46 protein-coding genes and 1 pseudogene (2 of these 47 only partly in view) are annotated in these 57032 nt (G+C 71.7%); 12 read left to right on the forward strand and 35 right to left on the reverse strand.

From position 1 onward, the window contains the following. The 11 genes and pseudogenes from gatB to ACFSKW_RS31705 form a co-directional block, all read right to left on the reverse strand. Window positions 1-339 carry the start of an Asp-tRNA(Asn)/Glu-tRNA(Gln) amidotransferase subunit GatB gene (gene gatB / locus ACFSKW_RS31655; protein WP_379576332.1) on the reverse strand. Its footprint begins 1146 nt before the window's first position, so only the first 339 of its 1485 coding nucleotides appear in the window; the start codon lies at window positions 337-339; its stop codon lies off the left edge, out of view. 5 nt (window positions 340-344) lie between these two features. Beyond that, window positions 345-1835 (reverse strand): Asp-tRNA(Asn)/Glu-tRNA(Gln) amidotransferase subunit GatA, encoded by a 1491-nt coding sequence (gene gatA, locus ACFSKW_RS31660; protein ID WP_379576134.1) that lies wholly within the window; start codon window positions 1833-1835, stop codon window positions 345-347. Next, a complete protein-coding gene (gene gatC / locus ACFSKW_RS31665) occupies window positions 1832-2131 on the reverse strand; it encodes an Asp-tRNA(Asn)/Glu-tRNA(Gln) amidotransferase subunit GatC (RefSeq protein WP_358134594.1) in 300 nt (99 codons plus the stop codon). The genes gatA and gatC overlap by 4 nt, the downstream gene beginning before the upstream one ends. A 672-nt stretch (window positions 2132-2803) precedes the next feature. After that, window positions 2804-4864: a putative bifunctional diguanylate cyclase/phosphodiesterase gene (locus ACFSKW_RS31670; RefSeq protein ID WP_379576135.1), complete on the reverse strand. Its 2061-nt coding sequence runs from the start codon at window positions 4862-4864 to the stop codon at window positions 2804-2806. A 238-nt stretch (window positions 4865-5102) separates the two neighbouring features. Next, window positions 5103-5312: an EF-hand domain-containing protein gene (locus ACFSKW_RS31675; RefSeq protein WP_379576136.1), complete on the reverse strand. Its 210-nt coding sequence runs from the start codon at window positions 5310-5312 to the stop codon at window positions 5103-5105. A gap of 26 nt (window positions 5313-5338) precedes the next feature. After that, the gene (gene ligA, locus ACFSKW_RS31680) at window positions 5339-7519 is read right to left on the reverse strand and encodes an NAD-dependent DNA ligase LigA (protein WP_379576137.1); all 2181 of its coding nucleotides are present in this window, start codon (window positions 7517-7519) and stop codon (window positions 5339-5341) included. Window positions 7520-7603: 84 nt separating this feature from the next. Continuing rightward, window positions 7604-8011, reverse strand: coding sequence for a hypothetical protein (locus tag ACFSKW_RS31685; protein WP_379576138.1), 408 nt, complete (start codon window positions 8009-8011; stop codon window positions 7604-7606). Window positions 8012-8020: 9 nt separating this feature from the next. Continuing rightward, complete coding sequence (locus ACFSKW_RS31690; protein ID WP_379576139.1) at window positions 8021-12100, reverse strand: caspase, EACC1-associated type; 4080 nt, start codon at window positions 12098-12100, stop codon at window positions 8021-8023. Window positions 12101-12103: 3 nt separating this feature from the next. Continuing rightward, entirely contained in the window at window positions 12104-12475 is a 372-nt protein-coding gene (locus ACFSKW_RS31695; RefSeq protein ID WP_379576140.1) for a hypothetical protein, read from the reverse strand. A 15-nt stretch (window positions 12476-12490) separates the two neighbouring features. Beyond that, window positions 12491-13456: a methionine synthase gene (locus tag ACFSKW_RS31700; protein WP_379576141.1), complete on the reverse strand. Its 966-nt coding sequence runs from the start codon at window positions 13454-13456 to the stop codon at window positions 12491-12493. 9 nt (window positions 13457-13465) lie between these two features. Next, window positions 13466-13669: pseudogene (locus ACFSKW_RS31705) on the reverse strand (ATP-binding protein); the annotation flags it as partial. Window positions 13670-13741: 72 nt separating this feature from the next. Here ACFSKW_RS31705 and ACFSKW_RS31710 point away from each other — a divergent pair. Beyond that, the gene (locus tag ACFSKW_RS31710; protein WP_379576142.1) at window positions 13742-14371 is read left to right on the forward strand and encodes an MBL fold metallo-hydrolase; all 630 of its coding nucleotides are present in this window, start codon (window positions 13742-13744) and stop codon (window positions 14369-14371) included. A 41-nt stretch (window positions 14372-14412) separates the two neighbouring features. Here ACFSKW_RS31710 and mnmA read toward each other — a convergent pair whose 3' ends face one another. After that, entirely contained in the window at window positions 14413-15471 is a 1059-nt protein-coding gene (mnmA, locus tag ACFSKW_RS31715) for a tRNA 2-thiouridine(34) synthase MnmA (RefSeq protein WP_379576143.1), read from the reverse strand. Between the two features lie 153 nt (window positions 15472-15624). On the opposite strand from mnmA, the gene ACFSKW_RS31720 reads away from it, so the two are divergent. Beyond that, on the forward strand, window positions 15625-16677 hold the full coding sequence (locus ACFSKW_RS31720) for a DUF695 domain-containing protein (protein WP_379576144.1): 1053 nt from the start codon (window positions 15625-15627) through the stop codon (window positions 16675-16677). Window positions 16678-16783: 106 nt separating this feature from the next. Here ACFSKW_RS31720 and ACFSKW_RS31725 read toward each other — a convergent pair whose 3' ends face one another. Continuing rightward, on the reverse strand, window positions 16784-19978 hold the full coding sequence (locus ACFSKW_RS31725) for a S8 family serine peptidase (protein WP_379576145.1): 3195 nt from the start codon (window positions 19976-19978) through the stop codon (window positions 16784-16786). A gap of 84 nt (window positions 19979-20062) precedes the next feature. After that, the gene (locus tag ACFSKW_RS31730) at window positions 20063-21820 is read right to left on the reverse strand and encodes an ABC transporter ATP-binding protein (RefSeq protein ID WP_379576146.1); all 1758 of its coding nucleotides are present in this window, start codon (window positions 21818-21820) and stop codon (window positions 20063-20065) included. 78 nt (window positions 21821-21898) lie between these two features. Between ACFSKW_RS31730 and ACFSKW_RS31735 the strand changes: the two genes are divergently transcribed. After that, window positions 21899-22459 carry a TetR/AcrR family transcriptional regulator gene (locus ACFSKW_RS31735; RefSeq protein WP_379576147.1) on the forward strand — a complete coding sequence of 187 codons (561 nt, stop codon included), beginning with the start codon at window positions 21899-21901 and terminating at the stop codon, window positions 22457-22459. On the opposite strand, the gene ACFSKW_RS31740 is transcribed toward ACFSKW_RS31735, so the two are convergent. Continuing rightward, window positions 22452-23111 carry a hypothetical protein gene (locus tag ACFSKW_RS31740; protein ID WP_379576148.1) on the reverse strand — a complete coding sequence of 220 codons (660 nt, stop codon included), beginning with the start codon at window positions 23109-23111 and terminating at the stop codon, window positions 22452-22454. The two genes, ACFSKW_RS31735 and ACFSKW_RS31740, sit on opposite strands and share 8 nt — an antisense overlap. Then, a complete protein-coding gene (locus ACFSKW_RS31745) occupies window positions 23101-24687 on the reverse strand; it encodes an alpha/beta hydrolase (protein ID WP_379576149.1) in 1587 nt (528 codons plus the stop codon). The genes ACFSKW_RS31740 and ACFSKW_RS31745 overlap by 11 nt, the downstream gene beginning before the upstream one ends. Before the next feature lie 198 nt (window positions 24688-24885). Between ACFSKW_RS31745 and ACFSKW_RS31750 the strand changes: the two genes are divergently transcribed. Together ACFSKW_RS31750 and ACFSKW_RS31755 are read left to right on the forward strand one after the other, a co-directional pair. Then, window positions 24886-25308 carry a DoxX family protein gene (locus ACFSKW_RS31750; protein ID WP_379576150.1) on the forward strand — a complete coding sequence of 141 codons (423 nt, stop codon included), beginning with the start codon at window positions 24886-24888 and terminating at the stop codon, window positions 25306-25308. A gap of 105 nt (window positions 25309-25413) precedes the next feature. Continuing rightward, a complete protein-coding gene (locus ACFSKW_RS31755) occupies window positions 25414-25839 on the forward strand; it encodes a DoxX family protein (RefSeq protein ID WP_379576151.1) in 426 nt (141 codons plus the stop codon). A 36-nt stretch (window positions 25840-25875) separates the two neighbouring features. Here the strand turns inward: ACFSKW_RS31755 and ACFSKW_RS31760 are convergent, their stop codons facing one another. After that, window positions 25876-27033, reverse strand: a complete 1158-nt coding sequence (locus tag ACFSKW_RS31760; RefSeq protein ID WP_379576152.1) for a cysteine desulfurase family protein — start codon at window positions 27031-27033, stop codon at window positions 25876-25878. Between the two features lie 53 nt (window positions 27034-27086). Between ACFSKW_RS31760 and ACFSKW_RS31765 the strand changes: the two genes are divergently transcribed. The 3 genes from ACFSKW_RS31765 (at window position 27087) to ACFSKW_RS31775 (ending at window position 29460) form a co-directional block, all read left to right on the forward strand. Next, window positions 27087-27587 (forward strand): TetR/AcrR family transcriptional regulator, encoded by a 501-nt coding sequence (locus ACFSKW_RS31765; protein WP_379576153.1) that lies wholly within the window; start codon window positions 27087-27089, stop codon window positions 27585-27587. Then, window positions 27503-28894, forward strand: coding sequence for an MFS transporter (locus tag ACFSKW_RS31770; RefSeq protein WP_379576154.1), 1392 nt, complete (start codon window positions 27503-27505; stop codon window positions 28892-28894). Before ACFSKW_RS31765 ends, ACFSKW_RS31770 begins: the two co-directional genes overlap by 85 nt. Before the next feature lie 71 nt (window positions 28895-28965). Continuing rightward, window positions 28966-29460, forward strand: a complete 495-nt coding sequence (locus ACFSKW_RS31775; RefSeq protein WP_379576155.1) for an HIT family protein — start codon at window positions 28966-28968, stop codon at window positions 29458-29460. Between the two features lie 55 nt (window positions 29461-29515). Here ACFSKW_RS31775 and ACFSKW_RS31780 read toward each other — a convergent pair whose 3' ends face one another. The 16 genes from ACFSKW_RS31780 to ACFSKW_RS31855 form a co-directional block, all read right to left on the reverse strand. Continuing rightward, a complete protein-coding gene (locus tag ACFSKW_RS31780; RefSeq protein ID WP_379576156.1) occupies window positions 29516-30469 on the reverse strand; it encodes an electron transfer flavoprotein subunit alpha/FixB family protein in 954 nt (317 codons plus the stop codon). 19 nt (window positions 30470-30488) lie between these two features. After that, window positions 30489-31268 (reverse strand): electron transfer flavoprotein subunit beta/FixA family protein, encoded by a 780-nt coding sequence (locus ACFSKW_RS31785; protein WP_358134647.1) that lies wholly within the window; start codon window positions 31266-31268, stop codon window positions 30489-30491. 195 nt (window positions 31269-31463) lie between these two features. Beyond that, window positions 31464-32819, reverse strand: coding sequence for a serine/threonine-protein kinase (locus ACFSKW_RS31790; RefSeq protein WP_379576157.1), 1356 nt, complete (start codon window positions 32817-32819; stop codon window positions 31464-31466). Between the two features lie 37 nt (window positions 32820-32856). Continuing rightward, window positions 32857-34689: a serine/threonine-protein kinase gene (locus ACFSKW_RS31795; protein WP_379576158.1), complete on the reverse strand. Its 1833-nt coding sequence runs from the start codon at window positions 34687-34689 to the stop codon at window positions 32857-32859. Window positions 34690-34693: 4 nt separating this feature from the next. Further along, the gene (locus ACFSKW_RS31800) at window positions 34694-37024 is read right to left on the reverse strand and encodes a serine/threonine-protein kinase (RefSeq protein ID WP_379576159.1); all 2331 of its coding nucleotides are present in this window, start codon (window positions 37022-37024) and stop codon (window positions 34694-34696) included. A gap of 108 nt (window positions 37025-37132) precedes the next feature. After that, window positions 37133-37648, reverse strand: a complete 516-nt coding sequence (locus tag ACFSKW_RS31805) for a YbaK/EbsC family protein (protein WP_379576160.1) — start codon at window positions 37646-37648, stop codon at window positions 37133-37135. Window positions 37649-37665: 17 nt separating this feature from the next. Next, window positions 37666-39219, reverse strand: coding sequence for a flavin monoamine oxidase family protein (locus ACFSKW_RS31810; RefSeq protein WP_379576161.1), 1554 nt, complete (start codon window positions 39217-39219; stop codon window positions 37666-37668). Next, on the reverse strand, window positions 39212-40054 hold the full coding sequence (locus tag ACFSKW_RS31815) for a M55 family metallopeptidase (RefSeq protein ID WP_379576162.1): 843 nt from the start codon (window positions 40052-40054) through the stop codon (window positions 39212-39214). The genes ACFSKW_RS31810 and ACFSKW_RS31815 overlap by 8 nt, the downstream gene beginning before the upstream one ends. A gap of 125 nt (window positions 40055-40179) precedes the next feature. After that, complete coding sequence (locus ACFSKW_RS31820; protein WP_379576163.1) at window positions 40180-41385, reverse strand: DUF6395 domain-containing protein; 1206 nt, start codon at window positions 41383-41385, stop codon at window positions 40180-40182. Beyond that, a complete protein-coding gene (locus ACFSKW_RS31825) occupies window positions 41376-41714 on the reverse strand; it encodes a hypothetical protein (protein ID WP_379576164.1) in 339 nt (112 codons plus the stop codon). Before ACFSKW_RS31825 ends, ACFSKW_RS31820 begins: the two co-directional genes overlap by 10 nt. A 494-nt stretch (window positions 41715-42208) precedes the next feature. Continuing rightward, entirely contained in the window at window positions 42209-42982 is a 774-nt protein-coding gene (locus ACFSKW_RS31830; RefSeq protein WP_379576165.1) for an enoyl-CoA hydratase/isomerase family protein, read from the reverse strand. A 9-nt stretch (window positions 42983-42991) separates the two neighbouring features. Then, complete coding sequence (locus ACFSKW_RS31835) at window positions 42992-44302, reverse strand: ABC transporter ATP-binding protein (protein WP_379576166.1); 1311 nt, start codon at window positions 44300-44302, stop codon at window positions 42992-42994. After that, window positions 44299-45795 (reverse strand): ABC transporter permease, encoded by a 1497-nt coding sequence (locus ACFSKW_RS31840; protein ID WP_379576167.1) that lies wholly within the window; start codon window positions 45793-45795, stop codon window positions 44299-44301. The genes ACFSKW_RS31835 and ACFSKW_RS31840 overlap by 4 nt, the downstream gene beginning before the upstream one ends. Next, complete coding sequence (locus ACFSKW_RS31845; RefSeq protein WP_379576168.1) at window positions 45796-46812, reverse strand: iron ABC transporter substrate-binding protein; 1017 nt, start codon at window positions 46810-46812, stop codon at window positions 45796-45798. Beyond that, on the reverse strand, window positions 46799-48268 hold the full coding sequence (locus ACFSKW_RS31850; protein WP_379576169.1) for a hypothetical protein: 1470 nt from the start codon (window positions 48266-48268) through the stop codon (window positions 46799-46801). Before ACFSKW_RS31850 ends, ACFSKW_RS31845 begins: the two co-directional genes overlap by 14 nt. Further along, complete coding sequence (locus ACFSKW_RS31855; protein WP_379576170.1) at window positions 48265-49134, reverse strand: NAD-dependent epimerase/dehydratase family protein; 870 nt, start codon at window positions 49132-49134, stop codon at window positions 48265-48267. Before ACFSKW_RS31855 ends, ACFSKW_RS31850 begins: the two co-directional genes overlap by 4 nt. 87 nt (window positions 49135-49221) lie before the next feature. Between ACFSKW_RS31855 and ACFSKW_RS31860 the strand changes: the two genes are divergently transcribed. Together ACFSKW_RS31860 and ACFSKW_RS31865 are read left to right on the forward strand one after the other, a co-directional pair. Then, window positions 49222-50886 (forward strand): lysylphosphatidylglycerol synthase domain-containing protein, encoded by a 1665-nt coding sequence (locus ACFSKW_RS31860; protein WP_379576171.1) that lies wholly within the window; start codon window positions 49222-49224, stop codon window positions 50884-50886. Between the two features lie 13 nt (window positions 50887-50899). Further along, complete coding sequence (locus ACFSKW_RS31865; RefSeq protein ID WP_379576172.1) at window positions 50900-52771, forward strand: sensor histidine kinase; 1872 nt, start codon at window positions 50900-50902, stop codon at window positions 52769-52771. Here the strand turns inward: ACFSKW_RS31865 and ACFSKW_RS31870 are convergent. Continuing rightward, a complete protein-coding gene (locus ACFSKW_RS31870; protein ID WP_379576173.1) occupies window positions 52697-53302 on the reverse strand; it encodes a response regulator transcription factor in 606 nt (201 codons plus the stop codon). The genes ACFSKW_RS31865 and ACFSKW_RS31870 overlap by 75 nt on opposite strands. Window positions 53303-53515: 213 nt before the next feature. Between ACFSKW_RS31870 and ACFSKW_RS31875 the strand changes: the two genes are divergently transcribed. Then, window positions 53516-53953: a VOC family protein gene (locus ACFSKW_RS31875; RefSeq protein ID WP_379576174.1), complete on the forward strand. Its 438-nt coding sequence runs from the start codon at window positions 53516-53518 to the stop codon at window positions 53951-53953. Between the two features lie 19 nt (window positions 53954-53972). Here the strand turns inward: ACFSKW_RS31875 and ACFSKW_RS31880 are convergent, their stop codons facing one another. After that, on the reverse strand, window positions 53973-55334 hold the full coding sequence (locus tag ACFSKW_RS31880) for a protoporphyrinogen/coproporphyrinogen oxidase (protein ID WP_379576175.1): 1362 nt from the start codon (window positions 55332-55334) through the stop codon (window positions 53973-53975). A gap of 115 nt (window positions 55335-55449) precedes the next feature. Here ACFSKW_RS31880 and ACFSKW_RS31885 point away from each other — a divergent pair, with 115 nt between their 5' ends. Beyond that, on the forward strand, window positions 55450-57032 hold the 5' portion of the coding sequence (locus ACFSKW_RS31885) for an N-acetylmuramoyl-L-alanine amidase (protein WP_379576176.1). Its footprint extends 328 nt past the window's final position; 1583 of the gene's 1911 nt are visible here — the first part of the coding sequence; the start codon lies at window positions 55450-55452; its stop codon lies beyond the right edge, outside the window.

Genomic DNA, 57032 nt, shown 5'->3' on the forward strand with positions numbered 1-57032 from the left:
GTCGAGGTAGCCGTCGAAGCAGAGCGGCTCGTCGTACTGCGAGATCTGGTAGTTCTTCGGCATGTCCGGATAGAAGTAGTTCTTCCGGGCGAAGCGGCACCACTCGGCGATGGAGCAGTTCAGCGCCAGGCCGATCCTGATCGTCGACTCGATCGCCTCGACGTTGGCCACGGGAAGCGACCCGGGCAGCGCGAGGCAGGTCGGGCAGGTGTGGGTGTTGGGCGGAGCGCCGAAGGTGGTCGGGCAGCCGCAGAACATCTTCGAGACGGTGCCCAGCTCAACGTGGGTCTCCAGGCCGAGGACCGGCTCGAACCGGTCGATGGCCTCGTCGTATGCCATGACGCTCACAGCGCGGGAGCCTCCTTCAGCAGCGGGCCGCCCCAGCGGCTCTCCAGGGCCTTCTCGACCGCGGCGCCGACCCTGTAGCAGCGGTCGTCGCCCAGCACCGGGGCCATGATCTGCAGGCCGACCGGCAGGTTGTCCTCGTCGGCGAGGCCGACCGGCACCGACATGGCCGCGTTGCCCGCCAGGTTCGACGGGATCGTGCACAGGTCGGCGAGATACATCGCCATCGGGTCGTCGGCGCGCTCGCCGATCGGGAACGCCGTCGTCGGCGTGGTCGGCGAGATCAGCACGTCGACCTGGTGGAAGGCGGCCTCGAAGTCGCGCGCGATGAGCGTGCGGACCTTCTGCGCCTGGCCGTAGTAGGCGTCGTAGTAGCCGCTCGACAGCGCGTAGGTGCCGAGCATGATGCGCCGCTTGACCTCGGGGCCGAAGCCCGCGGCCCTGGTCAGCGCCATGACCTCCTCGGCGCTGCGGGTGCCGTCGTCGCCGACGCGCAGGCCGTACCGCATGGCGTCGAAGCGGGCGAGGTTGGACGAGCACTCCGAGGGGGCGATGAGGTAGTAGGCCGGCAGCGCCGTCGTGAACGACGGGCAGGAGACCTCGACGACCTTCGCGCCCAGCGACTCCAGCAGCTCGACGGCGTCGTGGAAGCGGTTGAGCACGCCCTGCTGGTAGCCCTCGCCGCCGAACTCCTTCACGATGCCGATGCGCATCCCCGCGATGTCGGCGTTCCTGGCCGCCTCCACGACGTCGGGCACGGCCGCGTCGATGGAGGTGGAGTCCATCGGGTCGTGGCCGGAGAAGGCCGCGTGGAGCAGCGCCGCGTCCATGACGTTACGGGCGAAGGGCCCGGGCGTGTCGAGGGAGCTGGCGAAGGCGATCAGGCCGTAACGGGACGAACCGCCGTATGTCGGCTTCATGCCGACGATGCCGGTGACGGCGGCGGGCTGCCTGATCGAGCCGCCGGTGTCGGTGCCGGTGGACAGCGGCGCCTCGTAGGCGGACACGGCCGCGCTCGACCCGCCCGACGAACCACCGGGGATCTTGGAGAGGTCCCAGGGGTTGCGGGTGACGTGGTAGGCGGAGTTCTCGGTGGAGGAGCCCATCGCGAACTCGTCGAGGTTGGTCTTGCCGAGGATGACCAGGCCCGCCTGGCGCAGCCGCGCGGTCACGGTCGCGTCGTACGGCGGGCGCCACCCCTCGAGGATCTTGGAGGCGGCCGTGGTCGGCATGTCCTTGGTGGTGAAGATGTCCTTGTGCGCGATCGGCACGCCGGCGAGCGGGCCGAGCTTCTCCCCTGCCGCCAGCCTGGCGTCGACCGTACGGGCCTGCTCCAGCGTGACCTCGCGGTCGACGTGGAGGAAGGCCTGGACCTTCGGCTCGACCTGCTCGATGCGGTCGAGGTGCGCCTCGGCGACCTCGACGGCGCTGGCCTCGCCCGTGGCGATCAGCGCGCCCAGCTCGGCGGCGGACTTGTGGATCAGACTCATGCTTCCTCCCCGAGAATGCGCGGAACCCGGAAGCGGTCGTCCTCGACGGCCGGAGCACCCGAAAGCGCCTGCTCGGGAGTGAGGGACGGTCGCACCTCGTCGGCACGGAAGACATTGGTCAGCGGGAGCGCGTGCGACGAAGGCGGGACGTCTTCAGCGGCGACCTCGGCCACCTTCGCGACCGCGGCGATGATGTCATCGAGCTGGGTGGCGTAGTGGTCGAGCTCGTCGTCGGAGATCGCCAGCCGGGACAACCGGGCCAGGTGCGCGACCTCGTCGCGGGTTATGGCGGACATGAGTCGTTGAACCCGTTTCGTGGATGGAGTTTGGACAGTGTCATCCTAGGGCTCTTGACGCAGGGTGGCCGACCCATTATCACGCCCGTAACACGATCACCGTGCGTTTCTCCCCTGCCGCCGCCCTCGACACCCTGCGGCGGACGCCGGCCGCGAGACGGCCACCATCCGTTCTGGGGTGCACCCCGGGCCCTCGACCGGAACGATGAGACCCGGCCACGGCGGCGAAGCCGAGCACCTCCTGGACCCCCGAGGACCACGTCGACCCGAGCGCCGCGCCGACCCACGCGCCGCGTCAACCCGAGCGCCGTGTCGACCTGAGCGCCGTGTCGACCTGAGCGCCGTGTCGACCGGCGGTGGCGCACACCCCCGGGTGGCGGCGACCCGAGGACGCCGACGACCACCCGAGATGGGCGGTGACCCGTGGGGGTGCCAACCGCCGGGGCAAGTGACACGCAGGTGGAGCACGTTCCTGGGGTGGCGGGATCGCACGAAGGTGGAGCACGCGTCCCGGGGTGACGATCGCACGAAGGTGGTGTACGGGTCCCGGGTGGCGGGATCGCACGAAGGTGGTGCGCGCCATCGAGGGCGACGGTGAGTCGGGACGGCGGGTCCGAGGGTGGCGGCCCTCACCGTGGGATGCGGGAGAGCCGCCCCAGTGGCGGGCGCGGGTCAGACGGTTTGGGTGATCTCCACGTAGTCGATCTCCCGGACCCCGACCCGTTCCCTCAGCCACACCGTCGCGTCGGCCGGCGCCATGGCACGGCCGAACAGCCAGCCCTGGCCCATGTCGCATCCCATGTCGGCCAGCCGGAGCGCGATGTCGTCCGACTCCACCCCTTCGGCCACCGACCGCAGCCCCAGCGACCGCACCAGGTCCACGATCGAGCGGACGATCCGCTCGTCGTCCTCCGAGCACGCGAGCCGCTGCACGAACGACGCGTCGATCTTCACCTCGGACGCGGCCAGCCGCTGCAGCCTGATCAGCGACGAGTAGCCGGTGCCGAAGTCGTCCAGGGCCAGCGGAACCCCGAGCGCCGCCAGCGCCTTGATCGTCTCGTGGGTGTAGGCCTGATCGCCCATCAGGATCCGCTCGGTGACCTCGAGCTGAATGGCCTCCGGCGGCAGCCTGAAGCGGGACAGCCCCGCCTCCAGCTGGTCGGGCAGCGCGGAGTCGAGCAGGTCGCGGGCGGAGACGTTCACCGAGATCTGGACATGCAGCCCGGTGTGCCACCACCGGGCCGCCTGCTCCATGACCGCGTCGATGACGTATTCGGTGATCTGCCGCATCAGGTAGGACTGCTCGGCCAGCGGGATGAAGTCGGCCGGCGAGATCGGCCCTCGTACGGGGTGCCGCCAGCGCAGCAGCGCCTCCATGCCGCGCACCTCGCCCGTGGTCAGGTCGACCTTGGGCTGGTAGTGCAGGCGCAGCTCCCGGTTGTCGACCGCGCGGCGCAGGTCGCCGAGCAGACCGAGACGTTCGGGCGAGTTGCGGTCCTTGTCGGGCTGGTAGAGCTCGACGCCTGTGCGGCCCTCCTTGGCCAGGTACATCGCCACGTCGGCCCGCTGCAGCAGCAGCTCGAAGTCAGGCGCGTGGTCGGGGAAGAGGGCGATGCCGACCGAGCCGTCCATGTCGAACGTCATGCCCTCCAGGCGCACGGGCTCGGTCAGCGCGGCCCTGAGCCTGGCGGCGACCTCCCTGGCCGCGTGGGTGTCCCTTATGGACGGCAGCAGCACCGCGAACTCGTCGCCACCGAGGCGCGCGACGACGTCGCCGGGCCGTACGGAATGGGTCAGCCGGTGGGCCACCATCTGGAGGAGCCGGTCGCCGACCGGGTGTCCCATGGTGTCGTTGACTTCCTTGAACCTGTCGAGGTCGATCAGGAACAGGCCCACCCGCTCGTCCTGGCGGCACTCGGCGAGCGCCTCCTCCGTCGAGACGATCAGCATCTTGCGGTTCGGCAGCCCGGTCAGCTCGTCGTGCATGGCCTGGTGGTCGCGGCGCATGGACAGGGTGGCGGTGAAGTAGACGGCCGCCAGCGGCGCCACGAACAGCGGCACCAGCCCCGGCGAGTCCTGCATGACGACGACGACCAGCGGTGCGAGCCCGAGCAGCCCGGTGTAGACCAGCGCCTGGGGGCCGACCGTCGCGCGCAGGACCCTGCTGAGCGAGCGGCGCTCGTGCAGCGCGACCGCCCCGCACACGAGCAGCGCACGCGCGGTGAAGTAGGCGACCCCTGACAGCGCGATCGGGACCAGCGCGAAGCCGACGGGCACCCAGGGGGCCGAGGGGCTCGGCACGATCCCGAACATCCCCAGCACCACGGCGCCCGCGGTGAACGCCAGCGTCGCCTGGGCGATGTTGAACATCACCCTGTGCCAGGCCTTACGGGTGACGATCCCGTTGACCGTGATGCCGACCACCTGCATGAGCACGGCCACCGGCAGTCCGAAGTGCAGTAACACGGCGAAGGTGAACATGGTCGCCGGGTAGGTGCCGCCCACGGCGGTCGCCGAGGACACCATCACGGGGCGCAGCTCGCCCAGCACCACCAGCACGGCCAGGACCCAGAACAGCGGCGTCCTCGCCAGCTGGACCAGGTCGGCAGGGTCGAGCCGCAGCTCGGCCACGAGCAGGGCGGTGAAGCCGATCACGGAGACGCCGGCAAGGAAGGCCCACAGCGGGCTTCCTACGCGTGGTCCCGTGTCGCGCGTGTCATTTGGGTCGGTCATCGGTAACAGAACCCCCAAGAGGTCACTATGGGAGGGTACGACCTCCACCCCACTTCCCGAAACCACCCGCCTACGTTCCGTCACGCCAATTGCCCATATTTAGGAGCAAGTAGCGCCTTATTTCCGTTTTTGTACGACAGAGGTGCCCCCTGGTCACCACCGCCCCATCCCCTGGGACGCCCCCTTGACATCAAGGGGCGGCCGCCCTCACAGCCGCCCCATCCCCACCCGCCGCGGCTCACCCCATGAGCCGGACGAACTCCTCGAAGGAGATGCTGCCGTCGCCGTCCGCGTCGGCGTTCTGCTCCAGCGAGGCGAGCGCCTCGCCGGGCAGGCCGGGGAAGTGGCGAAGGAACTCCGCCTGGCTGATGAAACCGTCGCCGCTGGCATCGATCGCGTCGAAGGTCCGGCGCAGCTCCGCGAGCCGCTCACCGCCGAGATCCGACATATGTGCCCCCTTTCCGGTGGAGAGGGCTATTCTTCCGGTTTCACCGCCGCCTCCGCAGCGGCTTCGGCACCCTGCTCCAGCAGGACGCGGAAACCGGCCTCGTCGAGGATGGGCACCCCGAGGCTGACCGCCTTGTCATACTTCGACCCGGCGTTCTCCCCCACCACCACGAAGGCGGTCTTCTTCGACACCGATCCGGACACCTTGCCGCCCCTGCTGGTGATGGCCTCGGCGGCGGAATCGCGGGTGAAGCCCTCGAGGGTGCCGGTGACCACGAAGGTGAGGCCTTCGAGGATCTGCGGGCCCTTCTCAGGAGCCGGCTCGTCCTCCATGCGGACGCCCGCCGCCTTCCACCGCTCGACGATCTCGCGGTGCCAGTCGACCTCGAACCACTCGCGGATGGTGGCGGCCACGCGGGGGCCGATGTCCTCGACCGCGGCCAGCTCCTCCTCCGAGGCGTTCATGATCGCGTCGATGGAGCGCATCGCCTCAGCGAGCTTGCGGGCGGTGGGCGGCCCGATGTGGCGGATCGACAGCGCGACCAGCACCCGCCACAGCGGCACCTGCTTGGCCCTCTCCAGCTCGTCGATGAGCTTCAGCGCGTTCTGGCTGGCCTCACCGTTGACGTTGGAGAAGAACGAGACGACCTTGGGCTCGCCGGTCTTCGGGTCGATCTTGGGCAGCCCCGTCTCCTGGTCGCGCACCACGGACCTGACAGGGATGAGCTGCTCCAGCGTGAGGTCGAACAGGTCGGCCTCGGTGCGCAGCACCGGTTCCTGCTCGGGGACGGGCTGGCTGAGCGCGGTGGCGGCGACGTAGCCGAGACCATCGATGTCGAGCGCGTACCGCCCTGCCGCGAAGTAGAGACGCTCGCGGATCTGCGCGGGGCAGGAGCGGGCGTTGGGGCAGCGCAGGTCGGCGTCGCCCTCCTTCTCGTAAGCCAGCTCGGTGCCGCACTCGGGGCAGTGGGTCGGCATGACGAACGCCCGCTCGGAGCCGTCGCGCAGCGGCGTCACAGGCCCGACGATCTCGGGGATGACGTCGCCCGCCTTGCGCAGCACGACCGTGTCGCCGATGAGCACGCCCTTCTTGACCACGATCGCGGCGTTGTGGAGGGTGGCCCGCTCGACCGTGGACCCGGCCACGACCACGGGCTCCATCACCGCGTACGGCGTGACACGACCCGTGCGCCCCACACCCACCTCGATGTCGCGGAGCTTGGTGTTGACCTCCTCCGGCGGGTACTTGTAGGCGATCGCCCAGCGCGGCGCCCGCGACGTGGAGCCGAGCTCCCGCTGTGTCCTGATCTTGTCGACCTTCACCACCACGCCGTCGATCTCGTAGGCGGGGTCGTGGCGGTGCTCGCGGTAGTGCTCGATGAAGTCGTTGATGCCCGTCACGTCGGGCACCACCCGGTAGAGATCGCTCACCGGCAGGCCGAACTCGCGCAACCGGTCGTAGACCTGCGACTGGGCCTGCGCCTCGGCCGCGCCCTCCCAGACGCCCACGCCGTGGACGAGCATCCGCAGCGGCCGCTGCGCGGTGATGCGGGGGTCCTTCTGCCGCAGGGTGCCCGCCGCGGCGTTGCGCGGGTTGGCGAACGGCGGCTTGGCCTGCTCGACCAGTTGCTCGTTGAGCTTCTTGAACTCCTCGACCGGGATGTAGACCTCGCCCCGCACCTCGACCAGCGAGGGGAGGTCGTCGCCTTCGAGCCTGTGGGGGATGCCCTTGATCGTGCGGACGTTGGCCGTCACGTCGTCACCCGTGCGCCCGTCGCCTCTGGTGGCGCCGCGTTCCAGCTTGCCGTCCCTGTAGACGAGCGCGATCGCCAGCCCGTCGATCTTCAGCTCGCACAGGTAGGGCCCGGGGTCGCCCTCGGCCAGCCGCTCCGCCCTGACCTGCCAGGCCGCGATGTCGGCGTCGTTGAAGGCGTTGTCGAGGCTCTCCATCTTCTGCAGGTGCTGCACCTTGGCGAAGTCGCCGGAGACGGGCGCGCCGACCTTCTGCGTCGGCGAGTCAGGCGTCTGGAGCGTGGGGTGCGCCTGCTCGAGCGCGAGGAGCTCGTTGAACCACGCGTCGAACTCCGCGTCGCTCACCGTGGGCTGGTCGAGGACGTAATAGCGCCAGCGCGCCTCCTCGACCAGCTCGCTCAGCTCGGCGTGGCGCTTCAGCGCGTCCACGGGCACGCCCTCGACCTCGGCGCTCATCGGCACACTCCCTCCGTCAAACCTGAGAGAACGCTATCTCGGAGCACCGACAGTTGGCTCCCGCCCGGCCATGCCGTTCATCACTCAGATCAGCCGGGTCCACGAGGTGGAGCACGCCCCGGCGGGCGGCGAGGTCGCCGGCCTCACACACAGCTGCGCCCACGCGCGCTCGACGCCGTTCCTGGTGAAGGTGGGCAGCGCCCTGGTCCTGTTCGAGCAGTTGCGGTTGGTGGCTGCCTGCCACCGGGTGACGACCCGCCTGGCCGAGTCCTCCTGGAGGCGGACCAGCAGGATCACCCACGTGCACTTCTCGTCGTGGGCGTCGCTGACCTGGGGCAGCCTGACGGTCAGCCTGCCCGCGCCGATCGAGGCGTTGACGCTGGCCCAGTTGCCCGACGGCCCGTGGACCGTGGTGACCGAGGAGGCGTGGGCAGGGGCGGCCGTGAGGACGAGGCCGGTCAGCAGAGCGGTGGCTAAGAGTGGCTTTCTCATGGTCATCTCCTAAGGACACGATCGTTGGTAGGGAAGCCCGCCGGTCAGGCGCGTCCACTCCCCTTCGTCGAAACCGCCGTGCGCGATCCCGCACGCGGCCGCCACGGGGTCGCGCAGCACGGCGGCGTAGGACGCGAGGTCCCACACGACGGCTCCTGTCTCGGCGCCGACGGCGAACATCCGCCTGCCGTCGGCGCTCAGCGTGACCGCGTCGGCCGCCGGCAGCGTGGCGTACCTGCGCGCCTGGCCGGACGACTCCAGGCGCCACAGGCTGACGGGCCCGCCGCCCGCACCCGTGTACGCCACGGCCGAGCCGAGGGCGAAGCCGACGGACGAGACCACGGCGCCGTCGTTGGCCAGGCCGGCCAGACGGACGGGCCGCACGGGATCGGAGACGTCCCACAGCGTGGCGAGCTTCGCGCTGCCACCGATGAGCAGCCTGCGCCCGTCGGATGACAGGGCGGCCGAGACGATCCCGGAGGGGTCGGCGGCGAACGACCCCGCGAGCACCGGCCTTCCAGGCTCCTCGAGTGTCCACAGCCTGACCAGGCCATGGGCGTCGCCGGTGGCGGCCAGCCGCCCGTCCCCGCTGAGCGCGACGGCGTCCACCGAGCCGGCAGGGCCCGCGCCCCGCGGCAGCGGTACGGGATCGGAGGTCGGGCCGGGCCACAGCGTCGCGCTGCCGTCCTCCGCGCCGACCATGGCCATGCCGCCCGTGGTCGCGGCCGCCGTGACCCTGGCCCCGGGCGGCCGGGTAACCGGCCGACCGGCCGGCGGGGTGTCCGGCGGGGTGGCGCCGGCCTTCCACATGACGGCGCTGCCGTCCTCCCTGCCGACCAGCACGGCGGTGCCGTCCACGGCCAGCGCCGACACCTCTCCCGCGTCCTCGGCGAGGGCCGCGGCTCTCGTGAGGCCGGAGCCCAGCTCCCACAGCGTGACCGCGTGCTCGGCCGTCACCGTCACCAGCCGTCCGCCGTCGCCGGCGAGCGCCCCTCGCCCGACGTCCGGCTGCGGCAGCCGCGCCAGTACGGCGGGCGGCCGCAACCTGGCGGTCTCCCACAGGACCGTCATGCCGTCGCTGTCGGTGGTCACCAGGTCGGAGGTGACGGGGTCGAAGGCCGCGGCCGTGATCCCGCCGGTGCGCCCGCCGACCACGGCCCGTTGGACCGGCGCGCCCTCGCTCACCTCCCAGACGATCGTGCGCCCGTCACCGCCCGCCGTGGCCAGGAGCCTGCCGTCGCCGTTGAAGGCCACGGCGTTCACCGCGGAGGCGTGTCCCGCCAGATCGGCCACCAGCCTCGGCCTGGCCCCCTCGATGTTCCACAGGTAGGCGCGCGAGCGCTGCCCGCTCGTGGCGATCGACCTGCCGTCGGGGCTGACCGCGATCGCCCAGGTGACCTGCGCCTGTTCCCCTTCGACGGGCGCCGGGGACGAGAAGCGCACGGCGCTCCCGTCGGCGGGCGTCCACAGCGTGCAGTCGGTGAACCTGGTGGAGGTGACGACGCGCCTGCCGTCCCTCGTGAAGGCCACGGACCTGACGGGGTCATCCTTTCTCGTCTCCAGGACGGCCTCCGCCCGGTCACCGCCGACCGGCCACACGAGCGCGCCCTCGGCCGCGCCCAGCGCGAGCCGCCCGCCGTCCGGGCTGAACGCCAGCGCGTAGACCCTCCCGTGGCCCGGTTCGAGCGTGTCCGTCCGCGCCCAGTCGGACACCCGCCAGACGATCACGATGCCGTCGTCCCCGCCGGTGACCAGCGTGCGGCCGTCGGGGCTGAACGCCGCCGCTCGCACGTTGCCGGCGTGGCCGCGCAGCGCCGCGAGGCGTACGGGGGCGTGAGGCCGGGAGGTGTCCCACACCTCGGCCGTCCCCTCCAGGCCCACGGTCGCCACCGTCCGGCCCGCAGGGCTGTAGGCGAGGCCCAGCAGGTCCTGGTCCGCGCCCTTCAGCCTGGCCCCGTAGGAGGTGCCGGCGAGCAGGCCGACCAGCGCGGCCTCGTGGCGCTCGCCAGGCTCGACGGCGAGCGCGGCGAGGGCCAGGCGGAGCGCGGCCGGCGGATCGGCCTGGATCTGGGCGTTGGCCTGCAGGACGAGGGCGCGGGCGGTCGCGCTCCTGCGCGCGGCTTCGGCGCTGCCGTACAGGTGGAGGGCGATGCCGCCGGCGGCCACCGACAGGACCAGCAGGACGCCCAGCACGGCCGACAGCAGCACCCTGCGCCTGGCGCGGCGGCGGGCGGCGAGGATCTCGCGCTCCTCCAAGGCGAGCGAGGCGTCGAGGAAGGCGCGGGCGGCCGGGCCCACCGGCCTGCCCTCGGCCCACTCGCGGGCGAGCGACAGCCTGGCCCCCCGGTACAGGCCAGCGTCGTCGCCGGCCCATGCCGCCGCGGACTCCAGCACGCGCTGCTCGACGAGCAGGCCGGTCCTGTCGGAGTCGAGCCAGCCGCGCAGCGCGGGCCAGGCCGTCAGGAGCGCCTCGTGCGTGATGGCGACGGCGACGCCGTCGATGGTGATGAGCCTGGCGGTGTCGGCGGCGAAGGCGTCGATCACTTCGCAGGCCGCCAGCGCGTCGGGCACCTCGGCCAGCAGCCGGTCCAGGTCCGCCCGCCGCCGGGTGTCGTCGGTGCCCTCGCCCACGTGGACCAGGCGCAGGAAGACCGCACGGGCCGCCTCCGGTGAGGGCAGCGAGGCGAGGACGTCGTCCGCCGTGGCGGCCAGCGCGCCGCCGATGCCGCCTGCGGCCTGGTAGCCGGCCACCGTCAGCGTGCCGCCGCGCCGCCGCTGCCAGGTGACCAGCAGGGCGTGGGACAGCAGCGGGAGCCGTCCCGGCTCCGTGCCGAGGTCGCGCAGCAGCAGCTCGACCAGGCCGGGTTCGAGGGTGAGCCCGGCAGCCAGCGCGGGCCGCTCGACGGCCGCGCGGAGCTCGTCGGCGCTCATCGGACCCACGACGACGGGCCCGCGCTCCAGACCGGCCCTCAGCTCGGGTACGGCGGCGCACCTGCCGAGGAAGTCGGCGCGCACGCCCAGCACGACCCGCCCCGTGAACCCGGGGAGGGTCCCCGCGATGAACGCCTCCTCGAACTGGTCCACCACCAGCACGTCCACGTCCGGGGGAACGGGCTCCGACGGCGTGATCACCGCTATCGAGGTGCCCGCCGCGCGCTGCTTCAGCGCGGGCACGAGCCCCGCCCTCAACAGCGAGGACTTCCCCGAGCCCGACGCCCCTGTGACGATCAGCGGCTCCGGGTCGTCCAGCCGCCTGACCAGCGTCTCCACCAGGCGTTCCCTGCCGAAGAACAGCGCCGCGTCCGCCGTCCCGAACGCCTCCAGCCCCTTGTAGGGCGAGCCGTCGAAGGACGCCGCGGGCGCCTGCCGTACCGGAGGGTGCCCGGCCGAGGGTGCGCGGAGCAGCACCAGTTCGCCGGCTCTCCCCGTGGTGCGGACGCGCGGCCTGGGAAAGCCCGCGGCGGGGAGGTCCCTGCTGAGGTGGCGGTGCAGGCCGGCGAGGGTCAGCACGGGCGGTGGCGCGGACAGCAGCCGCAGCAGCGCGCCGCTGAAGGCGGTGTGGCGCATCCCCTCGGGGGCGAAGGAGGGCTCGCTGCGTCCCGCCGAGGTCAGCACGTAGGCGCCGGAGATCTCCGCCACGTCCCACGGGTCCGACATGCCGTCGATGGCCCGCCCGGAGAAGCAGCAGTCGAGGACGACGACGAGCGGCCCCTCCACGTTGTCGAGCAGGTAGCGGCGTAACAGGTCGTACGGCAGCGCCGTGTGCTCGAGGCCGAGGGGGCGCGAGACGGTCTCCGCCGCCGCCAGGTGGAGCGCGCCACGCCTGCTGACCAGGCCGTGCCCGGCGTAGTAGACGATCAGCGGCCCTTCGGCGGACGCGGCGGAGGCGATCGCGTCGCCCATCTCGCGCGGCGAGGCGGGATCGAGGACGACCCGCGCCGAGGCGAGCCCGCACCTCGTCAGGAGCGCCTCGCGCAGGTCGTCGAGCGTGCGCGCCACCGCGGGCAGATCGGGCAGGTCCGACCCGGGGGCGTGCGTGCCGGTGCCCAGGAGCAGCGCGCTCGCGCCCTCGAAGTCACCGGCCGTCACGCGTCAGCCCCCCTGCGCCCACACCCCGTCCCAGCCGGAGCACCTGCCGGTGGGCTTGGTGGAGGTCCCGCGGCAGACCCTGCCCTCCATCGAGAGCATCGTCCCCGGCTTGAAGGCGAACTTCAACGCCCTGTTCGAGCAGTTCTTGATGGTCTTGGACCTGTGCGCGCCGACGTCGGTCGTCCACCTGAACGCGAGCCACGAGCAGCCCTTGCCCGTGTCGGTGAGCCTGCCCGAGACGGTGAAGACGGACCCGTCGAGGGTGACCAGGCCATGGGCCCTGCCCGCCGCGTTCGTGGCGGAGACGGGACCCCAGTGCCACACCTGTGGGGGCGCGGCGAGCACGGCGACCAGCGCGATGGCGGGGAGCATCATGCCCTCATGGATAGCTCACCCCGCTTGCAGGGCTCTTGCCGTCTCTCTCAACTTCGACAAGGCCAGGCGGGCGTACGCCGGTGACGCCCCCGCCAGGCCGCAGGCGGGTGTGAGGACCACCCTGTTCTGGAGCTCCTCGGCGGCGAAGCCGAGCCGCTCCCACAGCTCCACGGCGGGCTTGGCGATCACCTTGAGGTCGGGCAGCCTGGTGTCGACGCCAGGCACCACGCCGAGGAAGAAGTCGACGCCCGCCTCCACGGCCTCGCCGATCGGGTCCTCGTCGCGCCGGGACAGCAGCGACGCGTCCAGCGAGACGGCCCGCACGCCCGCCCTGCGCAGCAGCGCGATCGGCACCCTCGGCGCGCAGCAGTGCACGACCGCCCCAGGGAACAGCCGCAGCGACTGCTCCACCCGCCAGTCCTCCACCGCGGCCAGCCGCCCGAACCCCGAGGCCGTCGGGACGGTGCCCGCCAGCACCCCCGGCAGTCCCGGCTCGTCGAGCTGCAGGACGATCTCGGTGACGCCGGGCACCCGCCTGCGCACGCTCGCGACGTGGTCGGCCACCCCCTGCGCCAGCGAGTCCGTGAGGTCCCTGACGGCGCCGGGGTCGGACAGCATCTTGTCGCCGTGGCGCAGCTCGATCGCCGCGGCGAGCGTCCACGGCCCGCACACCTGCAGCTTCAGCGGGCCCGCGTAGCCCTCCGCGACCTCCTCGAGCCCGTCGAGGTCGCGTGCCAGGTGGTCGACGGCCCTGCGGTGGTCGCGGCCCGGGCGGGAGGCGAGCCGCCAGCCCGAGGGCTGGACCTCCACCGGCAGGTCGACGAGCAGCGAGGCCGTGCGGCCGACCATGTCGGCGCCGACGCCCCTTCCCGGCAGTTCGGGCAGGTACGGCAGGCCGGGCAGCTCCCCGAACACCGTCCTGAGGGCCTCGAGATGGTCCTCACCGGGGTGCGATCCGATACCGCTTGCGCCAAAAGACATGGGCCCAGCCTAGAGCGGCAGCCGGGCCGTCACCTCCGTACCGCCGCCCTCCCGTCTGCCTGCCGTACAGGCACCGCCCGTCTCGGCCGCGCGTTCCCTCATCGAGGTCAGCCCGACGCCCGCGGGCGGGGACGCCGGCAGTCCGATCCCGTCGTCGGAGACGACCACGCGCAGCTCGTCGCCGGTGCGCAGCAGCCGCACCAGGCACGCCGTGGCCCTGGCGTGATCCTAGGCGCGGGATGTCCCGCCGTCACGGGACAGGAGCCCTGACCTATCGTGGGGAGGATGAAGCTCACCAAATACGGTCACGCGTGCGTCAGGATCGAGAAGGACGGCAAGGTCCTCGTCATCGACCCCGGCACGTTCAGCGATGCCGCCGCCCTCGACGGGGCCGACGCCGTGCTGATCACCCACAACCACTTCGACCATGCCGACCGGGACAAGCTGCTCACCCTGTCGCCCGAGGTCACGGTGTGGACGTGTGAGGGGGTCGCGTCGGGCGCGGCCGAGGGGCTGCGCGTCCAGACCGTACGGCACGGCGACGCGTTCGAGGACGCGGGGTTCTCGGTGAAGGTGTTCGGCGAGTGGCACGCGGCCAACCACCCCGACGTGCCGATCGTGGACAACGTCGGGTTCCTGGTGGACGAGGAGCTGTTCTACCCGGGCGACGCGTTCACGGTGCCGCCGGCTGAGGTCGGGACGCTGCTCGTGCCCACGGGGGCGCCGTGGTTGAAGCTGTCGGAGGTCATCGAGTACCTGCGCACGGTGAAGCCCGCCCGGGCGTACTCGACCCACGACGCCCTGTACAGCGAGGCCGGGCTGGGACTGGTGGACAACTGGCTGAAGATGGAGGCCGACAAGCAGGGGGCGGACATCCGCCGCCTGGCGGTCGGTGACTCCGTGACGCTGTCCTGACCCGCTGACCTCGGCGGGACCGCCCGAGCCCCGCCGGTTCGTCAGGAGGCGGTGGAGATGGTGGCGGAGCCGATGACCGTGTCGCCCGAGTAGAGCACGGCCGCCTGCCCCGCCGCCACCCCGGTCGCGGGCCTGTCGAGGCTGATGACGACCTGGCCGTCCCGCTCCTCGAAGTGGCAGCCGTACACCTCGCCGTGCGCCCGCAGCTGCACCGACAGGTCGTCGAAGCGGTCGGGCCCGTTCCACACCGGCCTGGTGCAGACGATCTCGGAGACCTGCAGCGCCTCCCTCGGCCCGACGGTCACCGTGTTGGACACCGGCTCGATCGACAGCACGTAGCGCGGCCTGCCGTCGGCGGTGGGACGGTCGATGTGGAGGCCCTTGCGCTGGCCGACCGTGAACGCGTAGGCGCCCTCGTGTGAGCCGACGACCGCCCCCTCCTGGTCGACGATGCTGCCCGGCTCCTGGCCGAGCCGCTTGGCGAGGAAGCCGCGCGTGTCGCCGTCGGCGATGAAGCAGATGTCGTGGCTGTCGGGCTTGTCGGCGACGGTCAGGCCACGCCTGGCCGCCTCCACGCGCACCTCGGCCTTGGTGGAGTGGCCCAGAGGGAAGATCGCGTGCTTGAGCTGCTCCCTGGTGAGCACGCCGAGCACGTAGGACTGGTCCTTGCCCTGGTCGACGCTCCTGGACAGCACGCCGTCCTCGAGCTTGGCGTGGTGGCCGGTCGCCACCGCGTCGAAGCCCAGCGCCAGCGCCCTGTCGAGCACCGCCTCGAACTTGATCTTCTCGTTGCAGCGCAGGCACGGGTTCGGGGTACGGCCCGCGGCGTACTCGGCCACGAAGTCCTCGACCACGTCGCGCTGGAAGCGCTCGGCCATGTCCCAGATGTAGAACGGGATGCCGATCACGTCGGCGGCGCGGCGGGCGTCCCTGGAGTCCTCGACCGTGCAGCAACCCCTGGCGCCCGTGCGGTGGGATTGCGGATTGGCCGAGAGCGCCAGATGCACACCGGTGACATCGTGACCGGCCTCGGCGATCCGAGCGGCGGCCACGGCGGAATCGACGCCGCCCGACATGGCGGCAAGCACACGCAGTCCCATGACGTTTCGAGACTACCGTCCGCCGGTGGCTTCCCGACCCCGCGGGCGGCCCTTCGGCGGTGGCGCCGGTCGAGCGTGGAGGCGCGGGACCGGCTCGCCGTACCGGACGGGATCGGGGAGATGCGCGCCTGTGGGGTGCGAGAATGCTGGGTTATGCGACTGTTCGGGCGCAAGGACGACGAAGAAGAGGCCGGCGCGACCGGCGACGGGCTGGCGGAGTTCTGGGAGTGGTGGCAGCAGACCAGGCCCCAGATCGACGCGCTGGTCGAGGCGGGTGAGGCGGAGCGGCTGTCAGAGCTGATCGCGCCCGCCGTCACCGCGATCCATCCCGGCCTGGTCTGGGAGGTCGCCCCGGGCAGGCAGGCCCAGCAGGCGCTGGTGGTGACGTCCGCGGGCGACCCGGAGCTGCGCTCGCTGGCTCACAGGTGGGTGAAGGGCGCGCCGGAGAGCGACGCGCTGTGGGAGTACCACCCTTCGCGCCAGGCCAACCCCGAGGCGATGGAGCTGACGCTCGACGTCGGCGGCTACGAGTTCGCGCTCGACAAGCTGCTGCTCGGCCTGCGCGTCCCGAGAGGGAACCCGCGCATGGACATCGCGGCCTTCCACCCCGTCTTCGTCATGCTGGACGAGGAGACCCGCATGGAGGCCACGCTGCTGGCCCTCGACTGGCTGCTCGGCGAGGACGACGTGGCCAGATGGGTCGGCGAGATCACCGCCGCGACGTTCCAGCCGATCGACTCCGTCGAGGCGGTGCACCTGCCCGCGGTGATCGCCGACCTGGCCTCCGAGTTCGCCGAGGAGCAGTGGGCGCTGCTCGAAGGACAGACCGCCGGCGGCGCGCCGCTCGTCGCCACGGCCCGCTATCCGCTGCGGCCCGTCGACTACCCGCTCTACGACCAGCACATCCAGATCACGCTCCCCTACGCGCGCGCCGACGAGAACGGCCTGCCGGTGGGCGAGTCGCTCGCGTCGCTGCGGGAGTTCGAGGAGCGGCTGGCCGCCAGGCTCAGCAGGCTGCACGCCGACGGGGTGCTGGCGGCGCACCTGAGCGCGGAGGGCGCCAGGATGATCCACGTCTACGCCGACCCGACCGGCGAGGCCGCCATCCACGCCAAGGAGCTGATCGTGAGCTGGGAGGAGGGCCAGCCGCTCGTCGACGTGGTCACCGACCCCGGCTGGACCTCCGTCGCCCCCTTCCTCTCCTAGCGGGCCACGGGCGCCCGCGCGGGAACCGCGGTGCTCTGGGCGCGCCCGAGCGGGAACCGCGGTGCTCTGGTACGGCTGCGCGCTCAGCCGTACCAGAGGCTGGGGATCAGCCCACGGCGTACGCCCGGGTGATCGTCTGGGTCAGACCGGCGCCCGCGGCGTCGGTCACCACCGCGCGGAGTGAGACGAATCCCGGCGTGCGCGGGTTCGGAACCACGGCGGTCCACCCCTGGCCGGTGCGGACGACCGGGATCCGGCGCCAGGTCGTGCCGTCGTCGGAGGACATCTCCAGCCGGACCGACTTCACCTCCGCCTTCGCGGATCCCGGGTTCCGCTCGGTCCACATCGGCAGCGGCGTCAGCGAGCCCGGCTTGGCGCGGTTGGAGTCGTCGAGCCCTGCGGGCGCGTAACGCATCGCCATCAGCGGGAGCGGTCGCTCCTCGGCGGTGTTCGAGGACGTGAACGTCCAGACGGACTCCACTCCCGTGGAGAGCGCCGAGTAGGGCACCTGCCTGCGCATGGACGCGGTCAGCGTGTAGGCGGCGGACTCGGCGGGGAGGTCGGCGCGAAGCTCACACGCCTTCGGCTCGTAGATCCCGCAGTTCGCGAGGTCGGCCTTGGCCACCACCCGCCCGTCCCTGGTGAGGGCGGCGGTGCCGGTGGCGGCGCTGTCCGAGCCCGATCTCCCCGCGCCCCCGTCGGCGAACGACCCGACGGCGGAGAACGTGAGCCTGTCCCCGGTACGGCTGCCGCCCGGCAGCAGGAACGAAGGGCCGGTGACCGCGGTGTTCCACACCTCGCTGGTCTGACCGCGCTTCATGACCTTGCCGCCGTCCATGAGGACGGACGTGCCGACCTCGAGCCCGCTATCGTAGGTCAGCCCCGGAGTCCGGTACTGGGTGAGCGTGCCGGGCAGGCTGATCTCACCGACCAGCCACCCCAGGTTCATGCCCGGCATGTCGATGGCGCGGAATCCGGCGAGCGGCATGCCCGTGGCCGCCACTCCTGACGCCTTGTAGGTCGAGATGACCTTCGCCAGGTCCTGCTGCCTGGCGTTGTAGGTGGGATCCTCGGGGATGCCGTCGGTGTGGTGGTGGACCAGGTCGTAGACGTACGGGCTGGGAGAGGCGTCCTTGCTGAGCCACAGGGTCCCCAGATGGTAGGTCAGCCCTGGCAGACGGACGGGAACGACGAAGAACTCGCTGTTGACGTCGCCGCCCGCCAGCACCCAGGAGTTCCACTTGCCATGGGCGAGGCCGTAGCTGAAACTGCGCTGAGGCTGGGCGGTCGGGTCGTCGAGTGTGACCTTGGCCGGCTTGCCCTCGCGAGCGTCCACCGCCAGTTGCCGGTCACCGCCGTCGACCTTCAGCGGCTTGACGGCGATCGTGTCCACCCACTTCCCGTCGATCTTCTCGGTGATCTCGGTGTGGAGGTTCCAGTCACCCTCGGGCAGCCTGATCTTGGCGACGCCGTTCCGGAAGGCCGGCTCGTGGATGGTCCCGCTCGTCGGGTCGTAGACCGTACTGGCCCTGGGGTCGACCGGCTGCCCCTGTCTGCCGGTCGCCGTGATGGTGACGTCGTAGGACTCCGGCTCGACGTAGGCGCCGGCCAGCGTGCGGATCACGGTCTCACCCGACCGGGCGGTGACCGTCCCGGGGTAGTCGCCTGGCGCCTTGCCGCCCGCGTCGATGGTGAGGGTGACCGAGGCCTCGCCCTTCGCGGGCACCTCGACCCGGTCGGCGGACAGCTTCAGCACCTCGCCGTCGACGGCGAGGTCGAGGCCGACCGGGGTGTCACCGGTGTTGGCGTAGGTGATCGTCCTGGTCGTCACCCGCTCGCCCGTGCCGTTCCACGGGAAGGCGGCCCACACGTTGCCCGGCGTGGCCACGACCTGCTGCTTGAGCGCGCGCACCAGGTCGACCAGCCCGGCGCCCTGCTGGTAGAGCGTGGCATCGTTCGACGGCTTGGCGCTGCCGATGAGCGCGGCCTTCAGCTGCGCCCCCGTCCACTCGGGGTGCCGCTGGGCCAGGATCGCGGCCGCTCCCGCGACGTGCGGCGAGGCCATCGAGGTGCCGCTGTAGGCCACGTAGGGGCCGTCGGCCGTGCCGGAGGCCGCGGCGGCCACGATGCCCACGCCCGGCGCGGTGACGTCCGGCTTGATCGCGTGGTCGCTCGTCCGCGGCCCCACGCTGGAGAAGTCGGCCAACCGGTCCTGCTTGTCGACCGCCCCCACGGTCAGCGCGGCCTCGGCGCTACCGGGGCTGCCGACCTTGCCGTTGGGGCCGCCGTTTCCCGCCGCGGCGACGAACAGGGTGCCGGTCCGCTCCGACAGCGTGTTGACCGCCTGTTCCAGCGGGTCGAGCTCCAGGCTGTCCACGTCGCCGAAGCTCATGTTGACGACCTTGGCCTTGACCTCGACCGCCGCCCATTCCATGCCCGCCAGGATGGCGGAGTCTGTCGGGCCCGAGGCGTTGCCCACCTTGCCGACGGCCAGCTTCGCCTCCGGCGCCACCCCGCGGTACTTCTCGCCCCTGCCCGCGACGATCGAGGCGACGTGGGTGCCGTGGCCGAGAGTGTCGCGGACGTCGGGGTCGGTGCTGAAGTTGCGCGCCTGGACCACCGCGTCCTTCAGGTCGGGATGGTCGGGGTCGTAGCCGGAGTCGAGCACGGCGACCGTGACGTCCTTGCCGGTCATGCCCTGCTGCCACGCCTGGGGGGCGCCGATCTGCTTGACGCTCTGGTCCAGGGAGTAGGACCGTCGGCCGTCCAGCCACAGCTTGGTGGTGCCCGCCGCCAGGGCGCGGGCCCCGCCGCCGGTCAGGTCCTTCCACGCCTGCCCTGCGCCGGCCTTGGGCACGCTCGACGCGCTCATCCCGAGGCTGGACAGCCGGCGGGTCTGTCGTGCGCCCTGAGGGGCCAGAGCCTGGCCGTCCGCCGCCTGCGAGATCACGGGGATGTCGGGGGTGTCGGCGTCGCCGTATCCCCAGGCCAGCAGCTGGGTGACGTCGAACAGCCGCCGGTCCAGCACCCCCTGGGCGACCAGCGCATGGGCGTCGGACGGGATCACGTACAGGTGCCCTCCGCGCACCTGGCTCGCGAAGCGCACCCGCCTGCCGGGTCCCGGCTCGACACGGTGGCCGCGGCCGGTGACCACGACGCGGTCGCCGGTGATCAGGGTGACCCCGCTCGCCTTGGCCGTGCCGGCCTGTGCCTGCGCGGTCGGGGGCGACGGCTCCTGGGCGGGCGTCATGCCGACCGCCCCGGCCAGGAGCGCGGCGATGAGCGACTTTCCTAATGTCATGACCTGCCTCACGGGTGAAGGAAACGATCTCCCTTTGTTCGCCGAAGTCCGCGATCGGGTTCTCGCTCTCTTCACCCGTGCAGGTCACGCCACTGCGGCAGGCACTCCTTGCGAGGCGATGCGCAGCGCCTCGACGAGCCGCCGGTACAGCTCGTCGGACTCCAGGAGCTCCTCGTGGGTGCCCTGGGCGCGTACGCGGCCGTCCTCCATCACCACGATCAGGTCCGCGTCGATCACCGTCGAGAGCCGGTGGGCCACCGTGACCACCGCGCCGGCCTTCGCGCGTGACCTGATGCACTCCTGGACCGCCGCCTCGGTCAGCCCGTCGAGCTGGGCTGTCGCCTCGTCGAGGAGCAGCACGTCAGGGGTGCGCAGCAGCGCCCTCGCCAGCGCGATCCGCTGCCGCTGGCCGCCCGACACCGAGGTGGAGGACAGCGCCGTGTCGAGCCCGTCGCCGAGCCTGTCCACCATGTCGGCCAGCCGTACCTCGGAGAGGACCCGCCGCAACTCCTCCTCCGTGGCGTCGGGGTGGGAGAAGAACAGGTTGTCGCGGATCGTGCCCGGCACGATCGGCGTGTCCTGCTCGACGTAGGCGAGCCGTTCCCGCACCTGCTCGTGCGTCAGCCCGGTGTACGGCACGCCGTCCAGCAGGATCTCTCCCCGCTGCGGCTCGAGGAAGCGCAGCAGCAGCGAGAACAGCGTGGTCTTGCCCGCGCCCGACGGCCCGACGATCGCCGTGTGGCCCCTGCGCGGGATCACCAGGTCGACGCCGCGCACGGCCGGTTCGGCGTCGGGCCCGTAAGCGGCCGAGACCTGGCGCAGCTCCAGGATCGGGCCGCCGGACGCGGCGGCCCCCTCCTGCCGCGTCACCGGCACGTCGCTCTCCAGCTCGAGGTCGTCGACCGCCCTGATGCGCTCGGCGGCGGCGATCCCCGACTGGAGCGCGGTGATGTTCTGGCTCAGCTCGGTGACCGGCTCCATCAGCGCGAACGCGTACAGCAGGAACGCGATCAGGCTGGACACCTCCAGCAGGCCGGCCCCGACCCGCCATGCGCCGATGCCGAGGATGAGGATGATCGCGAGCTGGATGCCCGCCCACGCGAGGGTCCAGGCGATGGCCTCCCTGCGCACCGCGAGGACGCTGTGGCGGGTGGACGCGCGCGCGTCGGCGATGATGCGGTCGGCCTGGCGGTCCTCCGCCCTGCTCACCTTGATCGTCCTGATCGCGCGCAGGGCGCTTTCCAGGACGCCGCCGAGCCTGCCCACGTGTTCCTGCGCCTGCTCCTGCGCCTTGGCGATGGCCGGCATGAGGACGGCGAACAGCACGCCGACCACCAGCACCGCGGCGACCGTGGTGCCGAGCAGCACGAGGTCGAGCACGCCCATCAGGACAAGCGTGCCGATGAGCATGATCACGCCGTTGATCAGCCCGATCACGCTGGAGGACGCGGCCTCGCGCAGCAGCACGGTGTCGGAGGTGACCCTGGTGACGAACTCGCCCGTCGGGCGCCTGGTCACCTCGGACACCTTCGCCCTGAAGAGCCTGCGGACCATCGCCTCGCGGGCGTCCAGCACGACGCGCTCGCCGAGCGCGCCCAGCAGGATCCACTGGCACGACCAGATGGCCGCCCCGATCAGCAGCAGCACCAGCAGTGCCGCGACTGGGCCGTCGAGCGAGGCGGAGGCGCCGAGCGAGTCGAGCACCCACTTGGTCACCATGGGCGTCGCCAGGCTCAGCCCCGAGCCGACCAGCGCGAGCAGCAGCCCGATCGCCAGCCTGCCCTTGTGTGGCCTGGCGAACGACCACAGAACGCGGAGTCGCGGGAACTTGGGAACACTCATGCTCTCCAGTGGAACACAGCTGTTCCATAACGGTCAAGCTCGTTCCACAGTGGTGCACGGTGAGCTAATGTGGAACACATGACGACTGTTGAGACAGGGATGCGCGCACGGACCAGGCGCGCGATCCTCGACGCCGCGGTCGCCACGCTGTCGAAGAACCCCGGCGCGTCGCTGAGCGACGTCGCCGCGGCGGCCGGAGTGGGCCGCACCACGATCCACCGTTACTTCCCCGAGCGGTCCGACCTGATCACCGCCATCGGCGACGACCTCCTGGAGAAGATCGCGGTGGCCACCGAGCGGGCCCGGCCGGGCGAGGGCCCCGCGCTCCAGGCGCTCGACCGGCTGTGCCAGCAGTACTTCGAGCTCGGCGACGGGCTCATGCTCGTCTTCGCCGAACCGCACCTGATGGCGGGCGAGAAGTGGGAGGTCGAGACTCCTTCGGACCGGGCGCTGCTCGAACTGATCGAGCGCGGGCACGCCGAGGGCGTCATCGACGCCGAGCTGCCCGCGGACTGGGTGCAGCAGCTCGTGTGGTCCGTGCTCTACACCGCGTGGCAGCACATCCGCGACTCCGGCGCGTCCAAGCACGAGTCGCTGGGGCTGTGCCTGCGCTCGCTCAGGAAGTCCCTCGCTACGTGAGGCCGCCGGGACGCCAGGAGCGGGGCATCAACCCGGTGGTCGCCGCGGCCCGGTCCTCCTCAGGGCTTGCCTTGGCCCGCCCTGGCCTGGTCCGCGTGACGTAGCGGAAGGGAAGCCCTCCAGGAGCGGCCAGCATCCCGCCGAACCGGGTGTCGCCCGCGAACCAGACCTCCTGCCCCGCCCCCGCGCCCTCATCAGGACGCCCGCCCTCCCCCGGACGCGCGCCCTCATCGGGAGGCGGGAACGAGCACTGGGCCTGCCCGTCCGGTCGCAGCAGCACCACCCGGCTCTGGTGTGCCCATCGCCGCCCCCGCTCACGCCGTCCTTCGGCGGCGACCACGCGGACGACCTCGACGGCACAGGGCCACACCTGCCAGCCGTACGTGGTCATGATCGCTCTCTCCTTCCGCCGCGCCCTGCGCCACAGCAGGACAGGGCCGGCGGTCACCAGAAGGACCACGGCGAGGGCGACGGCCGCCGCCGACCCAGGGCCTTCCCTCACAGCCACGAGCGCCAGCGCCAGGGCTTCGACGGCGAGCACGACGAGGCCCACGCGCAGGCCCCTCTCCCGGCCCCGCAAGACCTCGTCCACGCCGGGCGTGTCGATCGCCGCGCCCGGCAGCACCCGGTACCCGAAGTCCTCAGCGAGCATCCACGTCCTCGGCTCCCGCGCCGCGTGGTCGCATCGCGTCGGTACCCGGCATCCGCGCGGGGTGCCAGACCTGACGGCGGATCATCGCCCCAGGCGACGACGTCGTCCGACGATCGGCCCGGCCTGTCACCGGCACCCCTGGGCAGGTCGCACCGGGCCGGGGCAGTGCCAGGGTCAGGAGGTAGCCGTCGATCGCGGCACGGGTGCAGGGGCTGAAGTCATAGGTCCGGTGGCCGACGCCCTCATAGGTGAGCAGCACGCTGCCCGGCATCCGCCGCGACACCGTCACCGCGAACTCGTGCGGAGTGGCGACGTCGTGGCGGCTGTTCACCAGCAGGGCCGGCGGCGTGCCGTCCCTGAACCGGTAGGGCCGCTGCGGGTAGCGGGTGGTGATGTCACGTCCTTGGCAACCCACGACGTCTCTCCAGCCGGTGAAGGTCCATCGCAGATGCGGGGCCGCGTGCCGTACGGCGTCGCGGAGCCGTACCAGCTCGCGGAAGTCGCGGATCGGCCAGCGGAAGTCCGCGCAGAAGATCGCGCTGTACGGGTCCTGGTTGGTCCGGGGCGGCTCCCCTTCCCGGGTGGCGCGTGGTGCGGCCTGACCTTTCAGGACCGCCAGGTAGTCGCCCAATCCGGGCCACAGTGACTGGTCCGCCATGCCGAACTCGGCTCTGCCCGCCAGCCACTCCGGCGTCAGCACGAAGTCCGGGAAGTCCGGATCGCGAAGCTCCCCGCGCTCGGCCCTCGCCCTCAACTCGTCGAACACCTTCACCACGTCCTGCCCGCTGAGGGCGCAGCCGGACGACGGCTCACCGCACCACTCCGCGAATAGGTGGAACGCCCGTTCCGACGTGCGGACCCTGGTCGTCAGGAAGTCCTGCGGCCGGCGGAGGCTGTGATCCAGGTTCCCCTCCAGCACCAGCGCACGCAGCCGGCGGGGGAAGAGCTCGGCGTACAGCTGGCCGAGCAGCGTGCCGTACGACAGCATGTAGAGGGAGATCGTCCGCTCCCCGAGGGCGGCACGGATGGCCTCGACGTCACGGGCCACGCTCATGGTGTCGGCGTGGTCGAAGATCGGCCCTGACAGCCGGCGGCACGCCTTGTCGTAGGTGTTGAGCCTGGCCAGCATCTGGCGGTATTCCTCGGCGGTGGCCGGATTGTCTGGCTGATTGGGGATCGCCGGGCAGAGCACCGGCGGGCTGCCGGGGACGCCCCGGGGGTCGAAACCGATGAGATCGAACCGCTCCAGCAGCTCCGCCGAGAACACGTCGGCGGCGTCGACGGTCGCCTCCACGCCCGCGATGCCCGGGCCCCCGAGGTTGAACACCAGCGAGCCGATGCGGCGGGACGGGTCCGTCGCCTTCCGCCTGGCCACCGCGATCTCGATCATGGCGCCGCCGGGGTGATCCCAGTCCATCGGCACGCGCACCGACCCACACTCGACCACCGGGTCAGCCAAGTCCGCCGAGTCCGCCTTCTCCGCCTGGCCCGCCGGGCAGGGCCGCCAGGAGATCGGCGGCGCCGCCGACGCGCGAGCAGGAACGGCTAGCGGGCCCAGCAGGAGAAGCACCGACATGATCCATCGGGATGTTCGCATCATGATCAACGGTCCACCTGCCCCTGGAGACGCGCGTGCCGCAACCTTCACCCCGGAGATCATCGGTGTCAACCAGCGCCAAACGTGGCGGATCAGTTAAATCCATCCCAAATCTCCTTGGCACCACCTGAGGCGCCTCATCTGGTGGGCAGAGCTCAGCAGGAGAGGAGGGCGGCTATGAAATTCGTCGAGTCGGCCAAACCGTACGTCCTGTCCCTGTACCGCATCGTGCTGGGGCTGCTGTTCGCCTCCGACGGCGCGGCCAAGCTCTTCGGCGTCCTCGGCGTCGACGCGGTCCGCCCCGGCGAGTGGCCTGGCTGGTATGCGGGCATCATCGAGCTCGTCGGCGGCTTCCTGGTCATCATCGGCTTCTTCACGCGCGTCGCGGCGCTGATCTGCTCGGGCGAGATGGCCTTCGCGTACTTCACCGTCCACCAGCCGAAGGCCCTGTGGCCGCTGCAGAACGAGGGCGAGCTGGCCGCCGCCTACTCCTGGGCCTTCCTGATGATCGCGGTGATGGGTCCCGGAGCGTGGGCGCTCGACACGTGGCTGAGCCGTACCCGCGCAAGGGGGCGCGTCACGCCTCCCTCAACGGCCTGACTCGCCGGCGCCTTTGCGCATCAGTCAAATACCGCCCAAATCTCTTCCGGACGGCCCAGCATGCCTCGCCGAGCGGGCAGAGCACTCCAGAAGAGGAGAGTCATCATGAACGTTCTGGATACGGTCAGACCGTATGTCCTGTCTATATTTCGCATCGTCATCGGGTTGATGTTCGCCTGCCACGGCGCGGCCAAGCTGTTCGGCGCCCTCGGCGGCGAGGCGGTTCCCGTCGGCGTCTGGCCGCAGTGGTACGCGGGCGTCATCGAGGTCGTCGGAGGCGGCCTGGTCCTTCTCGGGCTGTTCACGCGCATCGCGGCGCTGATCTGCTCGGGCGAGATGGCGTACGCCTACTTCCTCGTCCACCAGCCGAAGGCCCTGTGGCCGCTGCAGAACGAGGGCGAGCTGGCCGCCGTCTACTCGTGGTCGTTCCTGCTGATCGCGGTCATGGGGCCCGGCGCGTGGGCGCTCGACACGTGGCTGAGCCGTATCCGCATGCGCGAGCATCTCACCGCCCACAACGGCGTGGCCTGACCGGCGCTCCCACGTCCGCCCGCGAGGCCCGTGCGATCAGCTGAGGCCCGCGCGGCGCGCGCGCTCGACCGCAGCGGGGAGCACCTCGATCAGCCGGTCGACGTCCTGCTGGGTCGAGGTGTGTCCGAGAGTGAACCTGAGGGAGCCGCGGGCGGCCGCGACGTCCGCGCCCATCGCCAGCAGGACGTGGGACGGCTGAGCCACCCCTGCCGAGCACGCCGACCCCGTCGAGCACTCCACGCCCTTGGCGTCGAGCAGCATCAGCAGCGCGTCGCCTTCGCATCCGGGGAAGGAGAAGTGCGCGTTTCCCGGGAGCCGGTCGACGGGATCGCCGTTGAGGATGACGTCGGGCACGGCCTGCCGTACCCGCTGGATGAGGTCGTCGCGCAGGGCGGTGAGGCGGCGCGCCTGGTCCTCCTGGCTCTTCACCGCCGCGGAGACGGCTGCGGCCAGGCCGGCGATGGCGGGGGCGTCGAGGGTGCCGGAGCGGACGTCGCGTTCCTGTCCGCCGCCGTGGAGGACGGAGACGGGCGTGATGCCGCGCGCCAGGAGCAGCGCGCCGACGCCCATGGGGCCGCCCACCTTGTGTCCTGTGAGGGTGAGCGCCTCGGCGCCGGAGTTGGCGAAGGAGACGGGCAGCATGCCGACGGCCTGGACGGCGTCGGTGTGGAAGGGGATGCCGTGCTCGCGCGCGATCGCGGACAGCACGGGGATCGGCTGGACGGTGCCGACCTCGTTGTTGGCCCACATGACGCTGACCAGGGCGACGTCCGACGGGTCGCGTTCGACGGCGGCGCGCAGCGTGTCGGGGTGGACCCTGCCATCGGCGTCGACCTCGAGCAGGTCGACCTTGGCTCCCTGCCGGTCGGCGAGCCACGCGGCGGGGTCGAGTGAGGCGTGGTGCTCGACCGAGCTGACGAGGATGCGCCTGCGCGGCTCGCGCGCCCAGTAGAGGCCCTTGATGGCGAGGTTGTCCGCTTCGGTGCCGCCGGAGGTGAAGACGACTTCACTGGGGCGCGCGCCGAGGGCGTCGGCGATCGTCTCTCGGGACTCTTCGACCACCCGCCGGACCTGCCGTCCCGCAGCGTGGAGCGACGAAGCGTTTCCCACGCGGCCGAGCTGCCGGGTCATCGCTTCGATGGCCTCGGGAAGCATCGGAGTGGTCGCCGCGTGATCGAGGTAGGCCGGACTCACCCGATCAGAGTATCTCGTTTGCTACTGTACCGTCCGGACGGTATAGTAGAGGCATGAAGCGTGACGAGTTGCTGGATGCGGCAGAGGACCTCCTCTGCGACCAGGGCTCCGCCGCGCTCACCCTCGCCGCCGTAGCCGACAGGGCCGGCGTGAGCAAGGGTGGCCTTCTCTACCACTTCAACAGCAAGGAAGCCCTGATCAAGGGCATGGTCGAGCGGCTCATCGCGGAGTTCGACGACCTGATGGCGGCACAGCAGGGCGACACCTACACCAAACGGTACATGGGCGCCACGCTGACAGCCGTCCGCTCGGGCCGGCTGCGACGATGGGCGGTCGTGACGGGCGCCTCGGGCAACCTGTTCCTGCTCGCGCCGCTGCGCGACGCGATGGCCAGGTGGCACCGCGAGGGGCTGGCAGACGAGCCCGACCCCGTGGCTTCCCAGATCGTACGGCTGGCGTGTGAGGGCCTGTGGGACGTGGCGAGCCACGACCCCGACCTCAACACCGAGAGCGACCTCCAGGCCCTCGAGGCCCGCCTCCTCGCCCTGCTGTAGCGCGCCTTCCACCGCGCCACTCCCCCCTCCCCTCCCCCAAATCACCGAACACGACCACGCCCCTGCGCGCTTTCCGCAGGGGCGTCATTGAACGATCCCGAGAGGTGTTGACGATGACCCGCGACCTGAGGACTGCCCGTTATGGGTCGATCCTCACTTTTGTCCTTGCTGGCTTGATGGTGGGCACGATGACCGTGCGCATCCCCGCGCTGACCGACAAGCTCGGACTGTCCGAGGCGACGATCGGCGTGGTCCTCCTCGTGTGGGGCCTGGGCGCGCTGGTCACCATGCAGGCGATGCGCGGCGTCATGAGCCGCGCGGGCAGCAGGACGGTGCTACGGGTCGGCGGCCCCGCGACGGCGCTGTCGCTGCTCGGCGTCGCCTGCGCGCCCAACCTGCCGTCGCTGCTGGTGGCGGTCGCGGTGTTCGGTATGGCGTTCGGCACGGTCGACATCGCGATGAACGCCCAGGGTTCCACGGTCGAGCAGGCCTACGGCAGGCCGCTGATGAACGGCATGCACGCCGGATGGTGCGTCGGCGCGATCACCGCGGGCGGCGTCGGCAGCCTGGCGATCGCCTTCGGCCTGTCCTTCACCGGCAACCTCGCGCTCGTCGCTCTCGTCTCGCTCCCCCTGATCATGATCATCGGCCGGACCTACCTGCCCGAGACCCCGGTGGCCGTGACCGTCACCAGGACGCGCAGGCGGATGCCGCCGATCGTCTACCTGCTGGGCGCGATCATGTTCTTCGCGTTCATGGTCGAGGGCACGGTCGCCGACTGGAACGGCCTGTTCATGCGGGACGAGCTGGGCGCGACCGAGGCGGTCGCGGCGCTCGGCTACCCGATCTTCGAGGTCGGCATGCTGATCGCCAGGATCGGCGGCGACAGGCTGCGCTCGCGCTTCGGCGTCCGGGGCATCATGACCGTCTCGGGTCTGGCCACGGCCGCGACGTTCACGATCGTGCTCACGGCCGCGACGCCGCTGATCGCCGTCCTCGCGATGTTCTTCGTGGGTCTCGGTGTGGCGACGATCTCGCCGATGACGCTCTCGCTGGCCGGCACCTCCACCGACAACCCCGGCCCCGCCATCGCCCAGGCGGGTGCGATGGGGTACGCGGGCCTGCTGCTCGGCCCCGTGGTGATCGGCTTCCTCAGCGACCTCACGTCGCTGAGGACGGCATTGGGCATCGCGGTCGCCCTCGGCGTGCTCATCGCGCTGGCCGCGCGGCTACTGCCGCGCGCGGAGCCCGAGATCATCACGATCGCCCCCGTCGAGCGCCGCGAGCCCGCCGAGCTCGCCGCCTGACCCTCACCCGCCGGGCGCCCGCCGAACCGTACGGCAGGCGCCCCCGGGTGAAGAGGCGGAAGAATCGGTCCATGATCCGTTCTGAACGCATGGACCTGGACGCCTACGTCGAACGAACGAGAAACGGCCCCTGCTTCATCTGCGCGATCGTCGCCAGGGATCCCGCGCACGACCTGGAGGAGATCCTGTACGAGGACGAAGGGCATCTGGCCTTCCTGGCGAGGTATCCCACCGTCCCCGGCTACACGCTCGTCTCGCCCAAGGCCCATGTCGAGCACGCCGTGCGGGACCTCGACGAGGACGCCTACACGGCGCTGATGGCGGTGGTCCGCAAGGTCGCCCTCGCCGTCGAGGCGGCCGTGCCGTCGGAGCGGACCTACCTGCTCACCTTGGGCAGCCAGCAGGGCAACGCGCACCTGCACTGGCACGTGGCACCGCTCCCGCCCGGCACGCCGTACCACGAGCAGCAGTTCTACGCGCTGATGAGCGAGAACGGCATCATCCCGTGGGACGTCGAGCAGGCCCGCGTGCTGGCGGACCGCATCAGAGCCGCCCTGGCGGGCTAGAACGGCAGGAAGGCGGCGGCCCCGACAGGAGCCGCCGCCTTCCGCCTGCCTGGTTCTACTTGCGCTTGCTGACCTCGTCCGCGAGCTGCGGGACGACCTGGTGCAGGTCGCCCACGACACCGAAGTCGGCCAGTTCGAAGATCGGCGCCTCGGGGTCCTTGTTGATCGCGATGATGGTCTTCGCGGTCTGCATGCCGGCCCTGTGCTGGATCGCGCCCGAGATGCCGGCGGCGATGTACAGCTGCGGCGACACGGTCTTGCCCGTCTGGCCGACCTGGAACTGGTGCGGGTACCAGCCCGCGTCCGTGGCGGCGCGGGAGGCGCCGACGGCCGCGCCGAGCACGTCGGCGAGGTTCTCGATGACCGAGAAGTTCTCCGCCGAGCCGACGCCGCGGCCACCGGAGACGACGATGGCCGCCTCGGTGAGCTCGGGGCGGGCGCCCTTCTCCTGCTTGACCCTGTCGACGATCTTCGAGGCCTTGGCGGCGTCGGAGAGGGCGACGGACACCTCCTCCTCCGCGCCCGCCGCGGGGGCGGGAGAGGGGGCGGTGGAGTTGGGGCGGACCGCGATGATCGGGGTGCCCTTGGTGACGCGGGAGTGGACGTTGACGCCGCCACCGAAGATGGACTGGTCGGCGACGAGGCCGTCGCCCACGCCGACCGCGTCGGTGATGACACCCGAGTCGGTCTTGACGGCCAGGCGGCCGGCCACCTCCTTGCCCTCGGCCGTGGCGGCGACGAGGACGGCGGACGGGGCGGCGCTGCCGACGAGCTGGGCGAGCAGCTCGGCCTTCGGCGCGACGACGTAGTCGACCACGTCGGCGGAGCCCGCGACGTAGACCTTCTCCGCGCCGTACTCGGCGAGCCTGGCCTTGGCGTCGGCCGTGAAGCCCGGGCCTGCCCAGACGGCCGAGGGGGTGCCGAGCGAGCGGGCCAGGGTCAGCAGCTCGAGCGTGACCTTCTTGACCTCACCGTCGACCTGCTCGACGAGAACGAGAATCTCCGACATATCAGCAAAACCCCCGTTCTCAGATGAACTTCTTGGACGCGAGGAAGTCGGCGGCCTTCGCGCCACCGTCGCCCTCGTCCTTGACGATCGTGCCCGCCGCGCGCGGAGGAGCGGCGGCGAAGTCGACGACCTCGGACCAGGCCGCGCCGAGGCCGACCTGAGCGGCGTCGATGGAGGCGTCGGCCACGGAGAGGGTCTCGACCGGCTTCTTCTTGGCCGCCATGATGCCCTTGAAGGACGGGTAGCGCGGCTCGTTGATCTTCTCGACCACGGAGACGACGGCCGGCAGCGTCGCCTCGACCTTGTCGTAGCCGTAGTCGGTCAGTCGCTGGATGGAGATGGAGGAGCCCTCGACGTCCACCTTGTTGGCCAGCGTGAGCTGGGCCGCGCCGAGGCGCTCGGCCAGCATGGCGGCCAGCACGCCGGTGCGCGCGTCGGTCGACTCCGAGCCGAGGATGACCAGGTCGAACCCGATCTTCTTCAGCGTCTGCGCCATCGCGTAGGAGGTCGAGAGGGCGTCCGAGCCGTGCAGGGCGTCGTCGCTGAGGTGGACCGCCTTGTCCGCGCCCATCGCCAGGGCCTTGCGGATGGTCTCGGTGGCCTTGCCCGGGCCCATGGTGAGGACGGTCACCTCGCCGCCGTGGGCCTCCTTGAGCTTCAGTGCCTCCTCGACCGCGTACTCGTCAAGCTCGTTGACGACGCCGTCGACGGCGTCGCGGTCGAGCGTCTTGTCATCGGACCGGAGCTTGCGCTCGGTCGCCGTGTCGGGGACCTGCTTCACGCAGACGACGATGTTCATGGCCGGTGGCCGACCTCCCGTGATCGCATGCTCGGATGAGTGCTGTCCAGACTGCCAGACTGCCCGGGGCGCCAGCTGCACGGCCCCTCGGGTCGTCATGTTACCCATGAGTAGCTTTGACGCAAACCCGCAGCTCGTCCCACCATACCGAACTTTGTTCCAGAGGCTCGCGATGCCCCCGATCGAAAATCCCTATCAGGCGTTCAGCAGGAAGACCACACCCACGACCAGCGCGGTTCCGGCGAAGAGCGCCAGCGTGAAAGGGCTGAACAGAGCACTCAGCGCCAGCCACAGCACCGCCACCCCCGCCACGGACGTGAGGTCCGTCACCATGCGGCGGACCTTGAACAGACCGCGCGAGAGCAGCGCCACCGCCGCGTCGGCGACCACGACCAATGCGTAGGAGGCCAGCAGGAACAGGGAGACCTCGGGCAGCGGGGTCCGCGCGGCCGCCGCGAGCAGCGCGGCGAACACCCCCGAGCCGATCACCCACCGCCTGCGGACCTTCTCCCTGTGCAGGGCCCTGGACTCCTCGACCGTCCTGACGTGCCCGTCCCTGCCCGGCCGCCACTCGCGCGTCGACAGGCCGTGCACGTCCGGCTCGCCCGGATGGGCGGGACCCGTGCCGGACCGCCTGCCCACCCAGAAGAACCCGCCTCTGCCGGCGCCGCGACCGCTCGACGCCTCGAGCAGCGCCGCTTCCTGGTCCTGGCCCAGCGCGGAACGACGGCGCGCCGTACCCGCGCCTGTGACGCCGTGACGGCCGCGGGCGGGGGCGTCCGCGGCCAGCACGGCGCAGATCTGCGCGGCCGTCGGCCGTGCCTCGGGATCCTGCAGCAGGCAGTCGCCCAGCAGCGGCTCCAGCCACGCGGGCACCCCCTCCAGGTCCGCCTCGTGATGGACCACCCGATAGGCGACGGCCGACAGCGGCCCCGTCCCGTACGGCTGGCGCCCCGTGGCCGCGTAGGCCAGCGTCGCGGCGAAGGAGAACACGTCGGCGGGCGCTCCGGCCTCGTGCCCCTCCAGCACCTCGGGCGCGAGGTAGCCCGGCGTGCCGATCACCGCGCCCGAGGCGGTGACCGACAGCGAGTCGAGCGCGGAGGCGATGCCGAAGTCGATCACGACGGGATCGCCGTCGGCCATCATCACGTTGGCCGGTTTGAGGTCCCGGTGGACCACGCCCGCCTCGTGCATGGCCAGCAGCGCCTGCGCCAGCCCCCTCGCCAGCCGCCGCAGATCGGCCACGGGCACGGGGACGACGCTGAGCGGGCGCCCCTGGACGTACCGCGTCACGAGATACGGCCTGTCGCCCGCGAGGGATGCGTCGAGCACCTCGGCCACGTACGGCCCCTCGACCAGGCGCATGGTCTCGACCTCGCGCTCGAGCCTGGTCAGCGCCTGGGCGTCAGCCGCGACGTGAGGGTGCAGGAGCTTGACCGCGACCGTGCGCCCCTCGGGGTCGAGCGCGAGGTGCACCTCGCCGAACCCTCCGGAGCCCAGCGTGGACAGCAGTCGGTAGGGGCCAACGTGCTCACCGTCCGGCTCGCTCATGACTCCATAGTGCCCCGCCCTGAGGCGGGAGACCACGTTATGACCAGGGTGACAGGAAGCCGAGCCCGAGGCTGGTCATGAGCGAGTCGATGAGCCCCGTGATGAGGCCGGTCACGCTGTCCCTCGCGCTGCGGGTCAGCTCCCTCACCACATCCGAGGGCTGCTCCCACGGGTGCCACGTCGGTTCCTGGCCCATCGCGAACATCACCGCGAGCAGCGCCGCCGTACCGACGACGAGCGCCACGACCAGGCCCGCTCCCGGACTGCGGATCACGCTGGTCAGCGTGCGGGTGACCGCCTTGCGCGGCGCTCCACCGCCCGGCAGCACGAACAGGCCGGCCGCGAAGGCGCCGGCGGCGTAGGCCACGGCCTGGTCGCTCTGGACCTTCAGGCCGTAGTGCAGCACGCCCCACACGCACACGCCCCACAGGATCGACAGCGGCACCTGCACCAGCGACACCAGCGACGCCTTGATCAGCGCCCATGGCGTCCCGAGCAGGATCAGCGCGGGATCGGCCGCGCTGCTGCCACGCAGCTGGCGGCGCGCGACGAGATCCCCGAACAGGTACTCGCCCACGCGCAGCACCAGCGCGATCACCACGGCCGCGGCCGCCGCCATCACCGGCATCATGACCGCGAGCGCGACCAGCAGGGCCAGCAGCAGTCCCGCGATGAGCGGGTGCCCGACGCGGTACCTCGGCCGTTCGGCCGGAGGCGGCGCGTAGGGCCGCTGGGACGCGGGCGCGGGCGGTGGCGTGTACGGCCTGACCGCGGCCTGCTGCTGCGGCGGCGGCGGGGCGAAGCCCGCCACCCGCTGGTCGGGATAGGGCGCCGGCGGCCGGTACTGCGGCACGTTCGCGGGCACGTACGGCGGTGGCTTGGGCTCCTCGCGCTGCCTCGGCTTCGGCTCCTTGCGGGGCTTGGGCTCGGGCCTGGGCGGTTTGGCGTACTCCACGGGCGGGAGCAGGTCGGAGTAGCTGTCGTCACGCCCGAACGTCTTGGTCTGGCCCGGCTGCTCCAGCACGCGCGTGCCGCTGGGCGGCGTCTCGTTGAAGGCCGTCACCGACGGGTCGAGCTGCCGCGCCATCCGCAGCAGTTCCTGCGCGCTCGGCCGCGACTGCGGGTCGACCGACAGCGCCCTGCCGAGCCAGCCGCGCAACCAACCTGGCGCCTTGTCGAGCTGCGCCCTGCCTTCCATGATGTTGAAGCAGATGACCTCGAACGTGCCGGTGCCGAAGGGCGGCGCGCCCACGGCCGCGAAGAACACCGTCGAGGCCAGCGCGTGCACGTCGGCCGCCTGGGTGATCTCCGAGTCACGGATGATCTCGGGCGCGAGGTAGCCCGGCGTGCCGACGAACATGCCGGTCTGCGTGAGCCTGGTCGCGTTGACCAGGTGCGCGATGCCGAAGTCGATGACCAGAGGCTCGCCGTCGACCAGCATGACGTTGGACGGCTTGAAGTCACGGTGGATGACGTCGGCCGCGTGGATGGACACGAGCGCCGCGCACAGCCCCTGCGCCAGCCTGATGAGCTCCTGGGCGGGCAGCGGCCCGTCGGTGAGCACCGTCTCCTCGAGCGTGCGCCCGGGCGCGAACCTGGTCACGACGTACGGCTGGCCCCCGACCAGCTCGGCGTCGAGCACCTCCGCCACGTGCCTGCTGCGCACCCTGCGCATGGTCTCGACCTCGCGCGTCAGCCTGTCACGCGCCTTGAGATCGGCGGCCACATGGGGGTGCAGCACCTTGATGGCGACCTCACGCCCCTCCTCGTCGATCCCGAGGTGGACAACTCCCATGCCCCCCTCGCCGATCTTCCTGACGAGCCGGTAGGGTCCGAGACGCTCGGGTGCCTGGGTGTTGCCGGTGCTCATCTACTCATCCCCCTCCTTGGTCCGCCTTCCCCCTGAGGCCCTGGAGCTGGTCCGTGATCGAGCTCACGTCGACCGGTGTCCATACGGACCGTCTGCCCGTGTCGGGCACCGTGCCGTACGCCAGGACCAGTGAGAGCGCGGCTCCGACCGCGAGCACGCCCGCGACCCCCATGGCCACGGTACGCGACGGAACCAGGGACGCGAGCGTCCTCCGCATCTGCCGTCCTGGGGCTTCGACACCGGGACCGGCGCACACCGTCCATAGCGCGATCGCTCCGCCCCAGGCCAGCGCGTTGCTCAGCGGCATCGAGGTCAGCACGGTGAGCAGCAGCGTCACCGGCAGTCCCAGGATCAGCGCGTACGGCACGAGCGCGACCGTGATGCCGATCGACTTCAGCAGCGCGGCGGGCTGGGCGAACACCCTCAGCACGTCGGCCGCCGCGGCGCCGGTCGGACGCCTGGCGTTCAGCTGGGGCTGCGCCAGGTCGGCGGCGCGCAGCAGCACGGCGACGGGGATCGCCACCGCGCTCACCACCAGGGGGGCGAGGACGGCCACCACGATCATGATGATGAGCAGCATGGCGCCCGCGACGCCGTACGCCTTGGAGCGCTGCAACGCCAGGCCGGGACGCGCTCCTGGGATGCGCGGCTCGCGCCACGTCTCGGGGTCGTGCGGGGCCTGGTGGCCCTGCTGGGGCACCTGCTGATGACCCTGTTGGAGACCCTGCTGATGGCTCTGCTGGGGCACCGCCTGGTACGGCTGCTGCCCGTAGGGCGAGGGGAACTCGGGCGCGTCGGGACGGACCCTGCGCGTGGGGATGTCGCCGTCCCTGTGCGGATACGGCGAAGCCTGCTGCGGGACGCCCTGGTAGCCGGAGCGCCCGCCCTGCGCGCCCGCCTGGCCGCCTGCGGCGGGCGGGAACGAGCCAGGCCCCTGCTGGTAGCCGCCTGAGGGCTGCCCTGTGCCCTGGGCGGGCGGGGCTTGGTGGTTGGCCGGTCCCGCCGCCGGCCACGGACGGCCGGCGGGCGGGTCGTTGGCCGCGCGGGTCGGCACGTCCCACGGCTGGGCGGAGGCCTCTTCGCGCATCTGGCGCAGCTCTTCGGGGCTCACCCGCCGCGTGGGCCACGGGTCGCCGCCGGTGGTCGCGTGCTCGCCCTGCCGGCCCTGGGTGCCCGCAGGGCCCTGGCCGCCTGACCCGCTCTGGCCGCCTGGCCCGCTCTGAGCGCTGGGGCCGCTCTGGCCGCCTGGTCCGCCCAGGACCCCTGGTCCGCCCTGACCGCCTGCCTGGCTCTGTCCGCCCGTCGCGCTCTGGTTGCCGGTCGGCGGGGGGCTCTGGTCGCCCAGCAGCGAGACGTACTCCTGGCTGCCGGGGGCGGGCGTGCCGTACGACCTGGAGGAGGACGGCGACCCGAGCGGCGGGCGCGCGGGCGGGATCGCGGGGGTGGGCATGTCGGCGGGGTCGGTGGCAGGACGCGCGCTCTGCCGGTCGGGGCGCGGCACCGTGGAGATCTCGTCGGGCACCTTGGCCGGACTGGGCGCCAGCCTCGCGGTCTGCTCGGCCAGGTCCGCGGCCTTGGGCCGCTTGGAGGGGTTGCGCTGGAAGGCGGCCTTGAGCAGCGGCTGCAGCTCGCGCGGCGCCGCCGACACCTCGGCCTTGCCCGCCGTGATGTTGTAGAAGATCATCTCCAGCGTGCCCTTGCCGAAGGGCGGCTGGCCGGTCGCGGCGAACAGCAGCGTGCCTGCCCACGCGTGGATGTCGACCTCGGGGCCCGCCTCGTGGCCCTCGATGATCTCGGGCGCGAGGTAGCCGGGAGTGCCGATGAACATGCCGGTCTGCGTGAGCCTCGTCGCGTCCACCGCCTGGGCGATGCCGAAGTCGATCAGGACGGGGTCGCCGTCCAGGAGCAGCACGTTGCCGGGCTTGAGGTCGCGGTGGATCACGCCGACGGAGTGGACGGCCGCCAGAGCGGACGCCACGCCGTGGGCGACCCTGGCCAGCGCGGGCAGCTCCAGCGGCCCGTCGTGCTTCACGATCTCGTCGAGGGCACGTCCAGGGACGTAGCGGGTCACGATGTAGGGCCGGTGTCCCGTCACGTCGGCGTCGAGGACCTCGGCGATGTACTTGCTGCGCACGCGCCGCATCGTGTCGACCTCGCGCGAGAGCCGCCGCCTGGCGACATCGTCGCCGGCGACCTCCGCGCGCAGGACCTTGACCGCCACCTGTCGCCCCTGCGGGTCGACAGCGAGGTGGACAACGCCCATTCCGCCTTCACCTAGCCGCCTGAGCAGCCGGTAAGGGCCTAGTCGGTCATCGTTCATGGCATGAAGCACCATACCGGCTCAAACCCCGCCCCAGAGATGAACCTCAAGGTCACATTCCCACGCATGTGTAACGTCTGAAATGCCCCCATGGGTTTCCCAATCATCGGTATCGCGTTGGTCTCAATTCGCCAGGTCCAGGACCTCCGCGGTCTTCAACCCGGCCAGTACGGCCCCTGACAGGGCCAGTTTCGATCGCCTCACCCCACTGCCGACGATCACGCTGGGATGCGCGGCGACCCTGCTGTCGACCAGGATCGGCCAGTCATCGGGCAGGCCGAGCGGCGTGATACCTCCATACTCCATCCCGGTCAGCGAAACCGCATCGTCCATGGGGGCGAAGCTTGTCTTGCGCGCGTCGAGGCGCTTTCTCACCACGCCGTTGACATCGGCCCTGGTCGTGGCCAGCACCATGCAGGCGGCGTAGCGCACCTCGCCGCCGCGCTTGGCGGCCACCACCACGCAGTTGGCCGACGCGTCCATCGCCACCCCGTACTCGTCGCAGAAGGCCGCCGTGTCGGCCAGGTCAGGGTCGATCTCGGCCACGCGCACCTCCTCCTCCATCTGACGTACTGCGAGCGCCACCGGTTCGGCCAGCAGGTCGGGACGGTCGAGCGCGGGGACCCAGATCAGTGTCATGACCAGGACCCTACGCCTCACGCGGACCTGGCGGCTCGCTGGTGGAGCTGGGTCACGGCGCTCCTGGCCGACTCCATGGCGCCCGCCTGCCAGGCCACCAGGTGAGTGAGCCAGTCACCCGCGAAGTACACCCTTCCCGACGGACGTTGCAGGAGAGTGAAGGACGAATCAAAGGACGGCCAGCGAACCCATCCCCCCTGAAGGTGGGGCTGGCGCTCCCACGCGATGGAGACGCTCGACAGCAGCTCCGACCGGTACTTCTCGCCGTGGATCTTCTTGCCCTGGGTGAGCGCCCTGTGTCTGCGGTCCTCGGGGGTCAGCGCGCCGTACAACTGGGCGGCCTCGTCGGAGTTGTAGTAGCCGACCAGGAGGCCGCGCTGGGCGTGGTAGTCGTAGGAGGGGTACCAGATGTGCGTGATGTCGAGATCGGTCTCGGTGACGCCTCCGTAGATGCGGTCCTCGAGCTCCCACCAGCGCCTGCCGTACTCCAGGCCGATCTTGCCGGCGGCGACCGGAACGGGGGTCTTGAGGGCAGTAGTTACCTTTTGCCCGAAATTATGTGAAATCTTCGCCAACACGTGCGGCGGGAGCGTGGCCACGCAGAAATCGGCGGTCAGCTCGCCGCCCTCCCACGCGACCGTGACGCCGTGCTCCAGGTCGGTGATCGAGGTGACCCTGGCGCCCGTTCTGATGCGGTCGCGGCCGACCGCCTCCGTCAGCCTGGCGACGATCGCGTCCATGCCGCCCACCGGCTGGAACATGGGGGTCGCCTGGTCGTAGCCGAAGTCGTTGGTGATCGCCCGGCCCACCCCCGCCGCGAGGACGTCGTGCAGGCCGGCGGGCCCGGCGATCTCCGTCCCCCCGCCCATCCCCGGGTAGGTGGTGAAACCGCGCCGCTCCGACCCCTCGTAGGCCAGCCTGGGTCCCAGGTCGCCGAACCTGCGCAGGAACTCCAGCAGCCGCTCCCTGTCGTCCTTGGTGAGCCTGCGGTCGAGCGAGCCCTGATGGGTGGCCTTGGCCAGCAGCTCCGCGATGTATCCGTACATGTCGGCACGCGCGGTCTTGTTCCGGACCGTGCGCCCGTTCGTGTGGACGTAGGCGGCGGCGTTGGTGTTGACGAAGGTCTCGATGGGGATGCCGAGCTCGCGGCAGTAGTCCATCGTCACCATCCAGGGCGCGATCCTGCCGGGCCCCGCGTTGAAGTAGACGCCGTCGCCGAAGCGGACGTCCTGGGCAGGGCCGTTCAGCTCGGTGAGGCGGTCGCCGCCGCGCAGCGTGAGGTTGCGCCCTCCGGTCCTGCCGCTCGCCTCCAGGACGGTGCAGTCGTAGCCCGCCTTGCCCAGCTCGTAGGCGGCCGTCAACCCGGCCACACCCGCGCCCAGGACGACCACGGAGGCGGCGCCCCTGCCCTTGAGCGTGAAATCCCCCGGCCTGGGCGGGGTGAACGCCTTGTCCTGCTCAGCGGGCGCCAGCCCGAGCGCGCCCATCGCCGCGTACATCGCGCCGGCGCCGCCCGCCGCGCCGATCCCGACCAGCAGGCCCCGCCTGGTGAGCGTGGCCCGATCAGCCATACGGGCCGCTGCCGCAGGCCACCTGCCCGCCGATCGTCGCGAACAGGCCCATCAGCGCCATGATCTCGGTGAAGTCGTCCGTCACGAACTCGATCTCCCGCGAGCCCGCCTGCTTCACCCCCGGGATCAGTCCGCAGGCCGCCGCGATCGCCGTGGAGTTCCACTCCACACCCAGCGTGTACGGCCTGCCCGCCGCATAGGGCGTGAAGTCGGTCAACCTGTCGACCGCCCGAGCGGCGCTCTCACGGATCCGCGACTGGGCCACGCTCGGCGGCAGCAGTTCGGCCGAGAACTTGTCGATCCCCTTCTTCACCGCGACCGTCTCGACGTCGCCGAGCAGCTCCCTGGCCTCCTCGCCGACCGCCTCGTCGCCCGTGACGAGCGCGACGGGCACGCCGTGGAAGCCCGCGCAGGCCGCCACCAGCCTGGTCTCGCCACACGGCTCGCCGTTGAGGAAGACGTTCTGGATCTCCTTGCCCATCCAGGTGTGGTTGAGCACGCCGTGCTGCACGCCCGCGCGGGCGTGGTAGCCGACGAACATCGCCGCGTCGAACGAGGAGTCGAGCCCCTGGGCCATGCGCTGCGACTTGCCGGGGCCGCGGATGAGGGTGGCGCGCGGGTCGAGCAGATCGATCCGCAGGTTCTTGGTCGAGCCGTGGGCGTCGTTGACCAGCACGCTGGTCGCGCCCGCGTCGAACGCGCCCTCGATGGCGGCGTTCGCGTCGGCGGTCATGAGCTCGCAGCCGCGCTCGTAACCGCGCTTGCCCGCGTGCATCTCCTCCGGGTCGGTCAGCCCGGTCACGCCCTCCATGTCGACCGACAGGTAGACCTTCACCTCACCGCCTCCTCTCGCTCACAGTTCGGTCCAGGGAAGTTCCGGTTCGCGGATGCCCGACCCCGGGAGGTGCCGGCTCGCTCACAGCCCGACCCAGGGGAGCTCCGGCCATCGTCCACCGGGCGTCACGCGCCCCACGTCTCCACCCGCCGCGCCTGCGCCTCGTCCATGAACCCCACGCGCGCCGCCATGAACTCCGTCACCTGTCCCCGCCACGCCGGGGGGATCTCCTCGATCGCCGGCCGGTAGCAGTGGTCCAGCCACGCCGTCGACTCCTCCGTCGCCCGTAGGTACTCGGCCGCCTTCGCGAAAGGCGTCTTCTCGATACCCGGGATCCGCGCGCAGCCGTACTCGATCATCTCCTGCCCGCCGTACGGGGGCGGCTCCTGCCACTTGCGCGCCACGGGACGGGCGGCGGTGATCGGGGTGTCCATCGGCCGGCGCTCGACCGCGGCCTGGATGAGCTCCTTGTACAGGCACTTCCCGCAGGTGCGGCACGGTCCACCGGTACCCCGGAGGCACCACCTGACCTGCGCCTTCAGCGGCGACTCCAGCGCGATCCGCATCGTAACCGCCTCGCTCACACCACCCACGGGCAGCACGATGTGCACGCCCACCGCCGCGAACAGCCGCCCCCACGCCCCGTGCGGCGCCCACATGAGGTTGTCCGGGGTGTAGCGCAGCAGGTAGCGGTCGCCGCCCAGCCAGCGCGAGCCCAGCTCGTAGCCGAACGCGAGCCCGCCCAGGTCCATCCGGTCGGCGAGCAGCAGGGCGCCCGCCGCGACCGCGTGGTGCTCGGGATAGCCGGGCCGCGGCTCGGCCAGCGTGAACTCGAGGTCCGAGTCGACCGTGGTCACCTCACGCCCGGTCTGTACGGCGAGCTTGGCCAGCACGTCCGACCTGTAGTGCGGCCACCGGTTCGGAACCCGCGGGTGCGAGACCCGCCTGAAGTGCACGAACGGCGCTTCGGGGAAGATCGTCGCCGCGGCCACGGAGTCGGCGCCGCCGCTGTAGGAGAGGGCCAGCGTCCCGCCCGCCATCCGCGGCGTCCCGCCGACGGGCCCCGCCTCGACACCCCACCCGTCGTGCAGCACCCGCGCCAGCTCCGGCGAGACCGGCCGGTCGAACGTGATCCGCCTGCGCGTCCACGGCGCCACGATCGTCCAGGCGGCCACCGCCCACAGATCGTCGTGCGCGTCGCCGGGCACGCCCCTGATCTCGCACGAACCGGTGGCCAGCTTCACCGGATGGCCGTCGGCGGCCCTGCCGGTGATCTCGTCCTCGGGGTCGAGCCTGAAGGTCAGCTCGCCGCCGTTCCACCTCACGCGCACGAGTGCTCCCTGAGCTCGTCGATGGCCTGCCAGACGAGCACCTCGTTCTGGAGCACCTTGTCGAGCGCCTGGGCGGTCTCGAACGCCAGCCGGTGCGCCTCCTCCGCCTTCGGGTCAGGCCGGTGCTCGGCGCGGGCCTCGGACGGCCTGGGAGTCGTCCTCAGCCGCTGCACCTCCGCCTGGAGAGTGGTCACCTCACGGCGGAGCGTCTGGACCTCCCACAGCGCGTCCTTGATGTCCTGCCGGTGGTCGGCGACCGAGATGTAGCGGGAGTCGAACCATGAGCGCACGGCCTTCCTCAGCCGCGCCGGGACCAGGACGCGCATCATGAAACGTCACGATAGCGGCAAACCATCATCATCCTGGGCCGGTCACACACCTTCGCTCGCCCCGGCTTCGGGCCGGCGCACGAGCCGGCGGGCCCATGATCGTCGGACCAGGACCTTCCCTGACACCACCGCGATCCCGACCCGACGCCACCCCGACCCGACGCCACCCCGACCCGGCACCACCCCGACCCGGCACCACCCCGGACCGGCATCCCCGGACCGATATCCCTGGGCCGACCATCCCAGGGCCGATCCCAGGGCCGACCATCCCCATCCCAGGACCGACCATCCCAGGGCCACACGACCCCCATCCGACCATCCCGGCCCACGCGGCCCCGATCCGAGGCCGGCCGTCCTCGGCCCACGGACGAGGGCGGCATCGCCCGGGCGGGCGGCATCCCAGGGCGGGGCATGAGGGGAACACCAGGCGCCGCACCGGCGCATGAGGGGAACACGAGGCGCCGCACCGGCGAGGCCGATGCGGCGCCCCGGGGTCAGCGGCCGGTGAACTTGGGCTTGGACTTCTCGGTGAAGGCCCGCATGCCGATCTTCGCGTCCTCCGTGGCGAACAGGCCGGAGAACTGCAGCCGCTCCACCTCGAGCCCCGTGTCCAGGTCGACCTCCAGGCCTTGGTCCACGGCCTGCTTGGCGGCGCGCAGGGCGACGGTGGGGCCGCCGACGAACGTGGCCGCCCACGCCAGCGCCGCGTCGTACACCTCGACGTCGGGGACGACCTTGTCGACCAGGCCGATGGACAGCGCCTCGGCGGCCGTCACATGACGTCCGCTGAAGATGAGGTCCTTCGCGCGGGCGGGGCCGATCAGGCGGGGAAGGCGCTGGGTGCCGCCCGCGCCGGGGATGATGCCCAGCTGGATCTCGGGCTGGCCGAGCTTGGCGCCCTCACCCGCCACGCGGAAGTCGGCGCACAGGGCGAGCTCGCAGCCGCCGCCCAGCGCGTAGCCGGTGATCGCGGCGATGACCGGCTTGCCGATGCGGGTGACCGCGGTGAAGCAGTCCTGGAGGATCTTCGAGTGGGCTGCCATGTCCGCGTAGGACATGTCGGCCATTTCCTTGATGTCGGCGCCGGCGGCGAATACCCGCTCCCCGCCGTACAGGACCACCGCCTGGACGTCCTGGTCGGCGTCCACGGCGCGGGCGCACTCGGCGATCTCGCGCTGGACCTGCCCGTTGAGGGCGTTCATCTTCGGACGATCGAGCCTGATCGTGGCGATCTGGCCGGACACCTCGACGCGTACAAACTCACCCATGGGGCGACCTTATCCGGCGGCGGGGAAGAAGAGCACGGGGCCGTCCACGCCGATCTCGACCATGTCGCCCACCTGATGGGGGGCGGCTCCCTTGGTCCTGGCGCGGATCACGACGCCGTCGTCCATGGTGACGGTGACGGCGGCGTCGTGCCCGAAGAACTCCACCCGCGCCACCCGCCCCCTCGGCGCCGCCGCCCCGGTGCCGAGGCCCTCGCCGTCCCCGCCGCCCGCGTCCTTCACACCGCCGCCGTGGGACGAGCCTGCAGGTCGGCCGTGTCCGTTCCCTGCGAGGCCGCCTTCCGCTGACGACCCGGAGGGCCCGTGATCGTGGTCCTCTCCGGTGTGCGACGCGGGACCGGAGGGCCCGTGATCGTGGTCCTCTCCGGCTTCAGGGGGAGAACCGGCGGGGTCGAGCAGGTCGGCGCCGTTCCTGGAGGCACGGGAGGCCGGGCGCGCAACGCCGGCCTCGGCCGATACGGCGGGAGCCGTCAGCGTGACCTGTTCGGGCCGGAGGGCGACGAAGCCGGTCCCCGCGACGCCGTTCGACCGCTGCCGTAGCCGCCCCAGCACGCAGGAGGCCACCCCGCCGGACGACACCGCGTCCAGCACGACCGCCTCCCCCACGAACGTGGCCACGCCGAGGTCGACAGGGGACGCGTACACCTCGGCGGGCGTGTCCGACTGCACGATCACGCCGTCCCGCATGACCGCGACCACGTCGGCCATCGACAGCGCCTCCTCCTGGTCGTGCGTGACCAGGACGACGGTCGCGCCCGCCCGCTTCACCGCCGACCTCACCTCGTCGCGCACCACGCCGCGCAACGACCTGTCCAGCGCGTTGAAGGGCTCGTCGAGCAGGACCACTCCGGGGCGCGGCGCCAGCGCTCGGGCGAGGGCGACGCGCTGCTGCTGTCCGCCGCTCAGCTCGTACGGCATGCGCGAGCCGTACCCCGACAGCCCCACCAGTTCCAGGCACTCCTCCACCCGCGACGACGTCTCCGCCCGCGGCGCCCCACGGGGAAGCCCGAATCCGACGTTGCGCGCGACGGACAGGTGCGGGAACAGCGCCGCCTCCTGCGGCACGATGCCGACCCGCCGTTTCTCCGGCGGGAGCGAGGTGACCTCCCGCTCGCCGAGCGACACCGACCCCGCGTCGGCGCGCTCGAAACCCGCGATGATCCGCAGCAGCGTCGTCTTCCCGCACCCCGATGGCCCGAGGACCGCGGCGAAACTGCCTTCCCGCACCGACAGTGAGGCGCCGCGAAGCACCCGAACGCCGTCGAACGCCTTCACCACCTCTGAAACGGTCAGCCCGCTCATATCTCACGCCTCCCGAGCAGGAATCCAGGCACCGCGGCCAGCAGCATGAGCAGGGCGGCGTAGGGGGCAGCGGCGCCGTACGAGCCCGAGCCGGTCTGCGTCCACAGCTGGGTGGCGAGCGTGTCCACGCCGGTGGGCCGCAGCAGGAGCGTGGCGGGCAGTTCCTTCATGGCCGTCAGGAAGACCAGTGCCGTGCCCGCCGCCACGCCCGGCAGCGCCAGCGGCAGCGTGACGGACCTGACCGCGCCGAGCGGGCCTCGTCCGAGCGAGCGCGCGACCTCCTCGAGGACGGGCGGCGACTGCACGACGGAGGCTCGTACCGCGCCGACGGCAGCGGGCATGAACAGCACCGCGTACGCCAGCACCAGCAGCGGCCACTGCTGGTAGAGCGGGTAGGCGTAGCGGACGGCGAAGAAGACCAGCGACAGCGCGATCACGATGCCGGGTAGCGCGTGTCCCACGTAGGACGACTGCTCGACGAATCTGGCGGCCCACGAACGGTGCCTGGCGGCGATGATGCCGACAGGGACGGCCAGCGCCCCCGTCAGCAGTGCCCCGGCCGCCGAGACGCCGAGCGTGGCGGCCACGGACGCGCCGAGGACGGCGGGGTCGAGACCACGCGACGAGCCGTCCACCAGCCAGTAGCCGATGCTGGCCAGCGGGAACCCGACGGCGAGCGCGGCCACCGCCACCGCCCATCCGGTGGATGCGGCCTTGGCCGCGGGATTCAGGCGCACGACCGTTCGCCGTCTGGCAGGGGCGCCTTGCAGCGCGTAGGCCGCCTTGCCTCGCGAGCGCGCCTCCCCCAGCACGATCAGCAGCGTGATCAGTACGAGCAGCAGGCCGAGCACGGCGGCGGGCGTCCGGTCGAAGGAGGCGCGGTAGGCGGTGTAGATCTGCGTGGTGAAGACGTCGAAGCGCATGATCGAGACGGCGCCGAACTCGGAGAGCACGTACATGGCCACGAGCAGCCCGCCCGCCGCCGCGGCGGGGCGCAGCTGGCGCACCACGACGGGCGCGCGGCCCCTTCCGAGAGAGAGCGCCACCTCCTCCATCGCCGGGTCCATCCTGCTCAGCGTGGCCGTGGCGGGAAGGTAGACGTAGGGGTAGCAGCAGAGCGTGAGCACCAACACCGACCCCCAGAATCCCGAGATTTCGGGGTAGAAGGCGATCCAGGTGTACGCCGCCACGTACGACGGCACCGCCAGCGGCAACGCCGCGAGCACCCCGAAGACCCTGCGCCCCGGCAGGTCGGTCCGCACGACGAGCCAGGCCAGCGACAGCCCCACCACCACGCACAGCGCCGTGACGACCGCGGCCAGGCCGATGCTGCGCACGGCCAGCTCCGCCGTACGTGAGCGGAGAAGGACGGCGGCGAAGGCCGGCAGCCCGCCCTCCACGGCCCGCACGAGCAGGTACGCCACGGGTGCGAGGGAGAGCCCCGCGGTGACGGCCGCGGGCGCCAGCAGGGCCGGAGGGATGTGGCGGGCCATCTAGACCAGGCCCACGTCCTGGAGCAGCTTGAGCGTCTGCTCCAGCGAGTCGAGCCTGCCCAGGTCGATCTTGGGCCCGTTGAGCGTGTCGAGCTTGGGCAGCCCGCGCTCGGGCGCCACGCCCGCGATCAGCGGGTACTCCTTGGTCGTGGTGGCGAAGTACTGCTGGGCGTCGGTGCCGAGCAGGTAGGTCGCGGCCTTGAGAGCGGCGTCGGCGTGCTGGGCCTTCTTCAGCACGCCCACGCCCGCCACGTTGACCAGCGCGCCGGGGTCGCCGCCCGGCAGGTAGGCCAGGCGGGACGGCACGCCGTTCTGGCCGCGTTCGGCCACCTTCTCGTACCAGTAGTAGTGGTTGATGAGGCCGAGCCGCAGCGTGCCCGCGTCGACCGCGTTGAGGATCTCGACGTTGTTCGGGTAGCTCTGGGTGCCGTTGGCCTTCATCGCCTCCAGCCACCGCCTGGCCTTGTCCTCGCCGTCGAGCAGTCGCATCGCGGTGACGAACGCCTGGAAGGAGGCGTTCGTGGGCGCCCAGCCGATCTTCCCCTTCCACTTGGGGTCGGTCAGCTCGAACACGCTCTTGGGCGGCGCGGACACCGTCCGCGGGTCGTACACGATCACCCTGGAGCGCCCTGAGACGCCCACCCACGTGCCGTCCGCCGCACGGAACCTCGCGTCGACCTTGCCGAGCAGGTCCTGCGGGAGCGGGCGAAGCATGCCGTGCTTGGACAGCGCGCCGAGCGCCCCCGCGTCCTGGGAGAAGAACAGGTCGGCCCTGGTGCGGTCGCCCTCCTCCATGATCTGGGCGGCCAGCTCGGCGCTGTCGCCGTAGCGCACCTGGACGTCGAGGCCCGTGGCCGTCTTCAGCTTCTCCAGCAGCGGGCCCACGAGGTTCTGGTTGCGTCCCGAGTAGACGACCAGGGCGTCGTCGTCGAAACTCTGGCCCGTGGCCCCGCCGCCGCAGGCGGTGAGCAGCGCCATGGGTACGAGGAAGGCGGCGACCAGGCTACGGAGCGACATGGGACTTCCTTACCGTGAGCACAAGAACGGCGGCGAGGGCGAGCCACGCCACGTGGTACGGCCAGAAGAGCGCCCAGCCCTGCCGGTAGTCCGGCAGCGCCAGGCGGAGGACCTGGTGGATCGGGGAGCCGACGTCCTCGAACCCGGAGGTCCAGGTGATCCGCCCCGCGAACCCGTCGGCGACCAGCCGGCCGTAGGTGACCAGGCCCGCGGCGCCGAGCAGTCCCGCCAGGGCCTTCACAGTCCTGGGCGCGCGGGCCAGGTACACGAGGACGAGGATCACGGCCGGCGGGAGCGCGACGACGAGCTGCCTGCCCGGCCACCAGAACCCGTGCATGGTCAGCGCGACGAACGTCGCCGTCAGCCAGGCGGCGGCCAGGGGCAGCAGCAGCACGGGCTGCCTCGGCCTGCGGAGCGCGAAGGCGGCGGCGGGCAGCAGAAGCAGCCATGCGGGCTGCCACGCGACCAGGCCGTAGCCCCTGTCGACGAGCAGGCCGAGCAGGCGGAAGGCGCGGCCCGCGTAGTCGGGGTCGAAGCCCATCACGCCGAACTCGCCCGACTGCTGGAAGTGGTCGCCGCTGGCGTAGACGGTCCAGCCGCCCCAGACCAGGCGGTGGACGGCCAGGTAGGCGACGCCCATCGCGACGAACCCGGCGAGCAGGGCGGTGGACCTGCTGCGCCAGAGGCCGAGGAGGGCGATGACCGCGGCCACAGGGGCGTACTTCACCGACAGCCACGGGAGGGCGGTGACGACCAGGCCGAACGTCCACAACCCCGGCGTGCCCGCGGGCCGCGCGGCGAGCGGACCAGGGTCCGCCGCGGACCGTGAGAGGGGGCGGGCGGGCCAGGCGGTGAGGAGGGCGACGGCGGCGACCGTCGCGAGGGCGGCAGGCAGTTCGGGGTAGACCTGCTGGCCGTACACCGCGAAGGGCGCGCTCGCGCAGGCCACCGCCACCCCTGGCGTCGCCGTCCGGTACGGCACGCCGAACCTGCGCACCGCCGTCCACAGCGTGAGCGCCGCCAGCGCCCCCGCCATCAGCGCGAGCGTCACCTTCGCCGCCACCCATCCGCCGAGCCCCATCGGCACGGCCAGCAGCAGCGGAAGGAGCGGGTCGTGCGGGCTGATCTGCGTGCCGTCGTCGAGCACCTCGGTCTGCACAGGCAGCCCCTCACCACCCCACGGCGCCCACCTGCGCTCGGCCAGCTCGTCGGTGATGTCGAGGTCGAAGTCCTCGTACATCGACAGGGCGGTGAGCAGGTACTGCGGCTCGTCCACCGCGACGTGCGCGCCGAAGCTCGCCCGCACCCCGATCCCGAGCAGGGCCGCCACGGTCGCGAGGACAGCCACCCCCGCCATCGCCCGGCCCAGCTTCCGCCCCGCAGGGGAACCGGCCGCACGGGCGTCGGGGGCCGCGGCCTGGCGAGAGGCCTCGGCGGGTGTCTCGGACCGCGTCATGCCGCCCCCGCCAGCAGGCTCGCCGCCGCGTGCTGCCGCCTGACCACGTCCAGCAGGTCCGTCTCGGGCGCCCAGCCGATGAGCGACCGCAGCCGCCACGTGTCGGCGAGCGAGTCGCCTGGCTCCACACCGGACGCCGCCTCGACGGCGAAGCCGACGTCCGCGCCCGTCACCGAGGCGACGGCCGCCGCCATGGAGCGCAGCGAGTGACTCCGGCCCGTGCCGAGGTTGACCACGCCCGGCACTCCCGTCAGGTCCACGAGGGCCTGGGCCGCCTGTCGTACGTCGGTGATGTCGCGGGTGCGCTCCAGCGACCCGAGCACCCGTAGCGGCCGTCCGGCCAGCGCGGCCTTTAGCCAGACGGCCAGCGCCATGTCGGCCCGCTGCCCCTCTCCCGCGACCGTGAACGGCCTGACGACCGTGGCCGGCCGTCCCGCGCAGAGCGCTTCGAGCCTGGCCTTGCTGCGCGCGTAGCCGCCGAGCGGCCGCAGCCGATCGGTCTCGGCGCTGGGCCGCCCGTGGCGCGCTCCGCCGTAGACGGAGCTGGAGGAGGTGACGACCACGGGCACCCGGCGTGGCACGGCGGCCAGCACCCTGGCGCCCGCGAGCACGTTGTCGCGGTGGCGGAGCCAGGCGATGCCGGGGCTGTGGTCGCGTACGCCAGGGCATCCGGCGAGGTGGTAGACGGCGTCGGCGTCCTCCAGCGCGGCGCGGACCAGCTCGTCGTCGTCGAGGAGGTCGGCCGTCAGCACGGTCAGCCCCGGGCGGGGCGGCTGCGGGACCCTGTCGATCCCGATCACCTTCCGTCCCGCCGCGAGCAGTGTTCCGGTCAGCGCCTTTCCGATGAATCCGGCGGAACCGGTCACGACCACCGTCACCTGCGACCCGCCTCTCGTCGCTGATAGGAGGGTAAAGGTAGCCTAACCTCACTCGGCCTGACCTCCAAGGACTTCGTGAGGCACGTCATGTTCAAGGCACTGCGTCGCGCTGTCGGCGTCGTCGTGCTCGGCGTGTCCGTCTGGTACCTCGCGGGCGTGGTCTCCGGCCCTTCGCTCGCCGCGGCCGCGCGCGCACTGCTGGCCGACCCCCTCGGCTTGTCCTTCGCGATCCTCCTGTACGGCGCGGCGTTCGCGCTGCGCTCGTGGGCGTGGACCCGGGTGCTGCGTGGGCTGCCGTTCTGGCACTCGTGGGCGGCGATCCACGTGTCGCTGCTCGGCAACCATGTGCTGCCGTTCCGCCTGGGCGAGGCACTGCGTGTGACGTCCGTGCTGCGCAGGACCGGGCTGGCCCCCGCCAAGGTGATCGCCTCGGCGGTCGGGGCGCGCTCGGCCGACCTGCTGGCCGTGGTCCTGCTCGCCCTGGCCGCCGCGCCCGCCCTCGTGTCGTCGCTGGCGGGATGGTGGGTGTGGCCCGTGGCGGCGGTCCTCGCCTCGGCGGCCGTCGCCGGTTTCGTGATCACGGCCCGGCACAGGGGAAGCCCACAGGGATCCGCGGCCCCACCTGGGCCGTCGCAGAGAGACTCTCGCGGCGGACGGGGCCGCCCGTGGCTGCGTGCCCTGGCGGTGTTCGGATGCGCGGCCCTCGCGTGGGTGCTGGAGGCCGCCATCGTGTACGAGGTCGCCAGGCTGGCCGGGGCGGACCTGACCGCAGCGGACGCGGCCGCCGTCACCGCCGTGACGATCGCCGCCCAGACCGTGGCCATCACGCCCGGCGGGTTCGGCTCCTACGAGGCCGCGGCCACCGCCGCCATGGTCGCGCTGGGCGTGCCCGGGGGGACCGCGTTCGCGGTCGCGCTGCTCACCCACGCCGTGAAGACCGCCTACTCCCTTGCCGTGGGCGGCGTCGCTCTGATGGCGCCCGCCCCCGGCCACTTCGGCCGGCTGCGCCTCCCCCGGCACCTGCCGCCGCGCCCGGCCCCGCGGGCCGTGCCCGAGAGCGCGCCCGTGGTCGCCTTCATCCCCGTCTTCAACGAGGAGGCCACGATCGGCGAGGTGGTCAGGCGGCTCCCCACACGGGTAGCCGGCAGAAGGATCGTCACCCTCGTGATCGACGACGGCTCCACGGACGCCTCCGCGGCACGCGCGAAGGAGGCCGGCGCCCGCGTCCTGCCGCAGCCGCGCAACCTGGGCCTGGGCGCGGCCGTACGGCGCGGCCTCGCCGAGGCGGCGCGGCTCGAACCGGCCGCCGCCGTCTACCTGGACGCCGACCTGGAGTACTTCCCCGAGGACCTCGAGTCGCTGGCGGCCCCGATCCTCAACGGCGAGGCCGACTACGTGGTCGGCTCCCGCTTCGCGGGCACGATCGAGCGGATGCTGCCGCACCGCAGGTTCGGCAACAGGCTGCTGACCGTGTGGATGCGGCGGCTGACCAGGCGGCGCGACCTCACCGACGGCCAGAGCGGCTACCGGGCCTTCTCCCTCGCCGCCCTCGAGAGCGCCGAAGTGATCCACGACTACAACTACGCGCAGGTCCTCACGCTCGACCTGCTCGCCAAGGGCTTCGTCTACCGCGAGGTGCCCATCCGATACGCGTTCCGACAAAGCGGGGAATCGTTCGTCAAACTCGGGAAATACCTTCGCAAGGTCATCCCCGCGGTGCATCGTGAGCTCAACACGTGACAGTGGAGGCGCGATGTTACGGCTGGCCCAGTTCGTCGCCGTGGTGGTCAGCGCGGGCTTCTCGTTCGGCGGGGTCATCGGCATCATCTACTCCCCCGACCCTCCCGCGCGGAAGGCGGTGGCGTTCGCGCTGCTGGCCGTGCTGCTGGCGCTGCACCTGCGCAACTGTGTGAGGCGGACCGACGGTCGCAGGCCGCGCTGGTGGCCGTGGACGCTGGCCGTCCAGGCGGTGCTGACCGCGGCGGGCCTGGTGTGGTTCGCGAACACCTGGTACGGCAACACGGGTTTCCTCGCGGCGGCCGTCCTGCTGCTGGTCAGGCGGCCGTGGGCGCGATGGACGGCGTTCTCGCTGGTGCTGGTCGCCCAGTTCCTCTCGGCGCAGACCGTGCGGTCCACCCTGAGCGAGGTGCTCTACCTCGTCGTCGGCCAGGCGGCCTTCGTCGGCGTGGCGCTGTACGGGGTGGTCCGCCTCTACGACCTGATCGTCGACCTGCGCAGCACGCAGGCGGGGCTGGCCGCGGCCGTGGTGGCCCGCGAGCGGCTGACCTTCGCCGAGGAGCTCAACGCGCGCGTCGGCGGCGGCCTGGAGAGGCTGGTCGGAGCCCTGCGGCGGCCCGACCTGACCCGCGACGAGCTGGAGACCAGCCTGACGACCGCGCGCACGGCGCTCACCGAGGTCCGATCGGTCTCCCACGCCCACCGCGAGAGCACGCCCGCCAGGGCCCTGGCGGGCGACCTGACCACCAGGGTCGTGACGGTCCTCGTGGTCGCCACCGTGCTGCTCATGATCGTTCCGCACGAGGTTCGCCACCTCCTGCAGATCCGGCCGTCGGGTCTCCAGCTCGCGGTGTTCGTCGTGGCGCTGGTCTGCTTCGTCGCGCTGTACCTCCTGGCGTGCCTGTCGGACGGGCGGCACCGGCTCTGGACGCTGGCCGCCCTGGTGGCGCTCACGTACGCCCCGTCGCTGGTGCTCGGCTTCAAGCTCTGGTACGTCGCGACGCTCCTGCCCGGCGCCGTCGTGGTGCTGCTGCGCGGCCGCGCCAGATGGATCGGGGCCGCCGCGGTGTTCGCGGGCGACACCTTCTTCCACCTGATGCTCTCCGGCCTGGCCGACAACGCCCTCGACGTCGCCTACGGCATCGTCTACCTGACCGAGCGGGCGATCATCGTCTACGCGCTCTGGCGGATGGCCAGGCTGACGGCCGGGCTGCGCGAGGCTCGGGCCGAGCTGGCCAGGGTCGAGGTGGCGCGCGAGCGGCTGCGGTTCGCCAGGGACCTGCACGACCTGCTCGGATACGGCCTGTCGGTGGTGGTGCTCAAGGCCGAGCTGGCCTTCCGGCTCCTGGACCGGGACCCCGTCGCCGCGCAACGGCAGCTGTCCGACGGGCTGGACGCGGCCCGCCAGGTGCTCGCGGACCTCGGCTCCGTGGCCGAGGGACGCACCGAGATCTCGCTGGCGGAGGAGGCCGCCTCGGCGAGGGCGGTGCTGGAGGCCGCCGATGTCGAGGTGAGCTGGTCGGTCTCGCCCGTGCCGCTGCCCCGGGACGTGGACGCGGCGCTGGCGACCGTGCTGAGGGAGGGCGTCACCAACGTGATCAGGCACAGCGCGGCCCTGCACTGCACGCTGGAGATCACCGTCGACGACCGGCAGGTACGGCTGCGCCTGACGAACGACGGCGTGGCGGCCACCGCGCCCGGCCACGAACCCGGTTCCGGGGTCGGCAACCTCACCCAGCGGCTGGCCGCGCTGGACGGCCGGCTGCGCACCGGACGGGGGCCTGACTCGTTCGAGCTGGTGGCGGAGGTCCCCCTACAGCCAGCCCTCGTCGGCGGCGATGCGGATCGCGTCGACCCTGTTCCTGGCGTTCAGCTTCATGACCGCTGACGACAGGTAGTTGCGGACCGTACCCCTGCTGAGCGAGAGCCGTACCGCGATCTCGTCGGCCTCCGCGCCGGTCGCGGCCAGCCGCAGCACGTCGACCTCGCGGACGGCCAGCGGGTTGTCCGCCTTGCGCAGGGCGGCGACGGCGAGCTGGGGGTCCACCACCTGCTCGCCCCCCACCACCTTCCTGATGGCCTCGATGAGCTCGCCCGGCGGCGAGTGCTTGAGCAGGAACCCGCTGACTCCCGAGGCCATGGCGCGGCGCAGGTAGCCGGGCCTGGCGAACCCCGTGAGCACCACCGTGCGGCAGCCCGGCATCTCGTCGCGCAGCAGGGCGGCCGCGCTCAGGCCGTCGAGCTCGGGCAACTCGATGTCGAGCACGGCCACGTCGGCCGCGGACTCCCGCGCGGCGGGCAGGATCAGGTCGCCCCGCTCCACGGCAGCCACGACGGTCAGGTCGTCCTCCAGCTCGAGCACGGCGGCCAGCGTCTCGCGCAGGATGCGCACGTCCTCGGCGATCAAGACCCTGATCATGCGGCTTTCTCACTCCCGAGAGTTGGGGTTCCCGACCTCACCGGACCTTGCGGTTCGTACGCATGTTCGGATACTACTGTCCGGTCGCCTGATCGGCACGCGCGTGGGGATCCCGCGGTTCCGTGTGAATCCTTCACACGGAACCGGTGAACGTGGCACTACAGCGGGCGCTTCCCGGATTGCGAATATAACGGCAAGAGAGAGGAGCACACCATGCAGAAGATCACCACCTACCTCTGGTTCGACAACCAGGCGGAGGAGGCGGCCAACCACTACGTCTCCATCTTCGGCGACTCCAGGATCCTCGAGGTCACGCCGATGATCGTGACCTTCGAGCTCGAAGGTCAGCGCTTCATCGCGCTCAACGGCGGCCCGAACTTCAGGTTCACCGAGGCGATCTCCCTCTACGTCGACTGCGAGTCGCAGGAGGAGGTCGACGAGCTGTGGGCGAAGCTCACCGCCGACGGCGGCGAGGACGGTTCGTGCGGCTGGCTCAAGGACAAGTACGGCCTCTCGTGGCAGATCATCCCCAAGGCCCTCCCCAGGCTGCTCAGCGACCCCGACCCCGCCAGGGCGGAGCGCGCCATGCAGGCGATGCTCAAGATGTCGAAGATCGACGTGAAGGCGCTCGAGGACGCCGCCAACGGCTGACGGCCCCGCCGTCCACCGCTCAGTCCTCCACCACGTGCGCGGCGAAGCGGGCGCGGGCCGCCGTCCAGGCGGCCGCGTCCCAGCCCCGCTCGGTCAGCGCGTCGACCGCGTCGTAGGCCATGGCCATCGCGTGGTGGGTGTTGTCGTGGGCGAACAGGCCGAGCCTGCCGAACGTGGTGACGCGCGGCACCTGTCCTGCCCACGCGTCGAGCCCGGCGAGCTGGCCGGCGTAGCCGGTCCGGTAGACGGGGTAGACGTGCGGCAGCCGCCTGACCTCCACGGCCGCGAGCCGCAGCGGCGGCAGCCCTGCCGCCGACAGGCAGTCGGTGACCAGGTCCTCGTAGGAGCTCGCGGTCCAGACGGGGTCGCCCACCTGGCAGGGGATCTCGAAGCACAGCACCGTGCGGCCGGCCGGGTCCGCGGCACTGACCCGGTAGTTGGCGGGCTCGGAGATCCGGGTGACGGGCGTCTCCGGCCCCGGCAGGTAGTGGGCGTCGTACGGTGACCACCGCCCGCCCTCGTGCACGGCGTAGACCAGAACCATCGCCCTGAACTCGAGCCTGCGTGCGGCCCGCACCACCTCGGCGGCGGGACCCGGAGTCACCAGCCCGGCCAGCGCGGGCATCGGGATCGTGGAGAAGACGTGGCCGGCGTCGAGTCGTCCCTCGGCGGTGCGCACGGCCACCCCTGAGGGCCCCGGCACGAGCGACTCGCAGGCCGTGCCCAGCCGGATGTCGGCTCCGGCGGCCACCGCGGCGTCGGCCATGGCCTCGACGATCTGGCCGAATCCCCTGCGCGGATAGTAAAAGATCTTTCCCTGCCCGTTCGGCGACCCGCGCAGCACCCTGCGGGCGATCTTCCATGGGCTGTCGGCGGTGACCCGCTTGCGCGCCTGGTCGCCGTCGATCTCCTCGCCGGGCAATCCCCAGAGCTTGACCGCGTAAGGCTCGTACAGGGCGCGGTAAAGCGTCGGTCCCAGGCCGCTGCGCAACAGTCCGGCGAACGAATCATCCCCTCTGCGCGGAACGACCGTGTCACGCGCGATCCCCGCCAGCATCCGCAGCGGCAGGCGCCGCGCCAGCTCGCCGGGCCGTAGCGGGAACCCGACGAAGCGGTCGCCGACGCGGAGCCTGCCGTTGCGGGGCCGTACCTGGAGATCGTCGCCGAGCAGTTCGCGCAGGTCGGCGAGGAGGTGTGACGGCGTGGCGGGGTGCAGTCGGTGGCTGCCGTGGTCCACTCTGATCCCTGCGACCTCGAAACCGGCCGACAGCCCGCCGACGTGGTCGGAGCGTTCCAGCACGGTGACGCGCATGCCCCGCAGGGCGGCGCGCCACGCGGCGGCCAGGCCCGAAGGGCCCGCTCCGAGAATCACGAGTTCCATGGCGCCGTCACCCTATCGAGTGAAGTCCTGAAAAATATCTTCTCAATCCTCTTCTAGAGGAAGGAAAATGTTGAGACGCTGACTCCCGTACGACCCCCCAGTCAAGGAGTCTTCGATGCGCAAAGCGTTGGCGGTCGCGTGCTTTTTACCGCTACTGATCCCCGCAGGGGTCGCGCAGGCCGAGGCGCCGGAGGACCGGCAGAAGGCGTTCGCGACCGCCGCCGAGACCTACCAGGTGCCGGAGAGCGTGCTGCTCGGCGTGTCCTACCTGCAGTCGCGGTGGGACGCCCACGCGGGACAGCCCAGCAACGACGCGGGGTTCGGCCCGATGCACCTGACGGACGCGGCGGCCTTCACCGGGGCCAACCACCACGGTGAGGGCGAGGAGGACCCGCGCGGCGACGACACCCGCCCGCTGGCCCTGCCCACCGACGCGCCGGCCGTCCCGCTGGACGTGCCCGCCTCGCTCAGGACCATGGAGAAGGCGGCGGCGCTCACCGGAGAGTCGCACGAGACGCTCAGGAGCGACCCCGCGGCCAACATCCGCGGCGGCGCGGCGCTGCTGGCCGACTACCAGAAGCAGCTCGGGGCGCCGCTCAGCGCCGACCCCGCGCAGTGGTACGGCGCGGTGGCCCGCTACTCGGGCGCCACCGAGAAGGAGGCCGCCCAGTTCTTCGCCGACGAGGTCTACTCGGTCATCGCCGAGGGGGCGACGCGCACGACGGACGACGGACAGCAGGTCACGCTCAAGCCGGTCCAGGGGGTCGGCAAGATCGTGGAGTGGCTGGAGAAGCTCGGTCTCTCGCTCCCCCGCCGTGACGGCGTGGAGTGCCCGCGCTCGATCTCCTGCGAATGGATCCCCGCGGGGTACGCCGAGCTGCCGGACGACGACTACGGTCACTACGACCTGGCCGACCGGCCGCAGAGCCAGAAGGTCGACTACATCATCATCCACGACATGGAGGGCTACTGGGCTCCGTCCGTCAAGCTGAACCAGGACCCGACGTGGCCCGGCAGCTGGCACTACTCGGTCAGGTCGAGCGACGGTCACATCGCGCAGCAGATCAAGACCAAGGACGTCGGCTGGCAGGCGGGCAACTGGTACATCAACGCCAAGTCCATCGGCATCGAACACGAGGGCTTCCTCGCCGAGGGCAGCACCTGGTACACCGAGGCGATGTACCGCACGTCCGCCAAGCTCGTGCGCTACCTGGCCATGCGCCACGGCGTGCCGCTCGACCGCGCGCACATCCTCGGCCACGACAATGTGCCCGGCACGCTGCCGACCACGGTCAGGGGCATGCACGAGGACCCGGGACCGTTCTGGGACTGGGCGCACTACTTCGAGCTGATGGGCGCCCCGCTGCACCAGTTCGGCGGTCCCAGGTCCGGCTCCGTCATGATCAAGCCGGACTTCGCCACCAACAAGCCGTACTTCTACGGCTGCGACCGCAAGAAGCCCGAGGCGGCGTGCCCGCCGCTGCCCGCCTCCACGGTGTGGCTGCGCACCGAGCCTCGCGCCGACGCGCCGCTGGTCAAGGACATCGGCAAGCACCCCACGGGTGACTCGCTCTACAGCGTCTACGACCACAGCGCCCGCGCCACCACCGGCCAGCGGTACGCCGTGGCCGACCGGCAGGGCGACTGGACCGCGATCTGGTACCTCGGGCAGAAGGCGTGGTTCCACAACCCCGCCGA

This window comes from Nonomuraea mangrovi (assembly GCF_042681425.1).
GTDB lineage: Bacteria > Actinomycetota > Actinomycetes > Streptosporangiales > Streptosporangiaceae > Nonomuraea > Nonomuraea mangrovi.

Bases quoted from the DNA above. Each gene is read 5' to 3' on its own strand.
- gatA (WP_379576134.1), bottom strand. From the start codon at position 1,835: ATGAGTCTGATCCACAAGTCCGCCGCCGAGCTGGGCGCGCTGATCGCC.
- gatC (WP_358134594.1), bottom strand. From the start codon at position 2,131: ATGTCCGCCATAACCCGCGACGAGGTCGCGCACCTGGCCCGGTTGTCC.
- ACFSKW_RS31670 (WP_379576135.1), bottom strand. From the start codon at position 4,864: ATGACCGACCCAAATGACACGCGCGACACGGGACCACGCGTAGGAAGC.
- ACFSKW_RS31675 (WP_379576136.1), bottom strand. From the start codon at position 5,312: ATGTCGGATCTCGGCGGTGAGCGGCTCGCGGAGCTGCGCCGGACCTTC.
- ligA (WP_379576137.1), bottom strand. From the start codon at position 7,519: ATGAGCGCCGAGGTCGAGGGCGTGCCCGTGGACGCGCTGAAGCGCCAC.
- ACFSKW_RS31685 (WP_379576138.1), bottom strand. From the start codon at position 8,011: ATGAGAAAGCCACTCTTAGCCACCGCTCTGCTGACCGGCCTCGTCCTC.
- ACFSKW_RS31695 (WP_379576140.1), bottom strand. From the start codon at position 12,475: ATGATGCTCCCCGCCATCGCGCTGGTCGCCGTGCTCGCCGCGCCCCCA.
- ACFSKW_RS31700 (WP_379576141.1), bottom strand. From the start codon at position 13,456: ATGTCTTTTGGCGCAAGCGGTATCGGATCGCACCCCGGTGAGGACCAT.
- ACFSKW_RS31710 (WP_379576142.1), top strand. From the start codon at position 13,742: ATGAAGCTCACCAAATACGGTCACGCGTGCGTCAGGATCGAGAAGGAC.
- mnmA (WP_379576143.1), bottom strand. From the start codon at position 15,471: ATGGGACTGCGTGTGCTTGCCGCCATGTCGGGCGGCGTCGATTCCGCC.
- ACFSKW_RS31720 (WP_379576144.1), top strand. From the start codon at position 15,625: ATGCGACTGTTCGGGCGCAAGGACGACGAAGAAGAGGCCGGCGCGACC.
- ACFSKW_RS31725 (WP_379576145.1), bottom strand. From the start codon at position 19,978: ATGACATTAGGAAAGTCGCTCATCGCCGCGCTCCTGGCCGGGGCGGTC.
- ACFSKW_RS31730 (WP_379576146.1), bottom strand. From the start codon at position 21,820: ATGAGTGTTCCCAAGTTCCCGCGACTCCGCGTTCTGTGGTCGTTCGCC.
- ACFSKW_RS31735 (WP_379576147.1), top strand. From the start codon at position 21,899: ATGACGACTGTTGAGACAGGGATGCGCGCACGGACCAGGCGCGCGATC.
- ACFSKW_RS31740 (WP_379576148.1), bottom strand. From the start codon at position 23,111: ATGCTCGCTGAGGACTTCGGGTACCGGGTGCTGCCGGGCGCGGCGATC.
- ACFSKW_RS31745 (WP_379576149.1), bottom strand. From the start codon at position 24,687: ATGTCGGTGCTTCTCCTGCTGGGCCCGCTAGCCGTTCCTGCTCGCGCG.
- ACFSKW_RS31750 (WP_379576150.1), top strand. From the start codon at position 24,886: ATGAAATTCGTCGAGTCGGCCAAACCGTACGTCCTGTCCCTGTACCGC.
- ACFSKW_RS31755 (WP_379576151.1), top strand. From the start codon at position 25,414: ATGAACGTTCTGGATACGGTCAGACCGTATGTCCTGTCTATATTTCGC.
- ACFSKW_RS31765 (WP_379576153.1), top strand. From the start codon at position 27,087: ATGAAGCGTGACGAGTTGCTGGATGCGGCAGAGGACCTCCTCTGCGAC.
- ACFSKW_RS31775 (WP_379576155.1), top strand. From the start codon at position 28,966: ATGATCCGTTCTGAACGCATGGACCTGGACGCCTACGTCGAACGAACG.
- ACFSKW_RS31780 (WP_379576156.1), bottom strand. From the start codon at position 30,469: ATGTCGGAGATTCTCGTTCTCGTCGAGCAGGTCGACGGTGAGGTCAAG.
- ACFSKW_RS31785 (WP_358134647.1), bottom strand. From the start codon at position 31,268: ATGAACATCGTCGTCTGCGTGAAGCAGGTCCCCGACACGGCGACCGAG.
- ACFSKW_RS31790 (WP_379576157.1), bottom strand. From the start codon at position 32,819: ATGAGCGAGCCGGACGGTGAGCACGTTGGCCCCTACCGACTGCTGTCC.
- ACFSKW_RS31795 (WP_379576158.1), bottom strand. From the start codon at position 34,689: ATGAGCACCGGCAACACCCAGGCACCCGAGCGTCTCGGACCCTACCGG.
- ACFSKW_RS31800 (WP_379576159.1), bottom strand. From the start codon at position 37,024: ATGGTGCTTCATGCCATGAACGATGACCGACTAGGCCCTTACCGGCTG.
- ACFSKW_RS31805 (WP_379576160.1), bottom strand. From the start codon at position 37,648: ATGACACTGATCTGGGTCCCCGCGCTCGACCGTCCCGACCTGCTGGCC.
- ACFSKW_RS31810 (WP_379576161.1), bottom strand. From the start codon at position 39,219: ATGGCTGATCGGGCCACGCTCACCAGGCGGGGCCTGCTGGTCGGGATC.
- ACFSKW_RS31825 (WP_379576164.1), bottom strand. From the start codon at position 41,714: ATGATGCGCGTCCTGGTCCCGGCGCGGCTGAGGAAGGCCGTGCGCTCA.
- ACFSKW_RS31830 (WP_379576165.1), bottom strand. From the start codon at position 42,982: ATGGGTGAGTTTGTACGCGTCGAGGTGTCCGGCCAGATCGCCACGATC.
- ACFSKW_RS31835 (WP_379576166.1), bottom strand. From the start codon at position 44,302: ATGAGCGGGCTGACCGTTTCAGAGGTGGTGAAGGCGTTCGACGGCGTT.
- ACFSKW_RS31840 (WP_379576167.1), bottom strand. From the start codon at position 45,795: ATGGCCCGCCACATCCCTCCGGCCCTGCTGGCGCCCGCGGCCGTCACC.
- ACFSKW_RS31845 (WP_379576168.1), bottom strand. From the start codon at position 46,812: ATGTCGCTCCGTAGCCTGGTCGCCGCCTTCCTCGTACCCATGGCGCTG.
- ACFSKW_RS31850 (WP_379576169.1), bottom strand. From the start codon at position 48,268: ATGACGCGGTCCGAGACACCCGCCGAGGCCTCTCGCCAGGCCGCGGCC.
- ACFSKW_RS31865 (WP_379576172.1), top strand. From the start codon at position 50,900: ATGTTACGGCTGGCCCAGTTCGTCGCCGTGGTGGTCAGCGCGGGCTTC.
- ACFSKW_RS31870 (WP_379576173.1), bottom strand. From the start codon at position 53,302: ATGATCAGGGTCTTGATCGCCGAGGACGTGCGCATCCTGCGCGAGACG.
- ACFSKW_RS31875 (WP_379576174.1), top strand. From the start codon at position 53,516: ATGCAGAAGATCACCACCTACCTCTGGTTCGACAACCAGGCGGAGGAG.
- ACFSKW_RS31880 (WP_379576175.1), bottom strand. From the start codon at position 55,334: ATGGAACTCGTGATTCTCGGAGCGGGCCCTTCGGGCCTGGCCGCCGCG.